The sequence below is a fragment of the Acidaminococcus timonensis genome, assembly GCF_900106585.1.
Classification (GTDB): domain Bacteria; phylum Bacillota; class Negativicutes; order Acidaminococcales; family Acidaminococcaceae; genus Acidaminococcus; species Acidaminococcus timonensis.
In genome coordinates this window covers 1,439,302-1,482,755 of record NZ_FNWH01000006.1, presented here as the reverse complement: position 1 = coordinate 1,482,755, position 43,454 = coordinate 1,439,302, and the positions used below count along the sequence as shown (strand labels likewise).

Here is a 43,454-nt window from a genome sequence, read left to right as displayed (position 1 = left end):
TTACGGGTAGCAAGTAATCCTGTGCGTGGCTGACAGGCCAATTTTTTAACGTACTTGTACGTTGCCAGTAGTATTAGGGCTATGCCCGAAAAGGAAAAACCACCCGCTATGCGGGTGGATGATTATTCCATGGTCGGCCAGTGGTACCCTGCCCGGCGTGCAAAAAATTCTTTTCCAACCACTGCTCACTATCCACCAGCCACTGAAAAAGGGACTGTGATTTTTTTACATCCCCTTTTTTCATATTCTACAGGAAATTTTCACAGTAATAGGGTATAATAGTCTGTAATGATTTTTCAGAAGTAAGGAAAGGATGGGCAATGCTATGGGACTCCGAGACCTGTGCCGCTGGGTGGGTCACTACCTGGTGGATCTGTGCGCCCGGGTGGGCCGCATCATGAACCTGTTCCTGGAAGCCTGCCGGGTTTCCAGGGGAGCGGACCACCGGGAAGTCCTGCGCCAGATGGCCAGGCTGGGGGCAGATTCGCTGCCCATTGTCAGCATGACCATCCTGTGCACCGGTATGGTCATGAGCGTCCAGACGGCCAAGGAATTCGTCCGCTTCGGAGCGGCTGATTCCGTAGGCGGCATCGTGGCCATCGCCATGGGCCGGGAACTGGCACCCATTCTGACTGGCGTGGTGGTGGCCGGCCGGATTGGGGCCGCCATTGCCGCCGAACTGGGGACCATGAAGGTCACCGAGCAGATCGATGCTCTGCGGGTCATGGCCACCAGCCCTGTACAATATCTGGTGGCACCCCGCCTGCTGGCCATCGTCCTGATGATGCCGGTGCTGGTGGTGTATGCCAACCTGGTGGGGGATGTAGGCGGATGGTTTGTGGCGGATCATTATGCCGGCATCAATTCCCATATGTTCCTGGAGAGCATCCGGGGCTTCATCGAGCCCTGGGATATCATCGGCGGGCTGATCAAAGGCGCCGTGTTCGGAGCCATCATTGCCACCATCGGCTGCTTCCGGGGGCTGAATGCCACCCAGGGTGCAGAAGGCGTGGGCCGGGCCACCACCAAATCCGTGGTGCTGTCCATCATCCTGATTTTCATCGCCAATTATTTCCTGTCCATCATCTTGTACGTCCATGGAGGCTGAAATGGAAGAACCTGTGATTGAATTCCGCAGTGTGGAAATGGCGTTCGGACCCAAGGTGGTACTGGACCATGTAAGCTTCCAGGTGGCAAAGGGGGAAACCCTGGCGGTGATCGGTCCCAGCGGTACCGGCAAGAGTACGGTACTGAAACTGCTCATCGGCCTGCTGAAGCCTCAGGGAGGGTCCATCCTCATCCAGGGCCATGCGGTGGAGAAATATACAGAAGAACAGTGGAACCGGCTGCGCCAGCATATGGGCATGGTGTTCCAGTATTCCGCCCTGTTCGATTTCCTGGACGTGGGGGAGAATGTGGCCTTCGGGCTGCGGCAGCACACCCATATGGCGGAAGCCCAGATCCAGGAACGGGTGGCCGGGCTGCTGGAGGCCGTGGGGCTTTCCGGCAACGAGCACGTGTACCCGGCCCAGCTGTCCGGCGGCATGCAGAAGCGGGTGGGCCTGGCCCGGGCTCTGGCCCTGGAACCGGATATCATCCTGTATGATGAACCTACCGCGGGTCTGGATCCCATCATGGCTACCAACATCAGCCAGCTGATCCTGGATACCAAGAAAAAACTGGGCATTACAGGGGTGCTGGTCACCCATGACATGGCGTCGGCCTTCCTGTGTGCCGACAGGATCTTGATGCTCAGCAAGGGACGGATCGTCTTTTCCGGCACCGTGGAGGAAGCAAGACATACCCGGGAACCCCTGGTACGGGCGTTCCTGCGCAGCGATATTTTGGAAGACAAGGAGCAAGAGCATGAAAACTGATGAAGTCAAAGTCGGTGCCGTCACCCTGGGCGGCTTTGTGATCCTGGCCCTGATGCTGACCTTCCTGGGGGTCTTCAGTTTCGCCGGCCGCACCTATAAGCTCAATGTGATGTTCAACGACGTGGACGGACTGAAGACAGGCAACGAGGTCCGGTTCGCCGGGGTTCCGGTGGGCAAGGTGGATGACATCCTGGTGGACGGTTCCAAGGTGAAAGTGGTCATGAAGATGGACGAGAAGCAGAAGATTCCCCGCAACTCCCAGTTCAGTATCGGATCCGACGGGGTCATGGGCAGCAAGTTCGTATCCATCACGCCACCCCAGATTGCCACGGGCCTGACTTTCAAGCCCGGGGAGACCATTACCGGCCAGCAGGCCGGGGGTATCGGAAAGCTCATGGATTCTTCCGGCAAGGTGCTGGACAAGCTGGATGTGGTGGTGGATGCCTTCGCCAACGTGTTCGGCGACAAGGATGTGCAGAAATCCATGCGGGAAGGGTTTGTCCAGACCGGGGAAGTGGCCAGGAACATGAACGACTTCACCAGAGCGCTGGCTTCCATGGCCCAGCAGAACCAGGGTGACATCCATACCATGGTGGGTCAGATGAAAGAAATGTCCGTCCACATGAACAACATCATGGATAAAGCCGATGCGGACGGGGCCACGGGCCGGAATGTGGCTGCCATGGCTGCCAATATGGCCGATGCCAGCAAGAAAATCCAGAACACGGCGGAAGCCCTGCAGAACGTGGTCACCGATCCCCAGACCCAGCAGGATCTGAAGGAGACCATCTCCCATGCCAAGTCCACTTCCGTGAAGGCGGATAAGATTTTGGGCGTGGTTACCGATGCCCAGCTGCAGGCTGATGTGCTCTATAATGATAAGAAAGGCAAATGGCGGACCGATGTAGGTGCCAAACTTCCCTTGAAGGAGGATTCCTATGCCTACCTGGGCGTCAGTGACATCGGCGATCGGGACAAACTGGATTTCCACTATAACAGGAAGCTGAACAAGTACATCTGGGGCCGGGCCGGTGTCATGGAAGGGCAGTTCGGCGTGGGCGCCGACTGGATCCTTTCTCCCAAACTGAAGCTGTTCACCGATTTCTACGATTTCGATGATGCCAAACTGAAAGTGGGCGCGGAATACGCCTTTACCCCCAAATTGTCCCTGATCGGCGAAAGCATGGATGTGCTGGATAATGGGGTGGATACCACGTATCTGGGCCTGCGGGCACGATTCTGAGCCACCGTTTAAAAAGTGTTTAGTTGACTTTGTTTTTTCAACTGATTATAATATAGAAAGCTGACTAAGTAGTCAGAATGTACAGGAGGGTCTAACGTGAAGCATTTCCATAGCAAAAGCATGATTTTGAGCGCTGTCATCCTGAGCGCGCTTTCTATCCATACAGTGGGAGCTGCCACCCCGGAAACCGTAAACCTGGATTTGGGCAAGGCAGTCCGTATGGCTCTGGACAATAACTCCAGCGTCAAGATCTCTGCCGCTGAACTGGATGCTGCCAAGGCAGAACTGGACCAGGCCAAAGGATCACGCTGGGGCTCCATTGATTTCAGCCATTACAGCGGCCGAAGCGAGAATTACCAGGCTTCTGTGCCTGTCTATGATGCAGCCCATACGGCCATCGGCACCCGGGGTGCCCATGTGGCCAACAACAGCCACACCAATACGGTGAACATCACCGTTCCCATCTATACCGGCGGACGGCTGGAAGGGGCCATCGATCAGGCCAAAAAGAATCTGGATTACTATCAGTATGGAATGAGCAGTTCCTACCAGACCACCCGGTACAATGCCGAAAAAGGCTACTATGATGTGCTCCAGGCAGCCAATACGGTGAACCTGGACAAGGAGACCGTGGACCGTCTGAATGAACATTTGAAGAATACCCAGGCCCAGTTCGCTGTGGGGGTCGTGGCCAAGGCGGATGTGCTCCGTTCCCAGGTGGAACTGGTCAACGCCCAGCAGACCCTGACCCAGGCGGAAAACAGCTATGAAGTGGCTGTTTCCTCCCTGAACAATGTCATCGGGCTGCCCACGGCCACCCGGTTGAACCTGAGCCAGGGACTGGAATACAAACCCAACGATTATACCCTGGACAACTGTGTGACCTATGCCATGGTGAACCGGCCGGAAATCCACCAGGCGGAAGCCTCCGTGGGAATGGCCCAGGCCGCTGAAAAAATTGCCAATGCGGGGAATCTGCCCCAGGTGAGCCTGGGAGCCTCCAACCAGTGGAGCAATGATTCCTTTCCCGGACAGAACAAGAACAACTGGGCATTGGGCGTGACCCTGACCCAGAACATCTGGGACTATGGTGTGACCGCCGCCAAGGTACGGGAAGCCAAGGCCAACATTGTGAAGGCCCAGGAAAGCTACCGGCAGATCAGCGATAATGTACGGCTGGCTGTACGGACCAGTTACCTGAGCATGCGGGAAGCTGAAAAACGGATCAAGACCACGGAAGTGGCCGTGGCCCAGGCGGAAGAAGATTACCGCATTGCCCAGCTTCGGTATCGGGCCGGGGTTGGGACCAACACGGACGTGATGGATGCGTCCGTGGCCCTGACCACTGCCAAGAACAACTACATCCAGGCTCTGTACGACTACAATACCTCCACTGCCCTGCTGGAACAGAGCATGGGTGTTCCTGTGGAAAACGAATAAGAGAATAAGAGGAAAGAGGAGCTGTGAAAAATCACAGCTCCTTTTTTAGTGGTCAGTGGTCAGTGAGTAGTGGTTGAGAAGGGAGTTTTGCATGGAGGAAAGACCGGTGATCCGGCATTCCCGGTCCTGCAGCATCAGGCGGACCCGTCTTTTCCCAGGGCGGGTCTTTTCCGTCAGTGGGAGACGATAATTTCTCTTTCATTTTCTCTCTCAACCCTGTTATACTAATATAGGTGTAGTGTATAACGATTTCCATGCCCACCAATCTCTGACTCACAGGAGGTCCCTTATGGGTGCCACGTTGAAGAAACGGCTGGGTGTTCTTGTGGGAGCCTTGGTGCTGCTGTATCTGGTCCTGTGGAAGCTGGTACTTCCGGCGGGGCTGCAGCGGGCCGTGCCCCTGGTGGAACAGACGGCTGCGGAATATCTGAATGGACAACTGCAAATGGATGCCATGGAGGTGAGCCCGGACCTGACTTTTACCGCGCGGAACGTGCGCCTGGATGACGCCTCCGGCAATCCTGTGGCCCGGATCCCGGCTCTTTCTCTGCGCCTGGACCCCCTGAAGGTGCTTCAGGGCAGCAGCTCCGTGGGGATGATCACCCGGATCACCCTGCACCAGCCGGAACTGTACCTGGCCCAGGGGGAAGACCAGCAGTGGAACGTGGCCAATCTGCTGAAACCCAGCCAGTCCACCAGCACGGACTTCAAGGCTCCCATCGTGATTGAGGAGGGCCGGGTCACCCTGACCGTACCTTACGGATCCTGGCAGGCGGGGGTGGACGGCAGGGTGGATACTTCCGGCAATCCCCTGTTCGGGGTGGATCTTACGGTGACCCGCAGCAACCAGACCCTCCATGTGGCCGGCCATCTGGACACCAGCCGTCAGGGTACGCTGACGGTGCAGACCGATTTTCTGGCCCTGGGGGAATACGCAGACCTGGCAGAGCAGTTCCTCCCCCTGTCCAACCTGGGCGGGGCCGTAGAGGACGCCACCCTTACCTGGACCAACAATGCCAAAGGCAGCCAGCTTTCCGGCCAAGCCGACCTGCGCCAGGTGGGTGCCACCTATATCTATGAGGGACAGCCCCTTGCTCTGACGGCAGATGGCCATGTTTCCTTTGACAATCTGCGTTTTTCCGCACAGGACCTGGATGTGACGGTGAACGGGCAGAAGGCCCGGATCCAGGGTAAGCTGGATTTGACGGACATCCAGGATCCCCGGATGGAAAAGCTCCAGGTGAAGCTGGAGGACTTCGATCCCTCCGCACTGCCCCTGGATCTCCCTGCAGAAGGGAAGATCAGCGGCGAGGCCATGGTCAGCGGAACCCTGGACGATCTGACGGGAACCGGTACCTTCACCATCCCGGAACTGACCGTACAGGGGTATACTGCCACCCAGGTGGAACTGCCCTTTACGGTGCGGAAACACCGGGTGGAGACGAACGGCGCCAGAGCCAGCATCGGCGGCGGGAATGTGACCGTGAAAGCTTCCTTTGACTGGCAGGAAAAGGAGGGGGAAGCAGAGCTCCATTCAGAAGGAGTGGATGTGGGGACTTTTGTGCCTCGTCTGGGCAGTATGACCCTGGACGGGACCCTGTATGCCATCGGCACCGTTCAGGACGGCCATCTGCAGGTGGAGACCGTTTCCAGCGATCTGGGACTTCGCTGGGGGGACCTGTCCCTGCAGGATATTGCAATGGATGGAGTGCTGGACGGCAGCCATGTGACCTTGAAGCGGATCGCGGCAAACACCCCGGAGGGCGGCGGCCTGGTGGGGAGCGGAAGCCTGCAGGACGGGGCTCTTTCCGCCGATGTGTATCTGACGAAGCTGCCCATTGACCCCCTTCTGGCAGCCCTGGGCCAGGAGGGGAAGGGAACCCTTTCCCTCCATCTGACCCTCAGCGGCAGTCTGGATGATCCCCAGGCCATGGGCGCCTTCTCCCTGGAGGATGGGGAAATCCTGGGTGAGCCCATCCAGGAGGCCCATGGGGTCGTGGGCTGGCAAAATCGGGTGGCCCGGTTTAGCAACGTGGAAGTGAACCTGGCCCAGGGTCGTCACATCCTGGACGGAAGTGTGGACCTGTCCGGACAGGAGCCAGTACTGGATCTGCAGCTCCTGACCACCGGGGTCAGGCTGGAACCCTTCAGCCGCTTTTTCAACTCTCCCTGGCCGGTCACCGGCAACCTGACCAATACCCTCATGGTGAAGGGCCCCCTGTCCAATCCCAGCTTCCAGGGCCATGTGCATGCGTATGATGGCTCCGTGAACAAATTCCTGGTGGACGAAGTGGACGGGGACTACAGCTACGACGGCACCGTGCTGAACCTGAAGGACTTCAAGGCACAGGCCCTGACCTGTCAGGCACAGTTCAGCGGGACTGTGACCCGCAATGGCTATCTGAACATCGGCATCGATGCCAGAGACATCAACCTGCTGCGCCTGCCCTGGCTGAAAGAGGATGTGGACCTGGCCGGCAAGGTGAACTTCAGCGGCAGCATTACCGGCATGTACAGCCAGCCCCAGTTCCAGGGTGTTCTGAGCTCTGATGCCGTGCTGATCAATGAGGTGGAATTCACCGGGCTGGCCCTGTCCTTCCAGAGCCAGGGCGGCCATGTGAACACTTTCCAGGGCACGTTCCAGCAGAAGACCGGCGGGGACTACGCCCTGAAGGCCACCTTCGACTTTGACCAGAAGCTGTTCCAGTGGACGGTGGATGTGGACCGGGGCAACGTGCGCAGCCTGCTGAAAATGGCCCACCAGGACCTGGACATCGACGGGTACCTGTCCGGACGCATTGATGCCAATCCCTACGGCCGGGGAACCGGTATGACCATCATCGGCAAGGTGGAGGACGGCAAAGTCAGTGGCGTACCGTTCTCTTCGGCGGATTTCGACCTGTACGTCCACCGGGGCCTGTGGCAGATCCGCAAGCTCCAGGCCCAGGAGGCCGGTGGGGGTCTCCTGGCGGCCCAGGGCAGTCTGGATCAGTTCAAACGGACCGTGGATCTGGAAGTTGCCACCAACGGGGCCAACGCCAAACTGCTGAATGTGGGCCTGGAGAACCCCCTGGACATTGCCGGCAAACTGAACATCACGGCGCAGCTGAAAGGCAGCCTGGACAACCCCAGCGGGAACTTCTCCCTGGAACTCCAGGACGGCAGTCTCAGCGGCATGGCCTTCGATCATGTATATGGCATGGTCACACTGCGGGACGGCATGTTCCATGTGGACCAGGCCCTGGTCCAGAAGGATGTCTACAAGATTTCTGCCTATGGGACCTTCCCCCTGGATCTGTTCCGGCCGGTGGCGAAACGGAAGAATCCCCATGCCCGCATGAACCTGGAAGTCCGGCTGGACAACGGCAACCTGGCCATCCTGCCCACCCTGACCAAATGGGTCCAGTGGGCGGATGGGCCCACCAGCGGCAAGGTGACGGTGACCGGCACCCTGGAGGACTACGACCTGGACGGTTCCATCGATCTGGATGGGGGTACGGTGAAATTCCGGGGCCTGGACAATACCCTGGACAATGTGAAATTCCATGCTTCTTTTGCCGGCAAGACCCTTACTCTGAAGGAATTTTCCGCCACCACCGGTAAAAAGGGCAGCATCACCGCTTCCGGATCCTACCTGCTCAACGACACCAGCGGCAAGCCCTACCAGGTAACCATGGACATCAAAGATGTGGAGCTGGTTTCCAGTTCGGTGAAGGGAAAGCTGAACGGCCACTTTACCCTGGAACACAGGGAGAACAAACCGTTCCTGTCCGGGGACATCAAGGTGGACAAAGGGTACCTGGGCATCTCCAGCATCCCGGAATTCGGCCAGGGCGGGTCCGACATCGGCCTTGACATCCAGGTGGACCTGGGGAACAACCTGCATCTGTACAATGCGGCCTTCATGGATCTGTGGCTGAAGGGGCAGTTCCATATCCTGGGCAGCACGGCCTATCCCCAGATCAGCGGAAGCATCCAGGTGAACCGGGGCAGCCGGTTGAAATACCTGGGCACGCCGTTCAATATCGGGTTCGGGGAAATCTACTGGCCGCAACCGGGGACCTTCATCCCCCATGTGAACATGGCCGCTTTCACCCGTCTGGGCCAGTACGCCATCCTGGCCAAGGCCAGCGGACCTCTGAGCCTGGACGACATCGTGATCAAGCTCACCAGCGATCCGCCCCAGGACGAGAACACGCTGAAACGGTTCCTGACCCTGAAGACCGATGATGCCAATCTCACAGGCGATGCCTGGAAAAGCCTGGTGGACGCCGGGTTGCAGATGACCTTCCTGGCCAATGTGGAAGACGCCATCAAGGAAGCCCTGGGACTGGATGATCTGAGAATCTACAGCGGGACCATCCAGAATATGGTGTCCTTCAGTACCACGGAAATCGACAAGGCCAACGAGGCCACCGGCCAGGACCGGCGCCAGTACAATGTACTCATGAGCCGTTCCATAGGACGCAATCTGCTGCTGGGCTATACCACCAGCTTTGACGGGGAAAAGAGCAATCTGTATGCCGGCTACCGGGTGGGCCGCAAGACCTATCTGGGTGTGTCTGTGGACCAGGACAGCAACCATTGGTACGGTGTCCAGTATCGGACCCGGTTCTGATCATCCACCCAAAAATGGGGGACTCCTGCGGGAGTCTCCCATTTTTTCACATCCCAAGACTGGAAATATTATGCTATAGAAGGTATAATAAACTGGATATGGTATTCATCAATCGTTGATTTAGGGAGAGAAAAAATAGAACCTGAACTAGGGGGTACTCTATGAAGAATCAAGTAAACTGGCGGCGTTTGTCTCTGGCAATCCTGGCTTCCATGGCTCTGGCATCTCCGGTGTATGCATCGGAAGAAGTCACCCGCAGCCAGGACATCAACCTGAGCAGCCATAAAACGACTGCAGGCGCCAGCCAGGGCGTGGGCACCATCCAGGTGAACACGGAAACGGTGAAACCGGCTGCCACCACGGCAACGGCTGAAACCGCAGAACAGGCAACGGATGAAACGCCCCGCTACCGGGAAGTCCGCCGCAACGGCGTGACCTACATCGAAAAAGTAGGCAGGAAACAGCTGGAAAAGGAAAAAAAGAAGGCGGAGGCTGACGAAGAACAGCTGGAGGCCCGGATGACCCAGCAGAAGGAAATCCAGGAAGCGGAAAGCAAGCAGCTTCCCGGCCGCAGCGTGCTCCAGCAGTCCGTCCTTTCCGATACGGATATCACATCCCAGGAAAAACAGTATGAAGCCATTTCCAGGGAGTCCGCTCCCTTCGTGGGACAGACTGTCACCAAGGTGACGCTTGTCGGCGCTTCCCATGAAGATATCGGCAAATTGGCTGACGTGCTGAAGATGCCTGCGGGCACCAAATTCACCAAGGAAGGGCTCCAGGATGACATCCGGGCCCTGTACGAAACCGGCTGGTTCTATGACATCAAACCGGTCTTCACCCAGGTGCCGGAAGGGGTCCAGATCAAGTACCAGCTGGAAGAGAACCCGGTGCTCACCGATCTGGATATCGAAGGCAATACGGTGATTTCTACCGGTGACATCAAGAAGGCACTGGATCTGCCGGTGGGCAAGGTGCTGAACTCCCGGGACGTGAACATCGGAGCCCGGAAAGTGGAAAGCCTGTACAGCCAGCAGGGTTACATCCTGGCCAAGGTGGCCGATGTACGGATGCAGCCGGATGGCCGTCTGATCGTACAGGTGGCTGAAGGGGTCATCGAAGACTTCCGGGTCAAGGGCAACACCAAGACCAAGGACCGGGTCATCATCCGGGAAATGCGGATGAAGAAGGGAGAACCCTTCAATGCCAAGAAAGCCCGCCGGGCCATGCAGAAGATTTATAATCTGGGCTTCTTCGAAGATGTGAACATCCGCCTGAACCCGGGTCAGATGCCCAATACGATTTCTGTGGAAGTTTCCGTGGTGGAAACCAGCACCGGTACCTTCGGCATCGGCGCCGGATACAGTGACGCAGACGGGTTCCTGGGTATGGTCAGCATCGGTGACAAGAACTTCATGGGTACCGGCGACAGTGTCAGCGCCCGTTGGGAATTCGGTGGAGACTCTGAAACCAAAGCCAACTTCGAAGTCTCCTATGTGAAGCCCTGGATCGATGACAAGGAAACCACCGCCGGCTTCACCTTCTACAACATGACCAACGAATACGTGGACTACAACCGGGACGGGGATGAAATCGCACGGTACTACAAGAAACGGATCGGTGAGGAACTGTTCTTCAGCCGGGTCACCGACAATGAGTTCATCACCAACAGCGTCACGTTGAAGAACCGGGATGATAAATACAAGAAACCGGTGGATGGCTACAGCACCCAGTGGTTCGAAGGGAATGTCCACGAATATCCGGACGATTATGACTGGGATAAACAGGAACGGCTGAAGAAGAACTTCGGGACCACCCGCAGCATCACCCTGGCCCGTACCCTGGATACCCGGGATAACATCTACGATCCCCGGGAAGGGAAACGGACCCAGTACTCGGTGGAAGTGGCCAACTTCGGAGGTGACTTCAACTTCGAGAAATACATGGCCGATTACCGGTACTACTATCGGATGGGCAAGGACAACGTGTGGGCCCTGGACCTGGGAGCCGGTTATGCCAACGGGGATATGCCCCTGTCCCAGCGCTTCAGCGTAGGCGGCAGCGACATCCTCCGCGGGTACCGGGATGACCAGTTCAAGGGCAACAGCATGCTGAAGGGCTCTCTGGAATTCCGGTATCCCATCATCAAGAAGGTCCAGGGCGTGTTCTTCACCGATACAGGCTATGCCTGGAGCAAGGATTACGGGGAAGATGATTTCGACCTGGGCAAGATGAAATACTCCACCGGTGTAGGTCTGCGGATCAATTCTCCGCTGGGACCCATTAAGCTGGATTATGGCTTCCGGCTGGCTGGCGGCGACCGTGGCGGCCGCTTCCACTTCAGCTTTGGCGGCCAGTTCTGATACATTACTATTGAATAAGGAAGCAGGGATTGGAAAATGATGGAATTTGCCCAAAAGAAAAACGTCAAGGTGATCTCTCTGGCCATTGCGGCCCTGATGGTCATCGGCGTTTTCGTCCTGGCAATCCAGGGCAGGAACCTGGGTGGTGGTGACGCCACCATGAATTCTGCCATCGGCAAAGTGAACTACAACCAGGTCATGGCCTCCGCACCGGGTCTGGCGGACGCACAGACCCAGCTGCAGCAGGCAGCTGAGAACAGCCGCAAGGAATTCGAGGAAAAAAGCAAAGATATGAGCGACGCGGACAAACAGAAGCTGGCCCAGGAGTACCAGAAGAAACTCCAGGACAAGCAGAAGGAAGTCCTGGAACCGGTGAAAAAAGAAGTGGATGACGCCATCGTGGCTGTGGGCAAGACCAAGGGCCTGACGGTTGTGGTCAACCAGGGCGCAGTGGTCTATGGCGGTGTGGATGTAACCACCGACGTACAGGCTCAGATGAAGAAAGCCAAGAAATAACAGGTCGCCTCAAGAAGGAGGGAATGGATCATGGGCAAATGGCTCTGTATGCTGCTGACGGGGCTGCTGCTCCTCACTGGCTGCAGCTTCACCCATGGAAGATTCCCTTTCCAGAAACAGAATCCGCCCCGGTTTGCTGTGGTGAATTGGGATGAACTGGTCAAAAGGCATCCCAGATACAAAGAGTGGGAACGCCAGAAAGAGCAGCTGGAAGCTGCCAGATGGCTCCGTGACCGGCAGCAGGAAAACGGCCGGCAGCAGCTGGAGATCCTGGGTAGGATGAAGAAAGTGAAGCAGGCAGGGGCTGGACAGTTCCAGTCGGCGGCCTGGCAGGCCAAGGTAGCCGAAAGACGGGCCATGGAGCAGGATGGCCTCCGCAAGAAACGGGAGGCCCTGGAAAGCCAGGCGGACGAAAAGTTCAAGGCTGACGCGGATGCGGTGGAGGAAAAATACCGCATCCCCCTGTTCAACCTGCGGCTGAAACTGGGCAGCATCAAAATGACCGACGCTTCCCAGAAGGCCCTCCTCCAGGAACAGCAGGAACTGCTGGACAAACGGGAGAAGGACCGGGCGGACGTCCAGGCAGCGAAGGAAGACTGGCTGCGGCAGCAGATGGCCGCCCATGTGGCTGCCTCCCAGGCCCGGCTCCAGGCGTTCTCCCGAGAGCTGGCCGGACAGACGGTCCAGGAACAGACCGGCCTTTCCCTGACGGATCCGAAGCCCCGGAACCAGGAAGGCCAGGTGGAACTGGACAAATTGATCGAAAGTATGGACAAACAGATCCAGCAGCAGGAAGACAAGGAGAAAAAGCTGCGGGAGGACATTGACAGCGATATCCTCAGCGCCATCAAGAAAGTCAACCTGAGCCGGAAATATACACTGATCTTCCGCAATCCGCGGGCCAACATCAGTGCGGACGACATCACCGATGAGGTGAATACCGTCGTCCAGCAAATTGTAGACTAAGAGGGATGGGAAATATGAAAAAAGCAATGATTCTCTGCATGATCACGGCAGCCATGCTGTCCTTTGGCTGCGGCCGCAACGCACAGTTCGGTGTGGTGGATATGAACAAGGTACAGACCGAGAGCCAGGTGTTCAAGGATGCCACCAAGGACCTGCAGGAAAAAGGCAAGGCCATGGAAAACGAACTGAACCAGGAAACCGCCGGCAAGAGCCAGGAGGAAGCCCAGAAGATCCTCCAGGAAAAGAGCTCCAAGATGCAGAGCCTGCAGGCTGAAGCCCAGGCCAAGGTGAAGGGCAGCTTCGATACCGCCGCCGCTTCTGTTGCCAAGGAAAAGAACCTGAGCGCCATCCTTGTGAAGGAAGCCGTTCCTCAGGGCGGTGTGGATGTCACTGACGACATCATCAAAGCAATGAAATAGGAAAGAGCAAGGGCGAACAGGTAAGTTCGCCCTTTTTCCCGTACCATCAGGAAAATGGAAAGGATGCTGGATATGGAAAAAACATTACAGGAACTGGCCGATTTGTTACAGGGGAAGATCCTCCAGGGGGATCCGGCCATGGTGATCAAAGGGGTCAATGGGCTGGAAGAAGCCCAGCCGGACCAGATTTCGTTTGCGGTGCCTCCGTACCTGGAAATTGCCGGACAGTCCCATGCAGGGGCCATCATGATCCCGGAAGGGGGGAGCCTGAAGGGGAACCAGGCAGTGCTCTCTGTGGAAAATCCCCGGGCTGCCTTTGCCCGTCTGCTGCAGCTGTTCCGCCCGCCTGAAAAGGTCAACCGGGGCATCAGCCAATATGCGTTCATCCATCCTTCTGCCAAGGTGGGCAAGGGCGTGGCCATCCTGCCCTTTGCCTACGTGGCAGAAGATGCGGAAATCGGCGACAACACGGTGATCTATCCCCATGTATACGTGGGGCGGCATGTGAAGATCGGCAGCGACTGCACCCTGTATTCCAACGTGACGGTGCGGGAAAACTGCGTGGTGGGTGACCGGGTGATCCTCCAGGCCGGCTGCGTCATCGGTGGTGATGGATTCGGCTACATCACGGCGAACGGAAAGCACACTAAGGTGCTCCAGACCGGCAATGTGGTCCTGGGCGACGATGTGGAAATCGGCTGCAATACCTGCATCGACCGGGCCACGGTGGACAGCACCGTGGTGGGGAAGGGAACCAAGATCGACAACCTGGTCCATGTGGGTCATAACGACATCATCGGTGAGAACTGCATCCTGGTGGCCCATGTGGGCATCAGCGGCAGTGTCACCATCGGCGACAACTGCACTTTCGGCGGCCAGGCTGCTACCGCCGGTCACCTGAAGATCGGCAGGGGCTGCACCTTCGCCGGCCGGACCGGTATCATCAGCGATGTACCCGACGGTGTGGTATGGGCCGGCTTCCCGGCACAGCCCCATGTGGACTGGCTGCGCCAGGTGGCCAATGAACGGAAACTGGGCGGTCTGCTGAAACGGCTGCGCCAGCTGGAAAAGACCGTGGAAAAACTGGAAAGCGAGAAGAAGGAGTAAACCCATGAAAAAACAACTGACCGCAGTGCTGCTGTGTGCCCTGAGCTGCCTGCCCCTGGCGGCAGAAGCCAAGGTGACTCCCAGCGGTACCAGCGGCGTCATCAACGCCCCTTCCGGTTATGTGCGGCTCCCGGGCCATGTGTCCGGCGGCCTGGACTGGACCAAGGAAGGGCGGAATGTACGGGGGAACATCGCCCTGCCTCTGGGCATCGAGATTGCCGGCAGCCATGTGGATACCAAACATGACGGCTCCTATGGTACCGTCAGTGCCAAACTCCAGGTGCTGCGGGAAACGCCGGTGACGCCGGCCATCGCTGTCGGCGTGGAAGATATTGCCGATAACCGGGATCGCCGTGGCTATGTGGCCGTGAGCAAGGCCCTGTTCGCCGGCTGGAAGCTCCATGCAGGCGTGGGTACCGGGGATCAGTACAAGCACGGATTCTATGCCGTGGAAAAAGAAACGAAGCTCCTGGGCCTTTCCATGAATCTGATGGGTGAATATGACGGCAGCCACTTCAACTATGGCGCCGCAGTGCCCGTGGGCAAATTCATCCAGACAGAAGTGGGTGTCCGGGACAAACACCTCTACGGAGGCATGAATCTCACATTCTAAGGAGGGACGAGGATGGCTGCGTACAAACTGATGCAGTTCATCAGCTGGCTGGTGTGCCATCAGCCCGATTGCCTGAACCGGGCACTGGCCTGGGTGCTGGGACATCTGGGCTGGCATGTGGTTCCCGCCTGGCGCCGCTATATGGCGAAGGAGAACATCAAGGACTGCCTGGGGGTGGATGATGCCAGGGCGGAAGCCATCGCCGAGGAAAGTGTCCACCGGTTCGGCCGCATGCTCATCGAGGTCCTGAAATATCCGCTGATCAACAGGGACAATTTCCGGCAGCTGGTCCATTTTGAGGGACTGGAGAACCTGGAAAAAGCCTATGCCGAGGACAGGGGCGTGATCATGTGCACGGCCCACTATGGGAACTGGGAGATGCTGGGCGCCTCCATGGCGCTGCTGGGCTATCCCATTTTGTCCATTACCCGCAAGCAGAACAACGGGGCCATGGACAAGTTCATCAACGATTACCGGCAGATGGTGGGACAGCATGTGACCTACAACCACGGAGAAAACAGCATGCTGGCCATCGGCCGCTATCTGAAAAAGAAACATCTGGTGGGGATCCTCTACGACCAGGATTCCGCCCATACGGGAGAACACCTGCTGTTCTTCGGCAAACCTTCCCGGGTGCCCCAGGGAGCAGCCCACCTTTCCCGGATGTTCGGTTCGCCCATTGTGCCCCTTTTTATGCACAACAATCCGGACGGGACCCTGACTGCCCGGATCTATCCGGCCCTCCATACGGCGAAAACTCCTAACCGTTCCGAGGATGTCCGTGTTATAATGGAAGAACTGGTAGCCATCGCCGAGCGGGAAATCCGGTTGGATCCGGCCATGTGGTTCTGGGTCCACGACCGTTGGAAAGATGGCCGCAAACGGTACGAAATGTACAAGAAAGGCGTGTGATCGACACCCATGGAAAAACAACATACCCTGAAGCAGGCAGTTTCCTGCGACGGCATCGGCCTCCATTCCGGAAAAATGGTGGAGATGACCCTGCGCCCGGCACCGGTGGATACAGGGATTGTATTCATCCGTACGGATCTGGAAGGAAGGCCCCAGGTCCATGCTGTGGCTTCCAACATCACCAGGACCACCCGGGCCACCACCCTGAGCGAAAACGGAGCCCAGGTGACCACCATCGAACATCTGATGGCTGCCTTTGCCATCCTGAAGATCGACAACTGCTATGTGGAGATGTCTTCTGCTGAACCTCCTGTGGGAGATGGTTCGGCCCAGGCTTTCATCGACCAGATCCTGAAAGCCGGCATCGAAGAGCAGGATGCGGAACGCCATGTGTACCATGTGGACCGGGCCTTCTCCCATTATGATGGAGACCGCTCCATCGTGGTCCTGCCCTATGAAGGTTTCCGCGTGACCTTTACCTCCATCAATCCCCATCCCCTGCTGGGGACCCAGGTGCTGGATGTGGAGGACAGGGGCGATACCCTGCTGAAGGAAATCGCACCGGCCCGCACCGTGGCCTTTGAAGACGAAATTGCTCAGCTGCAGAAAATGGGCCTGGGCCTGGGAGGCAACCTGGACAATGTGGTGGTGTTCAGCAAGGACGGCGTGCTGTCCAAAATGCGGTTCCCGGATGAACTGATCCGGCACAAGATCCTGGATGTGATCGGGGACATGTACCTGCTGGGCCCCATCCACGCACACATCATCTGCATGAAGAGCGGCCATGCGTTCAACGACAATGTGTCCCGGCAGATCGACGAATACCGTCGCATCCGTGAATCCGAATACCGTTGCAAACCGGATCATCGGGTAAAACAGAATACAAGTGAAGTAAGGAGTAAGGCTATGATTACATTAGACATCCAAGAAATCCAAAAGATCCTGCCCCATCGGTATCCCATGCTGCTGGTGGACCGGATCATTGAATTGGAACCCATGAAACGGGCTGTGGGCATCAAGAACATCACCATGAATGAACCCCAGTTCATCGGCCATTTTCCGGGCAACCCCATCATGCCGGGTGTGCTGCTGATCGAAGCCATGGCCCAGGTGGGCGGTGTCACCCTGCTGTATCCGGAAGAGAACCGGGGCAAGATCGCGGTGTTCGGCAAGATCGACAAGGTCCGGTTCCGCCGGCCCATCAAACCGGGGGACCAGCTGGTGACCACGGCCATCATTACGAAGATCAAAGGCAATATGGGCGTTGCCCACTGTGAAGGTACGGTGGACGGCGAGGCTGCCTGCGAAGGGGATTTCTTCTTTGCACTGGCAGAAAATAAACAATAAAGGTGGAGTGAAACAATGACAGCAGATTCTACTATGATCCATGAGACAGCCATCATAGCACCGGGTGCGGAAATCGGCCCCAACGTGAAAATTGGCCCGTACTCTATCATCGGTGAACATGTCAAGATCGGTGAAGGCACCATCATCCACCCCCATGTGGTGATTACCGGCCGGACCACCATCGGCAGGAACTGTGAGTTCTTCCAGGGTGCCAGCATCGGTGAAGTCCCTCAGGACCTGAAATACAAGGGCGAAGATACCGCCACCATCATCGGTGACCATGTGACCATCCGGGAATGTGCCACGGTCCATCGTGCGGTGGGCGAAGGCAACGAGACCCGCATCGGCAACAACGTGCTGATGATGGCCTACACCCACGTGGCCCACAACTGCATCGTGGGGAACAACGTGATCATGAGCAACGTGGCAACCCTGGCCGGGCACGTGATTGTGGAAGACCGGGCCGTCATCGGCGGTCTGACCGCTGTGCACCAGTTCACCAAGATCGGGCGCAACTGCATGTGCGGCGGCATGAGCCGGATTTCCCAGGATGTACCCCCCTTCGTGATCGTGGCCGGTAACCCGGCCTATGTGGCAGGACTGAACAGCGTGGGCATTTCCCGGGCAGGCATCCCCATGGAAGTGCGCCGGGAACTGAAGAAAGCCTACAAGATCCTGTACAAGAGAGGCCTGTCCCTGACGGATGCCATCAAGACCATGGAACAGGAACTGGACAGCTACGAAGAAGTGGAACATTTCATGCGCTTCCTGCGTACGGTGGAAAGAGGCATTTGCCGGGCATCCGCCCATGGCATCCGGGAGTAAGAGCCTATGGGGAAGACCTTAGGAGTACTGGCCGGGGTAGGACATCTGCCCGTTGACGTGGTCCGGGGTGCCCGGAAAGAAGGCTACCGGACAGTGGCCATCGGCCTGGTGCCGGGTACCCATGAAGAACTGCCCGGAGAGGCTGACGCTTTCTATGCCATCAACATCGGCAAGGTGGGCAGGATCTTCAAGACCCTGCAGAAGGAAGGGGTGGACGAGGTCACCATGATCGGCAAGGTGACCAAGGAAATCCTGTATTCCGGGGGTGTACTGGTGCCCGACTGGCAGGCCATCAAGATCCTCATGAGCCTGCCTGATCGCCATGACGATACCATCATGAACGCCCTGGTGGCCAAACTGGAGAGTCTGGGCATCCACGTGATGGACCAGACCCTGTTCCTGAAGGATCTCATGCCTCAGGAAGGGGTGCTGAGCAAGCGGAAACCCACCCGGGAAGAGTGGGAGGATATGCAGTATGGCTTCGCCATGGCCAAGAAGATCGGCGGCCTGGACATCGGCCAGACCGTGGTGGTGAAGAACAAGGCCATCATGGCCGTGGAAGCCATCGAAGGGACCGACGCCTGCATCCTGCGGGGCGGAAAACTGGGCAAGAAGGCCATTGTGGCCAAGACTGCCAAACCCGCCCAGGACAACCGGTTCGATATGCCGGGGGTGGGGGTGCGCACCATCGAATCCATGATTGAAAGCGGCTGTGCCGGTATTGTCATGGAAGCGGGCCGGACCCTGCTGGTGGAACGGGAAAAGGCCCTGAAACTGGCCGACGACCACGACATCACTGTAGTGGCCATGAAGGATCCGGAAAGCAAATAGATCGGGCATCCTTCGATCAGAGACACAGGACGGCGCAAGTCGGCCGTCAGCAAGAAAAAGGAGCTATCCCGTGAATTTGAAAATTCACGGGATAGCTCCTTTTTGATGTGTTATAATATATACTGTATCATTATGTTCAAATGAGAGGAGACAACAGGGTGACCAAAGTTTTCATTTCTGCAGGGGAAGCCTCCGGCGATCTGCATGCCGCTGCGCTGACCCGTGCCATCCTGCAGCAGGACCCTTCCGCCCAGGTGTTCGGCATGGGCGGAGAGGCCCTGGCCGCAGCCGGTGGCGAAGTGGTTTTCAACTATAAAGAATACAGTGTCATGGGCTTCGTGGAAGTGCTGAAAGCCCTGCCCAGGCTGCTGGGCCTGAAGAAGGCCTTCCGCCGGCTGATGGAGGAGCGGAAGCCCGATGTGTTCGTCACCGTGGATTACCCCGATTTCAATATGCGGGTGGCGAAGGAAGCCAAAGCCCTGGGCATCCCGGTGTTTTCCTATATTCCGCCTTCCGCATGGGCCTGGCGCCGGGGCCGGGCAAAGATGGTGGCCGGCCTGTGTACGAAAGTGGCCTGCATCTATCCCTTTGCCGCCAGGGTCTATGAAGAGGCCGGCGCCCCGGTGGAATTCGTGGGGAATCCCCTGGTGGACATCGTCCAGCCGGAAATGAGTCCCCAGGAGGCCGAAGCGTTCCTCGGCAAACGGCCCGGCCATCCGGTGGTACTCCTGCTGCCCGGCAGCCGGGTGAAAGAAATCACCGGGGTGCTGCCGGTCATGCTCCAGGCCCTGCCACTCATCAAAAAGCAGCGACCGGAGGTGGATTTCGTCCTCCAGAAGGCTCCTTCCATCGACAGGGACCTGCTGGATTCCCTCCTGGCCCGGTCCCCTGAATCGGTGAAGGTGGTGGAGGGACACAACTATGATGTGATGACTGCCTCTGATGCGGCCCTGGCCACCAGTGGCACCGTGACCCTGGAAGCCGCTCTCTGCGGGCTGCCCAGCGTGATCTGCTACCGTGCCAGTGCCCTGAGCATTTTCCTTGCCAGACATCTGGTCTATGTGAAATACATCGGCCTTCCCAATATCCTGGCCGGAAAAGAGATCCTTCCGGAACTGATCCAGGAAAATATGACCCCTGAACGCATGGCGTCTGCGGTCCTGGCCTTCCTGGAACCGGAAGGGGCCCGATCCGTACGCCGTGAGCTGCAGCAGGCGGTAGCCAAACTGGGGAAACCCGGGGCGGTGGACCGTACAGCAGCCCTGATCCTCGAAACAGCAAAGGAGAAAGAATGAACCTGTATCTGCGCATCCTGAAATTCATCAAACCCTACCTGCCCCGTCTGGCACTGGCCGGGATCTGCACGGTGCTCACTTCGGCCGCCAACCTGTATGTGCCCTGGATCGTCCGGGACGTGATCGACAAGGTGTTCATCAACAACGACAGCGACTTGCTGAACCTGATTGCCTTGGGCATCGTGGTGATCTTCTTCGCCCGCGGCATTACCTACTATGGCCAGAACTACCTGATGAACTACGTGGGTGAAAGCGTGGTCATCGACATCCGGGGCCTGGTGTTCAAGAAGATGATGGAACTGGATACCCGGTTCTACGATACCAACAAGCTGGGGACCATCATGAGCTACGTGACCAACGACGTGCAGGCCATGCAGGCTGCCATGGTGGACAACTCCGTGGAAATCATCACGGAAACCTCTGTGCTCATCGGGTCCATCTGCGCCATGGTGTACCTGGACTGGAAGCTGACCCTGTTTGCGTTCTGCACCTTCCCGGTGGTGCTGTTCTTCATGGATTTCTTCGGCAAGAAGATCCGCAAGACCGGCCACCGGATCCAGCAGGCCACCGCCGACATCACCTCCGTACTGCAGGAAACCCTGTCCGCCAGCCGGGTGGTGAAGTCCTTTGTGCGGGAACCCTATGAAATTGCCCGGTTCGAACGGACCAACCGCCAGAACTTCGATGCCAACATGAAGAGCGTACGGCTCATGGGGACCCTTTCCCCGGTGATTGAATTCATCGCGGCCCTGGGCGTCACGGCCATCATCTGGTTCGGTGGCCGGGGGGTGCTGGCCGGTGACATCACTGCCGGGTCCCTGATCGCCTTCCTGGTATACGCTGTGAACATCTCCAACCCCATCAAGCGGATCGCCCGGGTGCTGGGGAACATCCAGAAGGCACTGGCTGCTGCGGACCGTGTGTTCAGCATCCTGGACCTGGATGAAGAGATCCCTGAAAAGCCCGATGCCATTGCCCTGCCTCCGGTCAGGGGGAAGGTGGAATTCCGGGATGTGTCCTTCGCCTACAATCCAGAGGAACCCATCTTGAAACACCTGAACTTCAAGGCAGAACCCGGCCAGGCCATCGCCCTGGTGGGACCCAGCGGTGCCGGCAAATCCACCATCGCCAACCTGCTGCCCCGTTTCTATGACGTGACCGAGGGGGCCATCCTCATCGATGACCATGACATCCGGGACGTGACCGTGGCTTCCCTGCGTGAGCAGGTGGGCATCGTTCCCCAGGAAACCAACCTGTTCAACGATACGGTGTACAACAACATCCTGTACGGGCGCCTGGATGCCACGAAGGAGGAAGTGGTGGCAGCGGCCAAGGCGGCCAATGCCCACGAATTCATCATGCAGCTGCCCCAGGGATATGATACCCAGCTGGGCGACCGGGGGATCAACGTGTCCGGCGGCCAGCGGCAGCGCATTGCCATTGCCCGGGCCATCCTGAAGGATCCCCGGATCCTGATCCTGGACGAAGCCACTTCTGCCCTGGATACAGAAAGTGAACGGCTGGTGCAGGAAGCCCTGGATCGGCTCATGGTGGGCCGTACATCCTTTGTCATTGCCCACCGGCTGTCCACCATCCAGAACGCCAGCAAGATCCTGGTACTGGACCACGGCGAGATCGTGGAATCCGGTACCCACGAGGAACTGATGGCCCTCCATGGCCTGTATGCCCATCTGCACGATATCCAGTATCGGGAAAAGGCAGAACAGGAACTGGCCAGAGAAGAGGAAAACGTAGGACACTGAATGGAAATCCAGCCTTTTTTCTTCCCCAGTCGTCCAGCCCAATGAAAACGAGGTCAAAGCATGTATTATCTATATAATTTCCTGGCCACAGTCTTATTCATCTTCGTGATCCTGCCCTACTTCACCGTGCGGTATTTCCGGGAAAAAGGATTCCCTCGCCGCTTCCGGCAGAGCATGGGATTCATCCGGGATGATGAGATCGCTGCCGTCGCCCATAAAAACTGCATCTGGATCCACGGTGCCTCCGTGGGGGAAATCGTGGCCACCAGCCCCCTGGTCAAGGAAATCCGCAAGGCCATGCCCGATGCCAAGATCCTGGTGTCCGCCGTGACCACCGGCGGCTACAACATGGCCCACCAGATCATCCCGGAAGCCGATGCCATCATCTACTTCCCCCTGGATCTGCCTTTTGTGTCCGAATCCTTCGTGAAGCGGATCATGCCCCGGATCTTCATGCCTGTGGAAACGGAATTGTGGCCCAACTTCCTGCGGGCCATCAAGCTGCGCCGCATCCCCGTCATGATGGTGAACGGCCGCATCTCCGACAAATCCGTGAAGAGCTATCGCTACCTGTTCGGCATCCTGTCCGACATGATGGGCAGCGTAACCCGGTTCTGCATGCAGTCCTCCATCGATGCAGAATACATCGCCCACCTGGGAGCGGAAAAACGCCGGATCTTCGTGACCGGCAATACGAAATTCGATCAGACCTATGCGGAAGTGACACCTGCGGATTTGCAGCAGTACAAAGAAGAACTGGGCCTGGGGGATGATTATCCGGTGATTGTGGCCGGCAGTACCCATCCCACCGAAGAAGAGACCCTGTTCCAGAGCTTCCAGGAAATCCTGAAAGAATTTCCCCAGGCCCGCCTGATCATTGCGCCCCGGAAACCGGGACGGGTCCATGAAATCAGCAAACTGGCCGAGAAATACGGCCTGAGCCTGGGCCTGCGCTCCGCCCTGAAAGCCATGAGCAATCCCCGGCCCCGGTACCAGGTGCTTATCATCGACACCATCGGCGAACTGGGCCGGATCTACGCCGTGGGCGATGCCGTGTTCGTAGGCGGCAGCCTGATCAAACACGGGGGCCACAACGTGCTGGAACCGGCGGCTCATGCCAAACCCATCATCGTGGGGCCCAGCATGTCCAACTTTAAAGATTCCTTTGCCCTCCTGAGCAAAGTGGGCGCCTGCGTCCAGATCAAAGACGGCAAAGAGCTCACGGAAGAATTCCTGAAGATTTTCAAGGATGACGCTCTGCGCAGGAAGATGGGGGCTGCCTCCCTCCAGGTCATCAAGGAGAACCGGGGCGCTGCGGTGCGGACTATCCAGTACCTGCAGGAGCTGCTGAAGCTCACCGCCACCGAAAGCATGGTGAACACCCATTACAAAATCAACACCCGGAACATCAACGACGAAGTGAGCCCCCGGATGCGGCCCGGCGATGCCGTGACCCAGTACCTGATCCAGCTGTCCCACGGCGAGGACAACGGGATCCTGGACTGGTGCGTCCTGGCGTTCCTCCGTGTCCTGTCCGTGCTCTATGAAGCAGGTGTACGGCTGAAGCTGTTCTGCTACGATGCCGGCATCCTGCCCCGCACGAAACTGGACTGCTGTGTGATCAGCATCGGCAACATCACCGTAGGCGGTACCGGCAAGACCCCTACCGCCCAGAAAGTGGCCCTGATGATCCAGAAGCTGGGTTACCGGGTGGTCATCCTGAACCGGGGCTATCGGTCCCACTGGGAAGAAAAGATCGGGGTGGTGTCCGACGGCAAGAAGATTTATATGACCGCCTATGAAGCCGGCGACGAGGCCTTCCTCATGGCCAAGCAGCTGCCCGGCATCCCGGTGGTCATCGGCAAGGAACGGGCCATCACCGGCCAGTTCGCCGTGGATAAATTCAAGGCGGAAGTCATCATCCTGGACGATGGGTACCAGCACTGGCAGCTGTACCGTGACCTGGATGTGGTGCTGGTGGATACCCTGAATATGTTCGGCAACGGCTGCATCCTGCCCCGGGGAACCCTGCGGGAACCCCTGAGCAACCTGAGCCGGGCCGGTCTGTTCCTGCTGACCAAATGCGACCAGAGTTCACCCATTTCCCGGGCCACCCTGTGCGATACCCTGCACAGATATGCACCGGCGGCACCGATTGTGGAAAGCATCCACAAACCCTGCGATTTCATTGAGATCGCCGACTGGTATAAAAATGATATGTCCAGGGCCCTGCCCCTGGAAGCCCTGCGGGGGAAACATGTGATGGTGTTCTCCGCCATCGGCAATCCGTCCTCCTTCGAGCAGACCATGAACGCCGAAGGGCTGAACATCGTGGAAGCCATCCGGTATCCGGATCACCACGACTACGGCATGGTGGAGATGCAGTACATCATGGACCGGGCCATCAGCAAGGGTGTGAAGGCCCTGGTCACCACCGGGAAAGATGCTGTGAAGATCCCTACGGAGTTCATTTATCTCCATCGGGATGTGCCTCTATATATCCTTGATATGGAAATTCAGATTACAAGCGGCGAAGAAGCTTTTGTAGATACCATTACTGCCGCGATTAAAAAGGAGAAACCTGCGAAATGAAAGTACTATGTGTGATTCCGGCCCGTTATGGTTCCACCCGTCTGCCGGGTAAACCCCTGGCACTGATCCAGGGCAAACCGGTGATCCAGCGTGTGTATGAGCGTGCTTCTCTGGCCCGCATTCCCGACCAGGTCCTGGTGGCCACCGACGATCAGCGCATCGCCGATGTGGTGACCGCCTTCGGCGGCAGGGCCGTCATGACCTCTGCGGATCATCCCAGCGGTACGGACCGGCTGGCTGAAGTGGCCCTGAACTATGAGGATGTGGACGTGATCGTCAACGTCCAGGGAGATGAACCCATGATCCCGCCCCAGGTCATCGACGACCTGGCCCACGCCTTTGAGGAGAATCCCGACCTGGAAATGGCCACCATGAAAACAGAAATGCAGCCGGAAGACTACCAGAACCCCAATGCCGTAAAAGTGGTCACCGACCAGAACGGCTATGCCCTGTATTTTTCCCGCAGCCTGATCCCCTATCCCCGCAATGAGGAACCGGATGTGAAGGTGTGGAAGCATATCGGCATCTATGCGTATAAGCGGGACTTCCTGCTGAAATTCGCCGCACTGCTGCCCACCCCCCTGGAAAAGGTGGAAGGGCTGGAACAGCTGCGGGCCCTGGAAAACGGGGTCAAGATCAAGGTGCTGGCCACCGATTTCCAGGGTGTGGGCATCGATACCCGGGAAGATCTGGAACGGGCCAACGAAATCTTTGGCAAGCTGATTGCAGAAGGAAAGGAGCAGTAACCCATGCAAATCGTCAAGATCGGACCTTATGAGGCAGGACAGGGCCACCCGCTTCTCATCATGGCCGGCCCCTGTGTGCTGGAAGGCTACGAACGGAGCCTGGCCATTGGCAAACGGGCCAAGGCCATCTGTGAAAAACTGGGCCTGCCGTACGTGTTCAAGGCTTCTTTCGACAAGGCCAATCGCTCTTCCCTGGAATCCTTCCGGGGACCGGGCCTGGAAGAAGGGCTGAAGATCCTGGCCCAGATCAAAAAAGACCTGCAGGTGCCCATCATCAGCGACGTGCACGAAACCTGGCAGGTGGAAAAAGCCGCCGAAGTGCTGGATATCATCCAGATTCCGGCCTTCCTGTGCCGGCAGACGGACCTGTTGGTGGAAGCCGCCCACAGCGGCCGGGTGGTCAATGTGAAAAAGGGGCAGTTCCTGGCACCCTGGGATATGAAGAATGTGGTCCACAAGATCACCGGCTCCGGCTGCCACCAGCTCATGCTCACCGAACGGGGCGTCAGCTTCGGGTACAACACCCTGGTGACGGATATGCGCAGCCTGCCCATCATGCGGGAAATGGGATTCCCGGTGATCATGGATGTGACCCACAGTGTGCAGATCCCTGGCGGTCAGGGATCCAAAAGCGGCGGCCAGAGCCAGTTTGCTCCCCATATGGCACGGGCAGCCGCAGCGGTTGGGGTGGACGGGCTGTTCCTGGAGGTCCACGACAACCCGGCCGAAGCATTGTCCGACGGTCCCAACATGATCGCCCTGGACAAGCTGGAACAGGTACTGGCCGATGCCAAAGCCATTGACGCCATCGGCCGCAGGGAGGCATGAGCCATGTTTGAAAAAGCCAAAGAAGCCCTGCGTATCGAAGCTGACTCCATCCTGGAACTGATTCCCCGGGTGGATGCGCATTTCGGGCAGGCACTGGATATGATCCTCCACTGCAAAGGACGGATCATCGTTACGGGCATGGGCAAAAGCGGCATCATCGCCCGCAAGATCGCTGCCACCCTGGCCAGCACCGGTACTCCAGCATTCTTTCTCCATCCGGCGGAAGGCATCCACGGGGACCTGGGCATGGTCACGGAACACGATGTGGTCCTGGCCCTTTCCAACAGCGGGGAAACCGGGGAAGTGCTGAACATCCTGCCCAGCGTGCGGCGCATCGGGGCACGGATCATTGCCATGGTGGGCAATCCGGAATCCACCCTGGCCAAAAATGCGGATATTGTCTTGAATGTGGGCGTGAAGCGGGAAGCCTGCCCTCTGGGCCTGGCTCCCACCAGCAGCACCACGGCAGCCCTGGCCTACGGGGATGCCCTGGCCATGGAACTTTTGAGTGCCCGGAAATTCACGCCGGAAGAATTCGCCATTTTCCATCCCGGGGGCAGCCTGGGACGGAAACTGCTGCTTACCGTGGATGATGTGATGCACAAGGGGGACGAGAATCCCCTGGTGCCCTCTACGGTCAGCGTGAAGGATGCCCTGTTCGTGATCACCGACAAAGGGGTGGGTGCCGTTTCCGTGGTGGACAAGGATCACCGTCTGGAAGGGCTGCTCACCGATGGGGATATCCGTCGGGGCATTGCCAAGGACCTGGATTGTCTGAACCGGCCTGTGGCTGAGATGATGACCAGACACCCGAGGACCATCCAGGATCACAAACTGGCAGCAGAAGCCCTCCATTTGATGGAATCCAACAAACCCCGGCCCATTACGGTGCTGCCGGTGGTGGATCAGGAAGACAAAGTGGTAGGTCTGCTGCACATCACCGATCTGGTCCATCAAGGAGTGGTATAAATGGTAACTGAAGAACAATTGGCCAGGATCCACCTGCTGGCCCTGGACGTGGATGGTGTCCTGACCGATGGGAGCATCATCATCGGCCAGGAAGGAGAACTGTGCAAGCACTTTGACGCCCGGGACGGACTGGGCATCAGCCTGGCCCTGCGCCATGGTATCCAGGTGGCGCTCATCACCGGACGCCACAGCGAGATCGTGCTCCATCGGGCTATGGAACTGGGTATCAGCTCCGTGTATGAAAATGTCATTTACAAAGGAAAGATCCTGGAACAAGCTTCGAAAGAACTGGGTATTCCCCTGGAGGAGACTGCCTTCATGGGGGACGATCTGAATGACCTGCCGGCCTTTGGCCGGTCGGCGGTGACGTTTGCTCCCGCCGATGCGGCTCCGGAAGTCCGGGAACGGGCCATGCTGGTCTCCGGGTGCAAAGGAGGCCGGGGGGCTGTACGGGATGTGATCGAACGCATCCTGAAGGCCAAGGGACTGTGGAACCAGATCGTGAGAGAGTACGAAGTCCAGGGGCAGGGAGACAAACAGTAATGCTCTACGGATTTTTGAAAGGTGTAAGTATCATCATTTCCCATCTGCCCTACAAATTCGTAGTGCGGCTGGGCAGGAATTGTGGTAAACTGTATTGGTATATCGCCAAAAAACAGCGGATCCGGGCGGAAGAGACCATCCAGGAACGGATGGGCGTATCCCCCCGGCAGGCCCGGGAAATCATCCATCGGCTGTTCCTGAACCTGGGGATGACAGCCATGGAGATGTTCTACATGCCCGCCCTGAACAAGGACAACATCCGGGGCCTGGTCACCTTCGACCGGCCGGACATCCTGTGGGAAGCCCTGGCCAGGAAACACGGGGTGGTCATGCTGGCCTGCCATATGGACAACTGGGAATGGCTGGGGGCCGCCCTGGCCCTGAACGGCTTTCCCCTGAGCGCCGTGGAGAAACCCCAGCCCAATCCGGTGTACAGCGATTTCATGAACGAACTGCGCCGGGGTGTGGGCCAGGAAATCTTCGCCCGGGGGACCAACGAGATCCTGGGCTGTGCCCGGGCCATGAAGAAAGGCCGCATGCTGGGTCTGATTGCGGACCAGGACGGTGGCTATCATGGCATTTTCGTGCCCTTCTTCGGCAAGATGGCTTCCACCCCCGAAGGGCCGGCCTATTTTGCCCGCAAGTTCAAGGCACCGGTGGTGCCCATCTTTATTGTGCGCAAACCCAGCGGGTATGGCCACCAGGTCTTCGTGAAAGACCCCATCTACTATGAAGATACGGGCAACCGGGAAAAAGATGATTACCGGATTACCCTGAAAATGACCCAGGAAGTGGAAAAGATCATCCGGCAGTATCCGGACAACTGGATCTGGTTCCAGCACCGCTGGAACACTCCCTGGAACGGTTAAAGAAAGGATGCCTTCATGCAAGTGCAAGCACACAAACGTACCATACTGGTGATTGTGGCCGCCGTGCTCCTGATGGGGGGCGTCATTGCCTGGTTATTGAGCAGCAAACCCACCACGGGTAAAGTGCAGGAAAATGGCAAGGACGTACTCCAGGAAGTAAACGGGTCCACCATCCAGGAAACGAAAAATGGCCGGAAGGTCTGGGAACTGACTGTGGAATCCATGCTCTATGACAAAAAGACCCAGATCGACAAGCTGAAGGGCATCAAGGGGACTTTCTATCAGGAAGACGGGCGGAGCATGACCGTCACTGCCGATGAAGGGGAAGTCCATGTGGATACCAAGGATGTGGTCCTTTCCGTGAATCCCCATGGCACCACCTCTGACGGCGGGGAAGCCAAAGCAGACAGGTTCACCTGGGTGAACAAAGACCAGACGGTGCTGGCCGAGGGCAACGTCTATCTGAAGAAGGGCGACACCGTGGCCACTTCGAAAAAGGCCACATTCAATGTGGCCCTGGATCATGCCAAACTGGAACAGGATGCCAACGTACAGAAGGGAGAATTCTAATGTTGAAACTGAAGAAACTTGCAATGCTGGGAATCCTGGCAGGCCTTCTGTCCGTGACCACCGCCTGCTGGGCTGCGTCCTCCATTTCCGCCGATACGGTGGAATATGATTTCAAGACCGGACAGGCAGCAGCCGAAGGCAATGTGCAGATCCGTCATGACGACGGTACCGCCAGCGCCAGTTCCGCTGATTACAATACCAAGACCGGAGAAGGCAAGCTGACTGGTTCCGTGGTGGCTGACCAGAAGGATGCCCATCTGACCAGTGGTACGCTGATCATCAAGAACAAGGGCAAGTTCCTGTCCGCCATTGGCAATGCGGTGCTGCGTAAAGCCGACAAGACCCTGCGTGCCGACCAGGTGGATTACGATTCCGATGCCCAGTTTGCCCAGACCGTGGGGGACTGGGCCCAGCTGACCATGGATGACGGGTCCAGCCTGGATTCGGCCAGCATGAAATACAATATGCAGAGCGGCGTGGCCAATGCCGACGGAAACGTGCGGCTGGTGAGTCCGCCCCGGAATCTGACGGCACGGGCCGACCGGGCCATTTACAATACGAAGGAAGCGGACGGGACCATCCGGCTGATCGGCCATGCCACCGCCACCCAGAACGATGATACGGTCAGCGGGGATACCCTGACCATTACCGGAGCTGGCGGCAAGGTGGCCATGGCGGAAGGCGATGTGAAGATGGTGGTGGTACCCCAGCAGAGCCAGCCGTCCGTGCAGGAGGAAACACCGGTATTCAGCCTGGCCGGACTGCCGGGGATCCCGGCTTATGTGTACAAGTTCTATAACTGGCCCGGACAACTGCTGTCCTGGGGTGAGACTGAAGTAGGGTAAGGGAGTCAAGAGTGAAGATACGCGCGGAAAAACTGGTAAAAGAATATGGAGGCCGCCGGGTGGTTAATGAGGTCAGCCTGGAGGTGGAGCAGGGGACCATCGTGGGCCTCCTGGGTCCCAACGGTGCCGGCAAGACCACGTCTTTTTATATGATCGTGGGACTGGAACATCCTGACACCGGCCATGTGTTCCTGGATGACGAGGATGTCACCGGACTGCCCATGTACAAGCGCGCCCTGAAGGGCATCGGCTATCTGCCCCAGGAAGCTTCCATCTTCCGGAAACTCACCGTGGAAGAGAACATCATGGCCATCCTGGAACAGATCGAAAGCGACCATGCCAAACGGCAGCAGAAAATGGAAGACCTGATCCAGGAATTCCATATCGACCACATCCGCAAGAGCAAGGGCAGTGCCCTGTCCGGCGGCGAACGGCGCCGGGTGGAAATCGCCCGGGCCCTGGCCACCGACCCCGGCTTCATCCTGCTGGACGAACCTTTCGCCGGGATCGACCCCATTGCGGTGGCCGATATCCAGGTGATGGTGGCCCATCTGGCCAAACGGGGCATCGGTGTCCTGATCACCGACCACAACGTGCGGGAAACCCTGAGCATTGTGAACCGGGCCTACATTTTAAGCGCCGGCAAGATCCTGGTGGAAGGCACCAGCCAGCAGGTGGCAGAAGACCCTGTGGCCCGGAAGTTCTACCTGGGCGATAACTTTAGAATGTGAGGCTGTCATGTCCATTTTAGATAAGTACATTTTAAAACAGATGCTGCAGCCCTTCGCGTTCGGGGTGGCTGCCTTTTCCACCATCTTCGTGGCCAGTTCCTTCCTGTTCCGGGTGACCCAGTACATCACCCAGTACGGGGCCAGCTACTGGTCCCTGATCCGGCTGTTCCTGTGTCTGATGCCTGAAGTCATCAACTATACCTTCCCCATGTCCATGCTGCTGGCGGCCCTGCTGACCATGGGCCAGCTGTCCAGCAACAGCGAGATCACGGCCATGCGCAGCGGGGGCCTGAGCTTCCGGCGCATTGCGGCGCCCATCCTGGCAGCCGGCTTCGTGGTCAGCCTGTTTTCTGTGGTGTGGGCTGAAAAAGTCGTCCCTCCCGCCAAAAGTGAATACGAGCGGATCATCAAGGTGGAAATCAAGCGGGATGCCAAACCCAGGACCCAGAATCATGTGATCATCAAACAGGTTTCCAAGGGAAAACTGGTGCGGCTGACCTATGCCCGTACCTTTGATGAAAAGCAGGGCCTGATGAAGGACATTACCATCGAGGACTGGGACAACGGCAAGGTGGCCCGGATCCAGCGGACCCCCCAGGCCAGATGGACCGAAGGCAGCTGGATCATGGAAGACGGCACCATCACAGACCTGACCGGCAAGGACGGGGTTGCCCGGACCATGACCTTCAGCAAACAGGTGCTGCCCATCAGCGAGACGCCCAAGGCCATTACCCTGGACCAGAAAGATCCGGACCAGATGACCATTGGCGAACTGAAGATGTACATCAACATTTTGAAGAAACAGTACCTGCCCACCAGCAAGTACGAAATGGAAATCTATCGCCGGTTCACCGTGCCCCTGGCCAGCTTCTTCTTCGCCCTGATCGGCGTGCCCCTGGGTGTACAGTCCCAGCGGACCGGGGCTTCCATGGGCCTGGGCTTCTCGGTGGTGATCATCTTCATCTACTATTCCATCATGACCTTCATGACCGGCCTGGGCCAGGGAGGGGTCATCCCCCCTGCCATTGCCGCGGCGACCCCCAACCTGCTCTGCGGAGCGTTCGGGTGCTGGATGATCTATAAAAAGGATAATGTGTAAAAAGAAAACCTTCCAGACCTGGGAACGGGCGCCCCTCATGGGTCGCCCCTACGAGGAGAAACGTACAGGGTATGTTTCATGCGTAAGGACTGCCTGTAAGGGGAAGTCCGAACCCAGGTCGCCCGGAGGGCTTATTTTTTATCCCATATAGTGAACTTCTGTTCATAATCTGCTATAATGTTTATATTCGAAGCCAGCGTCAGCTGGCAACATTCGGCTGTGGACTCGTGACTCGAGACGAGTGACTCACCCAAGGAGGCAAAACCATGATCCTTATGACCACCATCGATGATTCCGGCGGACTTTTGTTCAACCACCGCCGGCAAAGCCAGGACCGCCTTCTGCGCCAGCATATGCTGGACATCGCCGGCCCGTCCGGTTTGTGGATGGACGGCTATACTGCCGCTCTGTTTGCCGGTCAGGAAGACCGGATCCATGTCTCTGAGACGTTTTTGGAGGAGGCTGGTCCCGGCGCCTGTGCCCTGCTGGAAGACCGCCCGGCGGCGCCCTTTTTGGCCAAAATCGAAAAACTGTACCTGTACCACTGGAACCGGGCCTACCCCGGCGATACGTTCTTCGACATCGACGTGACAAAAGGCTGGCAGCTTGTTTCCACAACGGAATTTGCCGGCTCATCCCATGACAAGATTACCGAGGAGGTCTATATCCCATGCAAATGAAGAAACTCACATCCGTCCTGGCGTCCCTGCTGGTGGCTGCCTCCCTGTTCGTAACGGGCTGTGGCTCCGCCAAGACCACTACCGCCAAAAAAAGCGCCCCCAAGAACACCACGAAACAGACCCAGCAGATTGGCAAGAACCAGCCGTCCTTCGACCTGTCGTCCATCCCGGCGTTTACCAACAAGCCCTATGTGGTCCTGAACAACAATGTGCCCGACTTTCCGGACGCCGATAAAAAATCCAAAAAGGCCTTCGAGCACTACAGCAACCTGGACAGCCTGGGCCGCTGCGGCCCGGCCTACGCCAATGTGTGCCTGGAGACCATGCCCACCCAGAAACGGGGACCCATCGGCCAGGTGAAGCCTTCCGGCTGGCAGACCGTAAAGTATGAGGGCATCGACGGCAAATACCTGTACAACCGGTGCCATTTGATCGGGTACCAGCTTACCGCGGAAAATGCCAACCCCAAGAACCTGATCACCGGCACCCGCTACTTGAACGTCACCGGCATGCTGCCCTTTGAGAACCTGGTGGCCGACTACGTGAAAGAAACGAAACACCATGTGCTGTACCGGGTGACGCCCATTTTCAAGGGAAATGACCTGGTGGCCCGAGGCGTGCAGATGGAAGCCTACAGCGTGGAAGATAACGGCGCCGGCGTCCAGTTCAACGTGTTCGTGTACAACAACCAGCCCGGTATCACCATCGATTATAAAACCGGAAAGAGCAAAAGGGCGTAGGAAAAGAGAGCTGTGAGCTGACCCCCAATTGTTAGACCAAAAATCTAACAATTGGGGGTTAGTTTTTTTATGGCAAGACACAGCTATGAATTTAAGAAAAAAATAGTACTGGAATACTTGAACAGTGACAAAGGGTGTATTTCTATTTCACGTAAATATGGGATGGCAAGTAGCAGCCAGCTGCTAAAGTGGGCTGCTGCTTACAAGGCATTTGGAGATAATGGTCTGAAGAGATCTCGCTCTCAAAAAATATACTCTTTCAAAGAAAAACTTTCTGTGGTAGAGTCTTACTTAACAAATGAAATCTCATATCAGGAATTGGCAATTCGTGTAGGAATCAACAATCCGTCATTGATTTCCAGATGGGTCAATGAATTTAAAATTGCGGGGCCGGATGCGTTACGGTCACATAAAAAAGGTAGGAAAAAGACTTTGAGCCAATCAAAACCCAAAAAAACAGATACCCAGGTTCAACAACCGATGGTCAACATCAGTGTGGAACATGTCCAGGAGTTAGAGAATGAAAACCTTAAACTCCGAATAGAGAATGCTTTTTTAAAAGAACTGAGGAGACTGCGTTTAGAGGACGAAGCAAAAATGAGAGAGTTGCGAAAATCATCTCCAGTCTCCGAGGATCATTCAAGTTGAAAGACATTCTCTCCTATACGCAAATGCCCAAAGCAACCTATATGTACTGGCAGAAACGGTTTGACCGCGAGAATCCAGACCAGGAAGTAGAGGAGAAAATACAGGAAATCCGCAGCCAGCATAAAGATTATGGATACCGTCGCATGACCGGTGAGCTAAAGAACCAAGGGATTTGCGTGAACAAGAAGAAAGTTCAACGTATCATGCAGAAACTGAGCCTTCAGGTAACATCTTTTACCCGGAAGAGCCGTAAATACAGCTCCTATAAGGGTAAGGTAGGAACCATTGCTCCAAATAGGATACATCGTCGTTTTGAGACGAATATCCCTCACCAGAAGATTACGACCGACACTTCAGAATTCAAATACTATGAAGCAGATTCACAGGGACATTTGACTCTGCGCAAGCTTTATCTGGATCCTTTCCTGGACATGTTCAATAATGAAATCATCAGCTATGGAATAGCCAAATATCCTTCGGCTAACAGCATACTGGAAGCTCAAGCCAAAGCAATCAAAATTACTGCTGATTGTCCGTATCGAAGAACATTTCACTCCGATCAGGGCTGGGCATACCAAATGAAATTCTATACCAAAAGACTAAAAAACGAACGAATTTTTCAGAGCATGTCTCGAAAAGGCAACTGTCATGATAACGCTGTAATGGAAAACTTCTTCGGCTTACTGAAGCAGGAAATATATTACGGAGTGACCTACTACAGCTACAAAGAATTAAAAGGCGCTATCGAACGATACATCAAATACTATAACGAGCAAAGAATCAAGGAAAAACTGGGCTGGAAAAGTCCTGTTCAATACAGGCTTTCCTTGCAGGCAGCATAAAAAAGTAACGAGACGGTAAAAACCATCTCGTTACTAAGGTCTAACTTTTTGGGGTCACATCACTGTGTTTTTTCACAGCTCTCTTTTTATAAAACAAATTTATGCTATAATAATTTAGAATACAGATGCCAGAAAAAATGTCAGATGTCAGCTCTGTTCGACTGGAAATCTACAGTACCGTTGCTTGCCGAACAGGCTGACATCTCGAGGCTTTGCAAAAGCCGAGTCTGATTTCTGACATCGAATGAATTACGAAAGGAGAGCGCAAACCATGACCGGTGGAATTACCCTGATCCTGGTTCTGGCCCTGATGGGCGGCCTCATTGCCTACCTGGGGGACAAACTGGGAAGCAAGATCGGCAAGAAACGGCTCCGGCTTTTTGGCCTGCGCCCTCATGACACCTCCGTGGTCATGACCATCCTGAGCGGCATCCTGGTGGCTGCCCTGACCATCACCGTCCTGACCATCTCCTCCAAGGAGGTCCGTACCGCCCTGTTCGGCATGAAGAAGATGCGGGCGGAAATCGCGTCCCTGACCACAGCCCGGGACCAGGCCAACCAGGAACTCAGTGCCCAGAACGCCAAGATCCAGGAACTGGACCAGAAGATCACCGAGGCCACGGCAGCGGCCGACCAGGCCAGACAGCAGGAAGCTGCGGCCAAAGCCCAGATGGCCCAGGCCCAGGCCCAGATGCAGCAGGCCCGAGCGGATCTGGGAGAACTCCAGGCACGTTACAATGAAGCCAATGACCGTCTGCAGCAGGCCCAGGCCCAGGTGAAAGAGGCCGAAGCGGCCCGTGACCAGCTGCAGCAGGATGTGAAATCCCTGGAAACGGCCGCCCAAAAGCTTCGGGAAGGGATTGTGGCCATCCGGGAAGGCAATGTGGCGTTCCGCAGCGGTGAAATCCTCTATTCAGGGGTGCTGAAGGGTGGCCAGAATGCAGACAGTACCCAGAAACAGCTCCAGGATTTCCTGAACCAGGCCAACATCCAGGTGGCAGGCCGTATCGGGGTGGATCCTTCCACGCCCGTCATCTGGCTCAGCCGGGAGGCGGTGGAAGACGCGGCCCAGAATCTGTCCAGGGCCAAAGGGGATATGTACGTGCGGGTCTGCGCCGCCGGCAACATCCTTTCCGGGGAAGTGGTGGTGTCCCGTCTGGAAATGGTGGAGAATCAAGTGGTGTACCCCAAAGGGAGCCTGATCCTCAGCCAGTCCATCAGCATAAATCCCAACAGCAACGAAAGCGACCTGGCGCTCATGGCCTTTTTGAAGGACGTGAACCGGGCAGCCCAGGCCGACGGGGTGATCCCCAATCCCCTTACCGGCGATGTGGGGGCCATCACCAGCAGTGAACTGACCCAGGCCAGTGAAAAGATCCGCAGCCTGGGCGGCAAGGTGCTCATTTCTGCCAAAGCCCGGCACGATATCACGGTGGCCGGTCCGGTGGTGCCAGATCTGGAAATCCGGGCAGCGGGAGGTACCCCCAATGAGTGAACCGTTGAAACTGTACCTGGGGGTGGATCCCGGCCGGGATAAAACCGGAGCCGCTCTGGTGTGGGAAGATGGGACCCTTTGCCGGCAGGAAATCATTCCTACCGACGATTTTACTACGCACCTGAAACCATTCCTCCCGGAACAGCCCCTGGCCGGCTGCATCCTGGGGGATGGGACCACATCAAAGACCATGGCAGCGCAGCTGGAGAAAGCCTTTCCCCGGCTGCCTCTTTTTACGGTCAATGAGTACGGCAGTACCCAGGAGGCCAGAAAGCTGTACTGGAAGCTGTATCCACCCAGGGGATGGAAACGGATGATCCCGGTGGCCCTGTTGGATCCACCGTCCGCAGTGGATGGACTGGCAGCCATGGTTCTGGTACAGCGGTATCTTCGTGATAAAACTGTGAAATCGTCGGATTACAAGCCACAAAAATGACTCATCAGTCACATGAAAAAACAAGGTTAATAGGGAACGAATGGAAACTCTTTCCCTATGACCTTGTTTCTTTTTTTGGGCCATGCTACACTGGCAGTGTGAAGAGATTCACACCTGTCCTGTCAAGGAGAAACGGACTGAGAGAAACCGGAATGTGTACGTAGAGGAAACAAGGATACTCGCACCGAAAGTTCCGGATCCAAATGCTGGAAAACAACCAGTACTTCCAGGGTGAGAACGAATCCGGTGATTCCGATACCTCCTTCCAGAGAGCGTACCTGAATGGTAACATCGGTGTGTGGAACATCACGGCTGGCCGGTACAACAAGACCATTGCAGAAGGCAACGTGTACGATGACCGTGTAGATGCTGTTGAATTCAAGGTTCCTTTCGGCCAGACCTACTTCAGTGCTGCCTACGGCAAGATGGCAAGCCTGGACACCTATGGGTGGACCGATGGTGACCTGGTCACCGTAGCAGGCCGTACCTGGACCAAAGATGATTCCGTAGCTGACAAGTTCTGGAACGCAGAACTGGGCGGCAACATCGGCAACCTGGACCTGGCTGCTACCTACACCAAAGCTGACGATGTGAACCCGTACATTGACAACGGTCTGACCGGGGATAACAAAGTCTGGACCGTGGGCGCCAACTACAAAGCCGGCGATTTCAAGATCGGGGCCATGTACCTGAAGGGTGACGATGATACCCTGAAGTACAGCAACTACACCAATGGCGATGATGACGGCTATGTGGTATCCCTGGGCTACAAGGGTGCTACGGCTTCCAAACCCGGCAGCTGGGGCCTGTTCGCCAAATACTATGATCAGGGAGCTCCCACCATTGTGTACCACACCATGAACGGCAGCTGGGACAAATTCAATGGTGAAGGCTTCAAGGGCTACCAGGTCGGCGGCAACCTGACCCTGGCCAAGAACATGGTGGCTCAGGTAGAATACTATGACCTGAAGGGCAAGGAATCCGATGCCCATGCACGGACCCTGTGGTCTCAGATGGTTGTAACCTTCTAATCCAAGACCAATACAAAAAGGACGATTCTTTGGAATCGTCCTTTTTTCGTGCTACAAATCATATTTTTATGTGATAAAAAAATGAAGTTCACAAAGAAAATAATAACCGTTTGTAACCCTGGTTTAAAATTATTTCACAAATTTGCATTTTTCTGTAGCCTTATGGTAAAATAAAGCCGTGACAAAGAGTTGTCACAATAGCTATGTGAAAAACCAAAGGAACAGAACGCTGGCGAGACCAGAGGAAACAAGGATACTCGCGGCAGGAGTCAGCCGGACGCTCCCACGGAATTTCACTCTGTCATTCCTAAGGAGGAATTCCCATGAAAAAGTCTTTAGTATTTGCTATGGCTATGGCTCTGGGTGTAAGCGCAACTGCTTTTGCTGCCAACCCGTTCTCCGATCTGCCTGCTGGCCACTGGGCTTACGGCGCTGTTGCCAAACTGGCTGCTGCCGGCGTAGTTGATGGTTATCCTGATGGCACCTTCAAAGGCGACAAGACCATGACCCGTTATGAAATGGCTCAGATCGTTGCCAAGGCTCTGGCCAAAGGCGCCATTGGTGCTGATGACAAACTGGTCAGCGAATTCGCTGATGAACTGGACAACCTGGGTGTCCGCGTTGCCAAACTGGAAAAGAACGCTGACGCTGTAAAGATCACCGGGAACATCCGTACCCACTATGATCATACTACCGGCGATTTCGGTAAGAGCAGCGATACCAAGACCCGGTCCCGTCTGTTCTTCACTGGTGAAGTGAACGACAACTGGCATTATGTTGGTATGCTGCAGAACGAACAAACTTGGAACAACAAAGGCAAGAATGACTCCGGTGACAGCGAAACCCGTTTCCAGAGAGCTTACCTGACCGGTAACATCGGCGTTGTGAACATGACCGCCGGCCGTTATAACGGTACCTATGCGGAAGGCAACGTTTACGATACCCGTGTGGATGCTGTAAACGCCAACACCAAGTTTGGTGCTACCTACCTGGGCGCAACCTGGGGCAAGATGGCCAACCAAGATTTTGCTAGCAAAAAATCTAAAGCAGATGAGTTCACCCAGGTTGTACTGGGCGGCGACATTGGCAACCTGAACCTGGAAGCCAACTACCTGCACGTGAAAGATTTGGATACTGCCAATGCTGATGCAAAGGTTTACAAGAATGGTTGGGTGAAAGGCTCTGACAATATCTGGACTGCCGCAGCCAACTACAAAGCTGGCGACTGGAAGATTGGCGCTATGTATCTGCACGGCGATGCTGATGACAAGATCGACGGTGTAGAACCCGACAACGATGGTTGGGTAGCTAGCTTGGCTTACAAAGGCGCTTCCTCTGCTAAACCTGGTTCTTGGGGCCTGTTCGGTAAATACTATGATCAGGGCGGCGCTACCTACATTGCTCACACCATGAACGGTCATTATGATTCCTTCGGTCCTGAAGGCTTCAAAGGCTGGATGGTCGGCGGCAACCTGACCGTAGCTAAGAACATGGTGGCTCAGGTTGAATACTATGACCTGAAAGACAAAGGTGCTACCGATAACCATGCAAAGACCCTGTGGTCTCAGATGGTTGTTACGTTCTAATCTCCGATTGGAACCCAAAAGACGATCTCGCAAGAGATCGTCTTTTTTTATGCAAAATAACCAATGAAAGGTGTAGTAAAATGTACAAAGTAAAACGTATCCTGCAAGGTTATGCCGATACTATTGTAAAATAGATGTAAATATGGTATTTTATGAAAAGTTGATAGAATTGTCACAATTGATTTATCCCAGGCAGGTGAATCGATTCTTTTGCCAGGAACAGAGGAAACAAGAAGACTTGTCAAGGCCGGGTTCAATTTGACCCATTTGGCCGGTTAAAAGTGACCCAATAAAACGGTAAATTCAATGCTTTTTCTGCCTTAGGGCCGGAAGTCCTTAAAGCCGGTTTTCCCAAGGCCGGGCTGGGGGACGGCCGGATTCAAACCTGCACGCAGACGATCTTTCAGCCGGTAACTCTCACCTCTAATATTTATCACATGAGCATGGTACAGCAATCGGTCCAGGATAGCAGTCGCAATCACTGAATCGCTCATGAGTTCACCCCAGTCACTGAAATACTTGTTGCTGGTCATAATTATGGTGCCCCGCTCGTAGCGGGCACAGACAATCTGGAACAGCAATTCTGCCTGCTGCCGGCTCAGCTGCATATAGCCAACTTCATCTATCACCAGGACATCTGGCCGGGCGTAAAATTTGCAGCGCCTGGACAACAGCCTTTTTTCCCGACGCTTTTCCAGATCTTCAATAAGATGGGCTAGCGTAATGAAGTATGCGGTTTTGCCGTGGTGCAGGGTTTCTACCGCAAACGCGGTGGCCAGGTGCGTCTTGCCGACCCCCGGCGGGCCCAGCAGGATCAGATTTTCACCTCGTTCCACAAAAGCAAGTGTACGCAGTTCCTGGAGCTGTTTCGGATTCAGGCTGGGCTGGAACGAAAAATCGAATTCCTCCAGGGTCTTCACGGCCGGGATCCGCGCAGCTTTCATCCTTTTCCGGATGGCTTTCTCAGTTCGTTCCTTCTGTTGAAAGCTCAGGAGCTGGTCGAGAAACGAAATAAAAGTCGAGTCTTTTGCAGCGGCCGTTTCCAGAAGGGCATCCAGCTGGCAGGCTGCCTCCGGCATATTGAATTCAGCCAGGAGCTGCCTGGCATGCTCCACTTCAAGCATTGGATACCACCTCCATCAGCCTGTCGTAAAGGGCTAGAGGTCGTTTCACCACATCCTCTTTCATCTGGATTCCTGCCGTTCGAGGGTAAGCAATGCCTTCCTTTGCCTCCAATCCGCTGTATTGCGCCTGCTGCGGAACATAATATCCCTTTACTTCAGAGAGCGGTATATCTGCCACAGGAAGGTTATCTACGAATACCTGTACATGGTTCTGGTACAGCCGGACCCGGGCTTCTCTGCCGCTGTAATGCCAATCTATACCATAGAGATGACCATCGAAACTGACGAATCCATCTTTGGAAATCCGCCGATCTTCCCAGCGGTAACGGTTACGCAGTTCCTGAGGCGGGAGCGGGTTCAAATGCTCGGCCGCCAATTCCTGCAGAGGGATTTTCCCTGTAGTCCCATGCTTCTTGCCGTTCACATGCTGGCACCATTGAAGAGCCTGACGGTTCAGGTCGTACAGATTGGTGAAACGTCTTCCAGGCAGGAAATTCTCCTTGAGATAACGGACAGAACGTTCCACCTTCCCTTTCGTCTGAGGCCGGCGTACCTTACAGGTGGAAGGCTTGAAGCCCATATCGGCACAGAAACTTTCGAAAGCGGGAAGGAAGATGGTCTTACCGGCCTCGTGTTTCAGGACAACTGTCTTCATGTTGTCTGTCAGCACAACATCAGGAACTCCGCCGAAATATTCGAAAGCGTTCAGGATGCAGCGTTCCAGGCTTTTGAGGTCACACCGCTTTGTGAATTCCACGTACCTGGCCCTGGAGTATCCCAGGGTCATGACGAAAGCCGGAACTTTATGGAATTCGCCATCTGTGCCCAAATATTGGCAGATTCCCCAATCCATCTGGGCTTGTCTGCCGGGCTCGGTTTCATACCGTGGCACAGCCGGGATGGTCTTTGGCGGACGAAAAACGTGGACATAATCCTTGATGATGGTCTTCCCACCGGTGTAACCCATCTGTTGCAAGGTCTCCAGGATGACGACGCAGTTGAATATGCCATCGTGCATCATCTGGTTGACCTGCGGCTTAAAGGGATCCAGAATGGAACCGCGCTTATGAGGTTGCTCCGGCAGAGTAGCCACTTGCATATACTTCTTGGCCGTATTCTTGGAAATATTCTGCTCTTTACCGATAGCATATGCGCTCTTGCCTTTTCTTGCACTATCGCGTATTATCATAATAAGCCCACTTCCTATCATTTGGACTACCTCCTAACAAGTTTGGTCGCTTATTATTATGGTAATCCACTTTGGTATGAGGTGGGTCATTTTTTTCCGGCCCTTTAGGTCAATTATAGTCCGGCCTTAACAAGACTCGCGGGAATGGGGAAGAAACGGCAAACTGCCTGGATAAAAATATCTTCTGGGAGGAATCTCCAATGAAAAAATCCTTAGTGTTTGCCATGGCCATGGCTCTGGGCATCAGCGCCACTGCCTTTGCCGCCAACCCCTTCTCCGATCTGCCTGCCGGCCACTGGGCCTACGGCGCGGTGGCCAAACTGGCGGCTGCCGGTGTGGTGGACGGGTATCCGGATGGCACCTTCAAGGGTGACAGGACCATGACCCGTTATGAAATGGCCCAGATCGTGGCCAAGGCCCTGGCCAAAGGCGCCATCGGTGCCGATGACAAACTGGTCAGCGAATTCGCGGATGAACTGGACAACCTGGGTGTGCGGGTGGCCAGACTGGAAAAGAACGCGGACAATGTACAGGTGACCGGGGCTGCCCGTATCAGCTATGCAGATCGCAGAGGCGCTGGCTTCAAGAATTGGGATGACAAATCCGAAGCCCAGCTGCGGACCCGTCTGTGGTTCACCGGTGAAGTGAACGACAACTGGCATTACACCGCTATGATCCAGAACCAGCAATACTTCGAAGGCAAGAACGAATCTGGCGACAGCGATACGAACTTCCAGAGAGCCTATCTGAACGGGAATATCGGCGTGGTGGACATCACCGCCGGCCGTTTCAATGACTTTATTGCTGATGGGAACGTGTTCGATGACCGTGCCGACGCTGTCCGGGCTGATGTAAAATTCGGCCAGGGATATCTGTCCGCTGCCTATGGTAAGCTGGCCAACGCTGATCGGTATGGCTGGCAGGATAAAGATGGTTCCGTAGGGGATACCTACTGGAGCGCAGCCCTGGGCGGCAACTGGGGCAACCTGCACGGCGAAGCCACTTATACCAAGATTAATGACCAGGACTTCGGCGCCATGAATGAAGGGGAAAGCACCCTGGATAAGACTGACAACAAAATCTGGACCGTTGGGGCCGATTATACTGCCGGCAAATGGAATGTGAACGCCATGTACCTGAAGGGTGACGCTGATTCCAAGAACAACAGCTGGGTCAACAATGTGGATGATGATGGTTATGTAGTGGGTCTGGGCTATGCCGGTGCCGATGAAAAGAAACCGGGTACCTGGGGCCTGTATGCCAAATACTATGACCAGGCTGCTGTGACCGTGGCCTCCCACACCATGAACGGCGACTGGTACGTATTCCCGTACACCGGGTTCAAGGGCTACATGGTGGGCGGCAACCTGACCGTGGCCAAGAACATGGTGGCTACCGTGGAATACTATGATCTGAAGAACAAAGATACAGAAAACGGCATCGATGCAGGCAACAAGCATGCCCGCACTCTGTGGTCCGAACTGAACATCACGTTCTGATAACAGAAAACCAAAAAACAGAGGATTGCCCATCGGCAGTCCTCTGTTTTTGTTTGGGTATGGAGGCGTGCGGACGAAGTCTCTGGGTGTTGCGGTCCCAGCATCCGTTGCGGGGGCGGGCGCGCCGCCGGCACGCCCCTACGGATACACCAACCGACGAAGCGCTAATCCTCATCTTGCCTTTTTCTCCTCCTTCGTGTATAATTTGTGATGCAATAGTTATACAAAACTAACTATTTTACATTTCGGTTCCCTATGAC

General features: G+C 56.1%; 38 protein-coding genes. 36 read left to right on the top strand and 2 right to left on the bottom strand.

Annotated features, from left to right (window positions below; genetic code table 11):
* Window positions 1-325 precede the first annotated feature (325 nt).
* The 35 genes from BQ5462_RS10860 (at window position 326) to BQ5462_RS10690 (ending at window position 39,382) form a co-directional block, all read left to right on the top strand.
* A complete protein-coding gene (locus BQ5462_RS10860; protein WP_071143395.1) occupies window positions 326-1,108 on the top strand; it encodes an MlaE family ABC transporter permease in 783 nt (260 codons plus the stop codon).
* A gap of 1 nt (window position 1,109) precedes the next feature.
* Window positions 1,110-1,877 (top strand): ABC transporter ATP-binding protein, encoded by a 768-nt coding sequence (locus tag BQ5462_RS10855; protein ID WP_071143299.1) that lies wholly within the window; start codon window positions 1,110-1,112, stop codon window positions 1,875-1,877.
* Window positions 1,867-3,120 (top strand): MlaD family protein, encoded by a 1,254-nt coding sequence (locus BQ5462_RS10850; RefSeq protein WP_071143298.1) that lies wholly within the window; start codon window positions 1,867-1,869, stop codon window positions 3,118-3,120. The genes BQ5462_RS10855 and BQ5462_RS10850 overlap by 11 nt, the downstream gene beginning before the upstream one ends.
* A 96-nt stretch (window positions 3,121-3,216) precedes the next feature.
* Window positions 3,217-4,560 (top strand): TolC family protein, encoded by a 1,344-nt coding sequence (locus tag BQ5462_RS10845; RefSeq protein ID WP_205407960.1) that lies wholly within the window; start codon window positions 3,217-3,219, stop codon window positions 4,558-4,560.
* 289 nt (window positions 4,561-4,849) lie between these two features.
* Window positions 4,850-9,178 carry a translocation/assembly module TamB domain-containing protein gene (locus tag BQ5462_RS10840; protein ID WP_071143297.1) on the top strand — a complete coding sequence of 1,443 codons (4,329 nt, stop codon included), beginning with the start codon at window positions 4,850-4,852 and terminating at the stop codon, window positions 9,176-9,178.
* A gap of 161 nt (window positions 9,179-9,339) precedes the next feature.
* Window positions 9,340-11,538 carry a BamA/OMP85 family outer membrane protein gene (locus BQ5462_RS10835; protein WP_071143296.1) on the top strand — a complete coding sequence of 733 codons (2,199 nt, stop codon included), beginning with the start codon at window positions 9,340-9,342 and terminating at the stop codon, window positions 11,536-11,538.
* Window positions 11,539-11,574: 36 nt separating this feature from the next.
* Window positions 11,575-12,054: an OmpH/Skp family outer membrane protein gene (locus tag BQ5462_RS10830; RefSeq protein WP_083378139.1), complete on the top strand. Its 480-nt coding sequence runs from the start codon at window positions 11,575-11,577 to the stop codon at window positions 12,052-12,054.
* A 30-nt stretch (window positions 12,055-12,084) separates the two neighbouring features.
* Complete coding sequence (locus BQ5462_RS10825) at window positions 12,085-13,020, top strand: outer membrane chaperone Skp (RefSeq protein WP_071143295.1); 936 nt, start codon at window positions 12,085-12,087, stop codon at window positions 13,018-13,020.
* A gap of 14 nt (window positions 13,021-13,034) precedes the next feature.
* On the top strand, window positions 13,035-13,439 hold the full coding sequence (locus BQ5462_RS10820) for an OmpH/Skp family outer membrane protein (protein WP_071143294.1): 405 nt from the start codon (window positions 13,035-13,037) through the stop codon (window positions 13,437-13,439).
* 72 nt (window positions 13,440-13,511) lie between these two features.
* On the top strand, window positions 13,512-14,546 hold the full coding sequence (gene lpxD / locus BQ5462_RS10815; protein WP_071143392.1) for a UDP-3-O-(3-hydroxymyristoyl)glucosamine N-acyltransferase: 1,035 nt from the start codon (window positions 13,512-13,514) through the stop codon (window positions 14,544-14,546).
* A 4-nt stretch (window positions 14,547-14,550) separates the two neighbouring features.
* Entirely contained in the window at window positions 14,551-15,159 is a 609-nt protein-coding gene (locus tag BQ5462_RS10810) for a YjbH domain-containing protein (RefSeq protein ID WP_071143293.1), read from the top strand.
* 12 nt (window positions 15,160-15,171) lie between these two features.
* Window positions 15,172-16,071, top strand: coding sequence for a lysophospholipid acyltransferase family protein (locus BQ5462_RS10805; RefSeq protein WP_071143292.1), 900 nt, complete (start codon window positions 15,172-15,174; stop codon window positions 16,069-16,071).
* 9 nt (window positions 16,072-16,080) lie between these two features.
* The gene (lpxC, locus tag BQ5462_RS11485) at window positions 16,081-17,418 is read left to right on the top strand and encodes a UDP-3-O-acyl-N-acetylglucosamine deacetylase (protein WP_071143291.1); all 1,338 of its coding nucleotides are present in this window, start codon (window positions 16,081-16,083) and stop codon (window positions 17,416-17,418) included.
* A 15-nt stretch (window positions 17,419-17,433) separates the two neighbouring features.
* Window positions 17,434-18,243, top strand: a complete 810-nt coding sequence (gene lpxA, locus BQ5462_RS10795) for an acyl-ACP--UDP-N-acetylglucosamine O-acyltransferase (protein WP_071143290.1) — start codon at window positions 17,434-17,436, stop codon at window positions 18,241-18,243.
* Window positions 18,244-18,249: 6 nt separating this feature from the next.
* Window positions 18,250-19,074 (top strand): LpxI family protein, encoded by an 825-nt coding sequence (locus BQ5462_RS10790; protein ID WP_071143289.1) that lies wholly within the window; start codon window positions 18,250-18,252, stop codon window positions 19,072-19,074.
* 158 nt (window positions 19,075-19,232) lie between these two features.
* Window positions 19,233-20,369 carry a lipid-A-disaccharide synthase gene (gene lpxB / locus BQ5462_RS10785; RefSeq protein ID WP_235819627.1) on the top strand — a complete coding sequence of 379 codons (1,137 nt, stop codon included), beginning with the start codon at window positions 19,233-19,235 and terminating at the stop codon, window positions 20,367-20,369.
* A complete protein-coding gene (gene msbA / locus BQ5462_RS10780; protein WP_071143287.1) occupies window positions 20,366-22,132 on the top strand; it encodes a lipid A export permease/ATP-binding protein MsbA in 1,767 nt (588 codons plus the stop codon). The genes lpxB and msbA overlap by 4 nt, the downstream gene beginning before the upstream one ends.
* Window positions 22,133-22,192: 60 nt before the next feature.
* Window positions 22,193-24,724 (top strand): tetraacyldisaccharide 4'-kinase, encoded by a 2,532-nt coding sequence (gene lpxK, locus BQ5462_RS10775; protein WP_071143286.1) that lies wholly within the window; start codon window positions 22,193-22,195, stop codon window positions 24,722-24,724.
* Window positions 24,721-25,470: a 3-deoxy-manno-octulosonate cytidylyltransferase gene (gene kdsB / locus BQ5462_RS10770; RefSeq protein ID WP_071143285.1), complete on the top strand. Its 750-nt coding sequence runs from the start codon at window positions 24,721-24,723 to the stop codon at window positions 25,468-25,470. Before lpxK ends, kdsB begins: the two co-directional genes overlap by 4 nt.
* 3 nt (window positions 25,471-25,473) lie before the next feature.
* Window positions 25,474-26,298 (top strand): 3-deoxy-8-phosphooctulonate synthase, encoded by an 825-nt coding sequence (kdsA, locus tag BQ5462_RS10765; RefSeq protein WP_071143284.1) that lies wholly within the window; start codon window positions 25,474-25,476, stop codon window positions 26,296-26,298.
* A gap of 3 nt (window positions 26,299-26,301) precedes the next feature.
* Complete coding sequence (locus BQ5462_RS10760; protein ID WP_071143283.1) at window positions 26,302-27,267, top strand: KpsF/GutQ family sugar-phosphate isomerase; 966 nt, start codon at window positions 26,302-26,304, stop codon at window positions 27,265-27,267.
* Window positions 27,268-27,810 (top strand): KdsC family phosphatase, encoded by a 543-nt coding sequence (locus BQ5462_RS10755; RefSeq protein WP_071143282.1) that lies wholly within the window; start codon window positions 27,268-27,270, stop codon window positions 27,808-27,810. It abuts the gene before it with no gap.
* The gene (locus tag BQ5462_RS10750; protein WP_071143281.1) at window positions 27,810-28,679 is read left to right on the top strand and encodes a lysophospholipid acyltransferase family protein; all 870 of its coding nucleotides are present in this window, start codon (window positions 27,810-27,812) and stop codon (window positions 28,677-28,679) included. The genes BQ5462_RS10755 and BQ5462_RS10750 overlap by 1 nt, the downstream gene beginning before the upstream one ends.
* A gap of 15 nt (window positions 28,680-28,694) precedes the next feature.
* Window positions 28,695-29,249, top strand: a complete 555-nt coding sequence (lptC, locus tag BQ5462_RS10745; protein WP_235819626.1) for an LPS export ABC transporter periplasmic protein LptC — start codon at window positions 28,695-28,697, stop codon at window positions 29,247-29,249.
* Window positions 29,249-30,094, top strand: coding sequence for an LptA/OstA family protein (locus BQ5462_RS10740; RefSeq protein ID WP_205407959.1), 846 nt, complete (start codon window positions 29,249-29,251; stop codon window positions 30,092-30,094). Before lptC ends, BQ5462_RS10740 begins: the two co-directional genes overlap by 1 nt.
* A gap of 11 nt (window positions 30,095-30,105) precedes the next feature.
* Window positions 30,106-30,825: an LPS export ABC transporter ATP-binding protein gene (gene lptB, locus BQ5462_RS10735; RefSeq protein WP_071143280.1), complete on the top strand. Its 720-nt coding sequence runs from the start codon at window positions 30,106-30,108 to the stop codon at window positions 30,823-30,825.
* Window positions 30,826-30,832: 7 nt separating this feature from the next.
* The gene (locus BQ5462_RS10730) at window positions 30,833-31,924 is read left to right on the top strand and encodes an LptF/LptG family permease (protein ID WP_071143279.1); all 1,092 of its coding nucleotides are present in this window, start codon (window positions 30,833-30,835) and stop codon (window positions 31,922-31,924) included.
* Between the two features lie 266 nt (window positions 31,925-32,190).
* Window positions 32,191-32,604, top strand: coding sequence for a dihydrofolate reductase family protein (locus BQ5462_RS10725; RefSeq protein WP_071143278.1), 414 nt, complete (start codon window positions 32,191-32,193; stop codon window positions 32,602-32,604).
* Window positions 32,595-33,344 carry a DNA/RNA non-specific endonuclease gene (locus BQ5462_RS10720; RefSeq protein ID WP_235819625.1) on the top strand — a complete coding sequence of 250 codons (750 nt, stop codon included), beginning with the start codon at window positions 32,595-32,597 and terminating at the stop codon, window positions 33,342-33,344. Before BQ5462_RS10725 ends, BQ5462_RS10720 begins: the two co-directional genes overlap by 10 nt.
* A gap of 69 nt (window positions 33,345-33,413) precedes the next feature.
* Entirely contained in the window at window positions 33,414-33,992 is a 579-nt protein-coding gene (locus BQ5462_RS11775) for a helix-turn-helix domain-containing protein (protein WP_071141584.1), read from the top strand.
* On the top strand, window positions 33,959-34,834 hold the full coding sequence (locus BQ5462_RS11770; protein WP_143037990.1) for an IS3 family transposase: 876 nt from the start codon (window positions 33,959-33,961) through the stop codon (window positions 34,832-34,834). Before BQ5462_RS11775 ends, BQ5462_RS11770 begins: the two co-directional genes overlap by 34 nt.
* Window positions 34,835-35,105: 271 nt before the next feature.
* Entirely contained in the window at window positions 35,106-36,329 is a 1,224-nt protein-coding gene (locus tag BQ5462_RS10705; RefSeq protein WP_071143277.1) for a DUF3084 domain-containing protein, read from the top strand.
* Entirely contained in the window at window positions 36,322-36,765 is a 444-nt protein-coding gene (locus BQ5462_RS10700; protein ID WP_083378138.1) for a RuvC family protein, read from the top strand. The genes BQ5462_RS10705 and BQ5462_RS10700 overlap by 8 nt, the downstream gene beginning before the upstream one ends.
* Window positions 36,766-36,968: 203 nt before the next feature.
* Entirely contained in the window at window positions 36,969-37,796 is an 828-nt protein-coding gene (locus BQ5462_RS10695) for a porin (RefSeq protein ID WP_205407958.1), read from the top strand.
* Between the two features lie 323 nt (window positions 37,797-38,119).
* Window positions 38,120-39,382 (top strand): S-layer homology domain-containing protein, encoded by a 1,263-nt coding sequence (locus tag BQ5462_RS10690; RefSeq protein WP_071143276.1) that lies wholly within the window; start codon window positions 38,120-38,122, stop codon window positions 39,380-39,382.
* A gap of 320 nt (window positions 39,383-39,702) precedes the next feature.
* On the opposite strand, the gene istB is transcribed toward BQ5462_RS10690, so the two are convergent.
* Together istB and istA are read right to left on the bottom strand one after the other, a co-directional pair.
* On the bottom strand, window positions 39,703-40,506 hold the full coding sequence (gene istB / locus BQ5462_RS10685) for an IS21-like element helper ATPase IstB (RefSeq protein WP_071141508.1): 804 nt from the start codon (window positions 40,504-40,506) through the stop codon (window positions 39,703-39,705).
* Complete coding sequence (gene istA / locus BQ5462_RS10680; protein WP_205407907.1) at window positions 40,499-41,695, bottom strand: IS21 family transposase; 1,197 nt, start codon at window positions 41,693-41,695, stop codon at window positions 40,499-40,501. The genes istB and istA overlap by 8 nt, the downstream gene beginning before the upstream one ends.
* Before the next feature lie 200 nt (window positions 41,696-41,895).
* Here istA and BQ5462_RS10675 point away from each other — a divergent pair, with 200 nt between their 5' ends.
* Window positions 41,896-43,194 (top strand): S-layer homology domain-containing protein, encoded by a 1,299-nt coding sequence (locus BQ5462_RS10675; RefSeq protein WP_071143275.1) that lies wholly within the window; start codon window positions 41,896-41,898, stop codon window positions 43,192-43,194.
* Window positions 43,195-43,454 lie beyond the last annotated feature (260 nt).

Excerpts from the sequence above, each read along its gene's own strand:
- istA (WP_205407907.1), bottom strand. The coding sequence starts at position 41,695 with ATGATAATACGCGATAGTGCAAGAAAAGGCAAGAGCGCATATGCTATC.
- BQ5462_RS10750 (WP_071143281.1), top strand. The coding sequence starts at position 27,810 with ATGCTCTACGGATTTTTGAAAGGTGTAAGTATCATCATTTCCCATCTG.
- BQ5462_RS11775 (WP_071141584.1), top strand. The coding sequence starts at position 33,414 with ATGGCAAGACACAGCTATGAATTTAAGAAAAAAATAGTACTGGAATAC.
- BQ5462_RS10855 (WP_071143299.1), top strand. The coding sequence starts at position 1,110 with ATGGAAGAACCTGTGATTGAATTCCGCAGTGTGGAAATGGCGTTCGGA.
- BQ5462_RS10725 (WP_071143278.1), top strand. The coding sequence starts at position 32,191 with ATGATCCTTATGACCACCATCGATGATTCCGGCGGACTTTTGTTCAAC.
- BQ5462_RS10805 (WP_071143292.1), top strand. The coding sequence starts at position 15,172 with ATGGCTGCGTACAAACTGATGCAGTTCATCAGCTGGCTGGTGTGCCAT.
- BQ5462_RS10835 (WP_071143296.1), top strand. The coding sequence starts at position 9,340 with ATGAAGAATCAAGTAAACTGGCGGCGTTTGTCTCTGGCAATCCTGGCT.
- kdsA (WP_071143284.1), top strand. The coding sequence starts at position 25,474 with ATGCAAATCGTCAAGATCGGACCTTATGAGGCAGGACAGGGCCACCCG.
- kdsB (WP_071143285.1), top strand. The coding sequence starts at position 24,721 with ATGAAAGTACTATGTGTGATTCCGGCCCGTTATGGTTCCACCCGTCTG.
- BQ5462_RS10755 (WP_071143282.1), top strand. The coding sequence starts at position 27,268 with ATGGTAACTGAAGAACAATTGGCCAGGATCCACCTGCTGGCCCTGGAC.
- BQ5462_RS10720 (WP_235819625.1), top strand. The coding sequence starts at position 32,595 with ATGCAAATGAAGAAACTCACATCCGTCCTGGCGTCCCTGCTGGTGGCT.
- lptC (WP_235819626.1), top strand. The coding sequence starts at position 28,695 with ATGCAAGTGCAAGCACACAAACGTACCATACTGGTGATTGTGGCCGCC.
- BQ5462_RS10675 (WP_071143275.1), top strand. The coding sequence starts at position 41,896 with ATGAAAAAATCCTTAGTGTTTGCCATGGCCATGGCTCTGGGCATCAGC.
- BQ5462_RS10860 (WP_071143395.1), top strand. The coding sequence starts at position 326 with ATGGGACTCCGAGACCTGTGCCGCTGGGTGGGTCACTACCTGGTGGAT.
- BQ5462_RS10820 (WP_071143294.1), top strand. The coding sequence starts at position 13,035 with ATGAAAAAAGCAATGATTCTCTGCATGATCACGGCAGCCATGCTGTCC.
- BQ5462_RS10700 (WP_083378138.1), top strand. The coding sequence starts at position 36,322 with ATGAGTGAACCGTTGAAACTGTACCTGGGGGTGGATCCCGGCCGGGAT.
- BQ5462_RS10810 (WP_071143293.1), top strand. The coding sequence starts at position 14,551 with ATGAAAAAACAACTGACCGCAGTGCTGCTGTGTGCCCTGAGCTGCCTG.
- istB (WP_071141508.1), bottom strand. The coding sequence starts at position 40,506 with ATGCTTGAAGTGGAGCATGCCAGGCAGCTCCTGGCTGAATTCAATATG.
- BQ5462_RS10790 (WP_071143289.1), top strand. The coding sequence starts at position 18,250 with ATGGGGAAGACCTTAGGAGTACTGGCCGGGGTAGGACATCTGCCCGTT.
- lpxK (WP_071143286.1), top strand. The coding sequence starts at position 22,193 with ATGTATTATCTATATAATTTCCTGGCCACAGTCTTATTCATCTTCGTG.
- BQ5462_RS10695 (WP_205407958.1), top strand. The coding sequence starts at position 36,969 with ATGCTGGAAAACAACCAGTACTTCCAGGGTGAGAACGAATCCGGTGAT.
- BQ5462_RS10760 (WP_071143283.1), top strand. The coding sequence starts at position 26,302 with ATGTTTGAAAAAGCCAAAGAAGCCCTGCGTATCGAAGCTGACTCCATC.
- BQ5462_RS10825 (WP_071143295.1), top strand. The coding sequence starts at position 12,085 with ATGGGCAAATGGCTCTGTATGCTGCTGACGGGGCTGCTGCTCCTCACT.
- lpxC (WP_071143291.1), top strand. The coding sequence starts at position 16,081 with ATGGAAAAACAACATACCCTGAAGCAGGCAGTTTCCTGCGACGGCATC.
- msbA (WP_071143287.1), top strand. The coding sequence starts at position 20,366 with ATGAACCTGTATCTGCGCATCCTGAAATTCATCAAACCCTACCTGCCC.
- BQ5462_RS10705 (WP_071143277.1), top strand. The coding sequence starts at position 35,106 with ATGACCGGTGGAATTACCCTGATCCTGGTTCTGGCCCTGATGGGCGGC.
- BQ5462_RS10730 (WP_071143279.1), top strand. The coding sequence starts at position 30,833 with ATGTCCATTTTAGATAAGTACATTTTAAAACAGATGCTGCAGCCCTTC.
- BQ5462_RS10830 (WP_083378139.1), top strand. The coding sequence starts at position 11,575 with ATGATGGAATTTGCCCAAAAGAAAAACGTCAAGGTGATCTCTCTGGCC.
- BQ5462_RS10840 (WP_071143297.1), top strand. The coding sequence starts at position 4,850 with ATGGGTGCCACGTTGAAGAAACGGCTGGGTGTTCTTGTGGGAGCCTTG.
- lpxD (WP_071143392.1), top strand. The coding sequence starts at position 13,512 with ATGGAAAAAACATTACAGGAACTGGCCGATTTGTTACAGGGGAAGATC.
- lpxA (WP_071143290.1), top strand. The coding sequence starts at position 17,434 with ATGACAGCAGATTCTACTATGATCCATGAGACAGCCATCATAGCACCG.
- BQ5462_RS10690 (WP_071143276.1), top strand. The coding sequence starts at position 38,120 with ATGAAAAAGTCTTTAGTATTTGCTATGGCTATGGCTCTGGGTGTAAGC.
- BQ5462_RS10850 (WP_071143298.1), top strand. The coding sequence starts at position 1,867 with ATGAAAACTGATGAAGTCAAAGTCGGTGCCGTCACCCTGGGCGGCTTT.
- BQ5462_RS10740 (WP_205407959.1), top strand. The coding sequence starts at position 29,249 with ATGTTGAAACTGAAGAAACTTGCAATGCTGGGAATCCTGGCAGGCCTT.